54 protein-coding genes and 2 pseudogenes (1 of these 56 only partly in view) are annotated in these 56526 nt (G+C 60.3%); 29 read left to right on the forward strand and 27 right to left on the reverse strand.

Going from position 1 to position 56526, the window contains the following annotated elements; genetic code table 11:
- A partial coding sequence (locus tag B3F77_RS10025; protein ID WP_293604816.1) for a reverse transcriptase domain-containing protein occupies positions 1–834 on the reverse strand: 834 nt, incomplete at its 3' end.
- A 730-nt stretch (positions 835–1564) separates the two neighbouring features.
- Between B3F77_RS10025 and B3F77_RS10030 the strand changes: the two genes are divergently transcribed.
- Both B3F77_RS10030 and B3F77_RS10035 read left to right on the forward strand, forming a co-directional pair.
- On the forward strand, positions 1565–2074 hold the full coding sequence (locus B3F77_RS10030) for a hypothetical protein (RefSeq protein ID WP_293604817.1): 510 nt from the start codon (positions 1565–1567) through the stop codon (positions 2072–2074).
- Between the two features lie 424 nt (positions 2075–2498).
- Positions 2499–3698 (forward strand): cation:proton antiporter, encoded by a 1200-nt coding sequence (locus tag B3F77_RS10035; RefSeq protein WP_293604818.1) that lies wholly within the window; start codon positions 2499–2501, stop codon positions 3696–3698.
- A gap of 314 nt (positions 3699–4012) precedes the next feature.
- Here the strand turns inward: B3F77_RS10035 and B3F77_RS10040 are convergent, their stop codons facing one another.
- From B3F77_RS10040 to polA, 5 genes and pseudogenes are all read right to left on the reverse strand, one after another.
- Positions 4013–4798, reverse strand: coding sequence for a ZIP family metal transporter (locus tag B3F77_RS10040; protein ID WP_293604819.1), 786 nt, complete (start codon positions 4796–4798; stop codon positions 4013–4015).
- Positions 4799–4917: 119 nt separating this feature from the next.
- Positions 4918–5079: pseudogene (locus B3F77_RS10045) on the reverse strand (carboxymethylenebutenolidase); the annotation flags it as partial.
- 172 nt (positions 5080–5251) lie between these two features.
- Positions 5252–6046: a fumarylacetoacetate hydrolase family protein gene (locus B3F77_RS10050; protein ID WP_293604820.1), complete on the reverse strand. Its 795-nt coding sequence runs from the start codon at positions 6044–6046 to the stop codon at positions 5252–5254.
- A 231-nt stretch (positions 6047–6277) separates the two neighbouring features.
- Positions 6278–7186, reverse strand: coding sequence for a helix-turn-helix transcriptional regulator (locus tag B3F77_RS10055; protein ID WP_293604821.1), 909 nt, complete (start codon positions 7184–7186; stop codon positions 6278–6280).
- 21 nt (positions 7187–7207) lie between these two features.
- Complete coding sequence (gene polA, locus B3F77_RS10060; protein WP_293604822.1) at positions 7208–10048, reverse strand: DNA polymerase I; 2841 nt, start codon at positions 10046–10048, stop codon at positions 7208–7210.
- Positions 10049–10201: 153 nt separating this feature from the next.
- On the opposite strand from polA, the gene B3F77_RS10065 reads away from it, so the two are divergent.
- Genes B3F77_RS10065 through B3F77_RS10075 form a run of 3 tightly spaced genes read left to right on the forward strand, consistent with a single transcriptional unit; the run spans position 10202 to position 12413 of the window.
- A complete protein-coding gene (locus tag B3F77_RS10065) occupies positions 10202–10549 on the forward strand; it encodes a hypothetical protein (RefSeq protein WP_293604823.1) in 348 nt (115 codons plus the stop codon).
- Between the two features lie 35 nt (positions 10550–10584).
- Entirely contained in the window at positions 10585–11535 is a 951-nt protein-coding gene (locus B3F77_RS10070; protein ID WP_293604824.1) for a homoserine kinase, read from the forward strand.
- Positions 11536–11573: 38 nt separating this feature from the next.
- Positions 11574–12413 carry a BPSS1780 family membrane protein gene (locus tag B3F77_RS10075; RefSeq protein WP_293604825.1) on the forward strand — a complete coding sequence of 280 codons (840 nt, stop codon included), beginning with the start codon at positions 11574–11576 and terminating at the stop codon, positions 12411–12413.
- 45 nt (positions 12414–12458) lie between these two features.
- Here the strand turns inward: B3F77_RS10075 and B3F77_RS10080 are convergent, their stop codons facing one another.
- Entirely contained in the window at positions 12459–14912 is a 2454-nt protein-coding gene (locus B3F77_RS10080) for a UvrD-helicase domain-containing protein (RefSeq protein ID WP_293604826.1), read from the reverse strand.
- A gap of 158 nt (positions 14913–15070) precedes the next feature.
- Between B3F77_RS10080 and B3F77_RS10085 the strand changes: the two genes are divergently transcribed.
- From B3F77_RS10085 to B3F77_RS10095, 3 genes are all read left to right on the forward strand, one after another.
- Positions 15071–15664, forward strand: coding sequence for a hypothetical protein (locus B3F77_RS10085; RefSeq protein WP_293604827.1), 594 nt, complete (start codon positions 15071–15073; stop codon positions 15662–15664).
- A gap of 198 nt (positions 15665–15862) precedes the next feature.
- Positions 15863–16840, forward strand: coding sequence for a GMP reductase (locus tag B3F77_RS10090; RefSeq protein WP_293604828.1), 978 nt, complete (start codon positions 15863–15865; stop codon positions 16838–16840).
- A 62-nt stretch (positions 16841–16902) separates the two neighbouring features.
- Positions 16903–17292 (forward strand): tautomerase family protein, encoded by a 390-nt coding sequence (locus B3F77_RS10095; RefSeq protein ID WP_293604829.1) that lies wholly within the window; start codon positions 16903–16905, stop codon positions 17290–17292.
- On the opposite strand, the gene B3F77_RS10100 is transcribed toward B3F77_RS10095, so the two are convergent.
- Positions 17289–18185, reverse strand: coding sequence for an alpha/beta hydrolase (locus B3F77_RS10100; RefSeq protein ID WP_293604830.1), 897 nt, complete (start codon positions 18183–18185; stop codon positions 17289–17291). The two genes, B3F77_RS10095 and B3F77_RS10100, sit on opposite strands and share 4 nt — an antisense overlap.
- Positions 18186–18381: 196 nt before the next feature.
- A complete protein-coding gene (locus B3F77_RS10105) occupies positions 18382–19062 on the reverse strand; it encodes a FadR/GntR family transcriptional regulator (RefSeq protein WP_293604831.1) in 681 nt (226 codons plus the stop codon).
- Between the two features lie 271 nt (positions 19063–19333).
- On the opposite strand from B3F77_RS10105, the gene B3F77_RS10110 reads away from it, so the two are divergent.
- From B3F77_RS10110 to B3F77_RS10120, 3 genes are read left to right on the forward strand one after another with little or no spacing between them, the layout of a single operon-like run.
- On the forward strand, positions 19334–20203 hold the full coding sequence (locus B3F77_RS10110; RefSeq protein WP_293604832.1) for a fumarylacetoacetate hydrolase family protein: 870 nt from the start codon (positions 19334–19336) through the stop codon (positions 20201–20203).
- 56 nt (positions 20204–20259) lie between these two features.
- A complete protein-coding gene (locus B3F77_RS10115; RefSeq protein ID WP_293604833.1) occupies positions 20260–21174 on the forward strand; it encodes an alpha/beta hydrolase in 915 nt (304 codons plus the stop codon).
- A 4-nt stretch (positions 21175–21178) separates the two neighbouring features.
- Positions 21179–22147: a Bug family tripartite tricarboxylate transporter substrate binding protein gene (locus tag B3F77_RS10120; protein ID WP_293604834.1), complete on the forward strand. Its 969-nt coding sequence runs from the start codon at positions 21179–21181 to the stop codon at positions 22145–22147.
- Between the two features lie 95 nt (positions 22148–22242).
- Here B3F77_RS10120 and B3F77_RS10125 read toward each other — a convergent pair whose 3' ends face one another.
- Together B3F77_RS10125 and orn are read right to left on the reverse strand one after the other, a co-directional pair.
- A complete protein-coding gene (locus B3F77_RS10125; protein WP_293604835.1) occupies positions 22243–24120 on the reverse strand; it encodes a DEAD/DEAH box helicase in 1878 nt (625 codons plus the stop codon).
- Between the two features lie 417 nt (positions 24121–24537).
- Positions 24538–25101, reverse strand: coding sequence for an oligoribonuclease (orn, locus tag B3F77_RS10130; RefSeq protein WP_293604836.1), 564 nt, complete (start codon positions 25099–25101; stop codon positions 24538–24540).
- Between the two features lie 35 nt (positions 25102–25136).
- On the opposite strand from orn, the gene B3F77_RS10135 reads away from it, so the two are divergent.
- From B3F77_RS10135 to rsgA, 3 genes are read left to right on the forward strand one after another with little or no spacing between them, the layout of a single operon-like run.
- Positions 25137–26426: a M48 family metallopeptidase gene (locus B3F77_RS10135; RefSeq protein WP_293604837.1), complete on the forward strand. Its 1290-nt coding sequence runs from the start codon at positions 25137–25139 to the stop codon at positions 26424–26426.
- On the forward strand, positions 26423–26743 hold the full coding sequence (locus B3F77_RS10140; RefSeq protein ID WP_293604838.1) for a 4a-hydroxytetrahydrobiopterin dehydratase: 321 nt from the start codon (positions 26423–26425) through the stop codon (positions 26741–26743). Before B3F77_RS10135 ends, B3F77_RS10140 begins: the two co-directional genes overlap by 4 nt.
- A gap of 5 nt (positions 26744–26748) precedes the next feature.
- On the forward strand, positions 26749–27711 hold the full coding sequence (gene rsgA / locus B3F77_RS10145; RefSeq protein WP_293604895.1) for a ribosome small subunit-dependent GTPase A: 963 nt from the start codon (positions 26749–26751) through the stop codon (positions 27709–27711).
- A 67-nt stretch (positions 27712–27778) separates the two neighbouring features.
- On the opposite strand, the gene B3F77_RS10150 is transcribed toward rsgA, so the two are convergent.
- The 6 genes from B3F77_RS10150 to rpsP all read right to left on the reverse strand — a co-directional run bounded on the left by B3F77_RS10150 (position 27779) and on the right by rpsP (position 32072).
- Positions 27779–28798 carry a CobD/CbiB family protein gene (locus B3F77_RS10150; protein WP_293604839.1) on the reverse strand — a complete coding sequence of 340 codons (1020 nt, stop codon included), beginning with the start codon at positions 28796–28798 and terminating at the stop codon, positions 27779–27781.
- 106 nt (positions 28799–28904) lie between these two features.
- Positions 28905–29612: a CoA pyrophosphatase gene (locus B3F77_RS10155; RefSeq protein ID WP_293604840.1), complete on the reverse strand. Its 708-nt coding sequence runs from the start codon at positions 29610–29612 to the stop codon at positions 28905–28907.
- 222 nt (positions 29613–29834) lie between these two features.
- Entirely contained in the window at positions 29835–30200 is a 366-nt protein-coding gene (gene rplS / locus B3F77_RS10160; protein ID WP_293604841.1) for a 50S ribosomal protein L19, read from the reverse strand.
- Positions 30201–30330: 130 nt separating this feature from the next.
- On the reverse strand, positions 30331–31110 hold the full coding sequence (gene trmD / locus B3F77_RS10165; RefSeq protein ID WP_293604842.1) for a tRNA (guanosine(37)-N1)-methyltransferase TrmD: 780 nt from the start codon (positions 31108–31110) through the stop codon (positions 30331–30333).
- Between the two features lie 77 nt (positions 31111–31187).
- Entirely contained in the window at positions 31188–31805 is a 618-nt protein-coding gene (rimM, locus tag B3F77_RS10170; RefSeq protein ID WP_293604843.1) for a ribosome maturation factor RimM, read from the reverse strand.
- Between the two features lie 15 nt (positions 31806–31820).
- A complete protein-coding gene (gene rpsP, locus B3F77_RS10175) occupies positions 31821–32072 on the reverse strand; it encodes a 30S ribosomal protein S16 (RefSeq protein WP_293604844.1) in 252 nt (83 codons plus the stop codon).
- A gap of 198 nt (positions 32073–32270) precedes the next feature.
- On the opposite strand from rpsP, the gene B3F77_RS10180 reads away from it, so the two are divergent.
- Entirely contained in the window at positions 32271–32807 is a 537-nt protein-coding gene (locus B3F77_RS10180) for a GNAT family N-acetyltransferase (RefSeq protein WP_293604845.1), read from the forward strand.
- Between the two features lie 7 nt (positions 32808–32814).
- Positions 32815–33273: a hypothetical protein gene (locus tag B3F77_RS10185; protein ID WP_293604846.1), complete on the forward strand. Its 459-nt coding sequence runs from the start codon at positions 32815–32817 to the stop codon at positions 33271–33273.
- A 191-nt stretch (positions 33274–33464) separates the two neighbouring features.
- Here B3F77_RS10185 and B3F77_RS10190 read toward each other — a convergent pair whose 3' ends face one another.
- The 4 genes and pseudogenes from B3F77_RS10190 to B3F77_RS10205 all read right to left on the reverse strand — a co-directional run.
- Positions 33465–34475, reverse strand: a complete 1011-nt coding sequence (locus B3F77_RS10190) for an inorganic phosphate transporter (protein WP_293604847.1) — start codon at positions 34473–34475, stop codon at positions 33465–33467.
- 88 nt (positions 34476–34563) lie between these two features.
- Positions 34564–35211 carry a DUF47 domain-containing protein gene (locus tag B3F77_RS10195; protein ID WP_293604848.1) on the reverse strand — a complete coding sequence of 216 codons (648 nt, stop codon included), beginning with the start codon at positions 35209–35211 and terminating at the stop codon, positions 34564–34566.
- 181 nt (positions 35212–35392) lie between these two features.
- The gene (locus B3F77_RS10200; RefSeq protein WP_293604849.1) at positions 35393–35755 is read right to left on the reverse strand and encodes a DMT family protein; all 363 of its coding nucleotides are present in this window, start codon (positions 35753–35755) and stop codon (positions 35393–35395) included.
- A 52-nt stretch (positions 35756–35807) separates the two neighbouring features.
- Positions 35808–36201, reverse strand: a pseudogene (locus B3F77_RS10205) (AEC family transporter); the annotation flags it as partial.
- Positions 36202–36315: 114 nt separating this feature from the next.
- On the opposite strand from B3F77_RS10205, the gene B3F77_RS10210 reads away from it, so the two are divergent.
- Positions 36316–37317, forward strand: a complete 1002-nt coding sequence (locus B3F77_RS10210) for a succinylglutamate desuccinylase/aspartoacylase domain-containing protein (RefSeq protein ID WP_293604850.1) — start codon at positions 36316–36318, stop codon at positions 37315–37317.
- A 3-nt stretch (positions 37318–37320) separates the two neighbouring features.
- Here B3F77_RS10210 and msrA read toward each other — a convergent pair whose 3' ends face one another.
- Together msrA and B3F77_RS10220 are read right to left on the reverse strand one after the other, a co-directional pair.
- On the reverse strand, positions 37321–37860 hold the full coding sequence (gene msrA / locus B3F77_RS10215; RefSeq protein ID WP_293604851.1) for a peptide-methionine (S)-S-oxide reductase MsrA: 540 nt from the start codon (positions 37858–37860) through the stop codon (positions 37321–37323).
- A complete protein-coding gene (locus B3F77_RS10220) occupies positions 37857–38849 on the reverse strand; it encodes a LysR substrate-binding domain-containing protein (RefSeq protein ID WP_293604852.1) in 993 nt (330 codons plus the stop codon). Before B3F77_RS10220 ends, msrA begins: the two co-directional genes overlap by 4 nt.
- Positions 38850–38992: 143 nt before the next feature.
- Here B3F77_RS10220 and B3F77_RS10225 point away from each other — a divergent pair, with 143 nt between their 5' ends.
- From B3F77_RS10225 to B3F77_RS10260, 8 genes are all read left to right on the forward strand, one after another.
- Entirely contained in the window at positions 38993–40189 is a 1197-nt protein-coding gene (locus B3F77_RS10225; protein ID WP_293604853.1) for an acyl-CoA dehydrogenase, read from the forward strand.
- Positions 40190–40261: 72 nt separating this feature from the next.
- A complete protein-coding gene (locus tag B3F77_RS10230) occupies positions 40262–41038 on the forward strand; it encodes a YdcF family protein (protein ID WP_293604854.1) in 777 nt (258 codons plus the stop codon).
- A gap of 141 nt (positions 41039–41179) precedes the next feature.
- The gene (locus tag B3F77_RS10235) at positions 41180–41881 is read left to right on the forward strand and encodes a TetR/AcrR family transcriptional regulator (RefSeq protein WP_293604855.1); all 702 of its coding nucleotides are present in this window, start codon (positions 41180–41182) and stop codon (positions 41879–41881) included.
- Complete coding sequence (locus B3F77_RS10240; RefSeq protein ID WP_293604856.1) at positions 41878–43086, forward strand: efflux RND transporter periplasmic adaptor subunit; 1209 nt, start codon at positions 41878–41880, stop codon at positions 43084–43086. Before B3F77_RS10235 ends, B3F77_RS10240 begins: the two co-directional genes overlap by 4 nt.
- A gap of 11 nt (positions 43087–43097) precedes the next feature.
- Positions 43098–46385 (forward strand): efflux RND transporter permease subunit, encoded by a 3288-nt coding sequence (locus B3F77_RS10245; protein WP_293604857.1) that lies wholly within the window; start codon positions 43098–43100, stop codon positions 46383–46385.
- Positions 46386–46448: 63 nt separating this feature from the next.
- Positions 46449–47138, forward strand: coding sequence for a protein-L-isoaspartate O-methyltransferase family protein (locus B3F77_RS10250; RefSeq protein ID WP_293604858.1), 690 nt, complete (start codon positions 46449–46451; stop codon positions 47136–47138).
- Positions 47139–47150: 12 nt separating this feature from the next.
- Positions 47151–47522 carry a rhodanese-like domain-containing protein gene (locus B3F77_RS10255; protein WP_293604859.1) on the forward strand — a complete coding sequence of 124 codons (372 nt, stop codon included), beginning with the start codon at positions 47151–47153 and terminating at the stop codon, positions 47520–47522.
- A 73-nt stretch (positions 47523–47595) separates the two neighbouring features.
- The gene (locus B3F77_RS10260; protein ID WP_293604860.1) at positions 47596–48939 is read left to right on the forward strand and encodes a TolC family outer membrane protein; all 1344 of its coding nucleotides are present in this window, start codon (positions 47596–47598) and stop codon (positions 48937–48939) included.
- Positions 48940–48965: 26 nt separating this feature from the next.
- On the opposite strand, the gene B3F77_RS10265 is transcribed toward B3F77_RS10260, so the two are convergent.
- The 3 genes from B3F77_RS10265 to B3F77_RS10275 are packed head-to-tail and all read right to left on the reverse strand — an operon-like array spanning position 48966 to position 52772.
- The gene (locus B3F77_RS10265) at positions 48966–50348 is read right to left on the reverse strand and encodes a 3-deoxy-D-manno-octulosonic acid transferase (RefSeq protein ID WP_293604861.1); all 1383 of its coding nucleotides are present in this window, start codon (positions 50346–50348) and stop codon (positions 48966–48968) included.
- A complete protein-coding gene (gene waaC, locus B3F77_RS10270; protein WP_293604862.1) occupies positions 50345–51367 on the reverse strand; it encodes a lipopolysaccharide heptosyltransferase I in 1023 nt (340 codons plus the stop codon). Before waaC ends, B3F77_RS10265 begins: the two co-directional genes overlap by 4 nt.
- A gap of 19 nt (positions 51368–51386) precedes the next feature.
- Complete coding sequence (locus tag B3F77_RS10275; RefSeq protein ID WP_293604863.1) at positions 51387–52772, reverse strand: phosphomannomutase/phosphoglucomutase; 1386 nt, start codon at positions 52770–52772, stop codon at positions 51387–51389.
- 132 nt (positions 52773–52904) lie between these two features.
- Between B3F77_RS10275 and B3F77_RS10280 the strand changes: the two genes are divergently transcribed.
- From B3F77_RS10280 to B3F77_RS10295, 4 genes are read left to right on the forward strand one after another with little or no spacing between them, the layout of a single operon-like run.
- Positions 52905–54581: a DNA-3-methyladenine glycosylase 2 family protein gene (locus tag B3F77_RS10280; protein WP_293604864.1), complete on the forward strand. Its 1677-nt coding sequence runs from the start codon at positions 52905–52907 to the stop codon at positions 54579–54581.
- On the forward strand, positions 54571–55182 hold the full coding sequence (locus B3F77_RS10285) for a methylated-DNA--[protein]-cysteine S-methyltransferase (RefSeq protein ID WP_293604865.1): 612 nt from the start codon (positions 54571–54573) through the stop codon (positions 55180–55182). Before B3F77_RS10280 ends, B3F77_RS10285 begins: the two co-directional genes overlap by 11 nt.
- Positions 55179–56123, forward strand: coding sequence for a DMT family transporter (locus B3F77_RS10290; RefSeq protein ID WP_293604866.1), 945 nt, complete (start codon positions 55179–55181; stop codon positions 56121–56123). The genes B3F77_RS10285 and B3F77_RS10290 overlap by 4 nt, the downstream gene beginning before the upstream one ends.
- A gap of 10 nt (positions 56124–56133) precedes the next feature.
- Complete coding sequence (locus B3F77_RS10295) at positions 56134–56310, forward strand: hypothetical protein (protein WP_293604867.1); 177 nt, start codon at positions 56134–56136, stop codon at positions 56308–56310.
- Positions 56311–56319: 9 nt separating this feature from the next.
- Here B3F77_RS10295 and B3F77_RS10300 read toward each other — a convergent pair whose 3' ends face one another.
- Positions 56320–56526, reverse strand: the final stretch of a protein-coding gene (locus B3F77_RS10300) for a DUF1345 domain-containing protein (protein ID WP_293604868.1). Its footprint extends 453 nt past the window's final position; 207 of the gene's 660 nt are visible here — the last part of the coding sequence; the start codon falls outside the window, past its right edge; the stop codon is at positions 56320–56322.

The raw sequence follows: 56526 nt of genomic DNA on the forward strand, positions 1-56526 counted from the left end.
GATCACGCCCGCCTTGAGCCATTTGTGAATCAGCCGCAAGAGCCGCTGATCCATGATCCGATGTTCCAGAAACCGCATCATCCACTTGTGGTCGATGGTGTCGAAGAACGCCTGTATATCGGCGTCCAGTATCCAGCCTATCTTCTGGCTCTCGATCCCGACGCTGACCGCGTCCAGCGCATCATGCTGGCCGCGACCGTGTCGGAAACCGTACGAGAAACCGAGAAAGTCTTCCTCGTAGATCATGTTCAGCACCTTGACCACGGCCTGTTGCACAATCTTGTCTTCTACAGCGGCGATCCCTAACGGACGCAGCTTACCGTCCGCTTTGGGAATATAAACTCGCCGCGACGCTTGAGCGCGATACGCCCCGGTGTGCAGTTCCTTGTGCAGCTGCCCCACCCGTCCGTAGAGGATATTCTCGTACTCCCCCCACGTCACGCCATCCATGCCTGCCGCCGCATTCCGCTTGAGCTCGTAAAAGCTTTCTACCAACAGCGACGGCGTTATGTGATGCAGCAGTGACGTGAACTTCAGCCCCGGATTCCTCCTAGCGGCTTCACGTATACTTTCGAGTCCCATCGACGCAGTTTCCCGGCTCTGTGTCCGGCCTGCGGGAGCTTCTCCAGCATTTCCCTCGGTTGCGCCCCTTTCCTCCATTGCCTCCTCCGCTCCCGCTTCGTTCAACAACTTCTTCGGTACTACGGGCACATCCGACTTCTCGGCGCCGTTGATAACAGGATGACGGTCATTAACCTTCCCTGTCCCACCTGACTTTGCTTTGTCAGGTACCGCCGAGATCTCCCAGCTTCCGTACAAAAGGCTTCCCGGCATGCGCAGGGTCTCCGACCGCGTGGGATCAGGACATGACTTGCGATTGTCGCCATGCCCCGTGTAGCCTTCCGGTGAGTCCTACTCCGTCGGCATCCCAAATTGTTGATTTCGCGGCTCAATGGCTGGCCTGCCGGTTTCCCCTGTCAACGCTTCGCCCCACACCTCGCGGTGTGTGACGCATGACTCGGGGCCAGAGTGGTTCGCCACTTCTTCTCCGTATTGGACTTGCACCAACTACCTCTTGCCAGCTTTGCTGGCGCACAGGACTTGCACCTCCAAGATTGCGCCCATGCTGGGCGCACAAGAGAAGGCTCCCGCCCACTGAAGTTCCGGTTCGCGGCAGCCTTCAAAGACAAAGCGGCTGCCGCAGCCAGAAATTTATAAGAAAAGTGCTTATAGTCCATACAGGACGGGAATTATTAGCTACTATATTAATAGCTAATTTGGCAGGTATCCCGACGTTAAATCTGGCCCATGACCCGACACGCGAGCACGTATCTGGTTCAATCCAAGGCTATTTAAAAAAAGCGTTGGCGCAGCCCGGACGGCCTTTCTGTGGTCTTTGGCATTCGGTGTGCCCGCGGTTTTGAGAATGCTTAAACCTTCCTGAAAGACCTGTCCTACAGTCGAATAGGCGGGGAGCACGGGCTGGCTGCTGTATTGTCTTTCAGGAAATCCCGGGACGCTGCGCCAGACTTCAGTCATTGAGATTCGAACAAGGAGTTTGACCATGACCTCATCCACGCACTTCCCTAATTCCCACCACGTCCATCACGCCCGGCTTAACCGCTTGGCCAAAGGGGTCGCATATTTCGGACTGGCTGCCCTGCTGGCCATGACGGCAGCGACTGCACAGATTGCAGCAGGCACCACCGGCATTGACGCATCGGGCAACACCCAGCGCGAAAAAGCAGCCTGCAATAGCGGCATGACCCAGCAGGATTACGTCACCTGCATGCGCGAAGCCAACAATGCTGCAGCCGACAAACGCAGTGGCAAGCTCGACAATGCCGGCGGACAGTTTCAGAATAACGCCCTCAAACGCTGCGATGTTCTAAAGGGTGAGGACCAAATCGCCTGTCAGGCCCGCATGCTCGGCTACGGCAGCACCAGTGGCAGCGTGGCCGGTGGGGGGGTGGTGCGTCAGGTGGAAACGGTGGTGGTACCCGCTGACGCGGGCACGGTCGTCGTTCAGCCCAAGACATCAAGCGACCTTGTGGTGATTCCAGCACCGCAGTAAGCGCGGCCAAACCCTCCGCCGGGTGCGTGATGAACGCGGCTGGACGGAGCGCTGCAGAACGGCCCGTCCACTGATTGTTGGGTGGCCCGTTTTTTCGGTTGACCTCTTTGAAGTGCCTGGTTGAGGAAGTCTCATCAGGGCCCGTTGCCTGCTTCTTGAGCACCACGCCGCGAGCCAGTACGGGCGGGGCTTGGCAGAGTTCTGCACGACCTTATCCACAGACTGCTGCACATTAACCGTGGGTAACCCTGGCTTGTCAAGGCTGGCAAAACCGTCGGTCAGAAAACACCTAATTTCTGCCACGCGCGAGCTTTGGCGCCAAGGCGTCGGGGACGCCATGGATGCCTTACCATCCAGCCCACCAGGCGCGGACATGCGCGTCCACTTTTCAACAAAAAAGACCCGGGGAGCTATGCCTGCCGCAATGACAACGACCGAGATCTATCTGCTCGCCATGGCGATCATTTTTACCGTCCCGTACCTGATCTGGCGCGTAGGTAAAACGGACTACTACGCTCCTCTTGTGGTGGTCCAGATCATTGCGGGCATTTTGCTGGGGCCCGGCGTCCTGGGCAAGATATTCCCGGACTATTACTCGTTTGTATTCAGCACGCCGGTCGTCCAGTCCTTGAACGGCATTGCCTGGTGGGCGGTCATAATTTTTGTCTGGATCGCCGGCATCGAGCTCGATCTGAAAAAGGCCTGGATGCATAGACGCGAGAGCGGCATCACCGCCGGGCTGGCCCTTGGCACGCCGCTTGTTTTTGGCTGTGTGGCCGCCGCCGGCATGCTAATGTCCGAGGGCTGGCTGGGACCCCGGGGAACCCCCTGGCAGTTTGTCTTGGGCGTCGGCATGGCCTGCGCCGTCACCGCGCTGCCCATTCTGATCTTGCTGATGGAAAAGCTCGCCATCCTGCGGCAACCCATAGGGCAGCGCATCCTGCGCTATGCCAGTCTGGACGACATCGCGATCTGGGGCGTGCTTGCGCTCATCCTCATGGACTGGCAGCGCGTCGGCAAGCAAGCGGCATTTCTGGCGGCTTTCGCGGGCTTTGGCTATGCCTTCAGAAAACTCATGGTGTGGCTCCCCGAGCGAGACCGCTGGTACGCCGGCCTGGTCTGGCTGATTGTCTGCAGCTTCGGCGCGGACTGGTCGGGCCTGCACTTCATGGTTGGCGCCTTTCTGGCAGGCGCCATCATGGACGGCGAGTGGTTCAATCAGGCACACATGGACCTGCTGCGCCATCACGTGTTGCTGGTCATGATGCCGGTGTTTTTCCTCAGCACGGGCTTGCGAACCAACTGGACGGTGGGCGGCGAAGCCGTGTTTGTTGCCGCTGGCGTGTTGCTCGTCGCCTCTGTGATGGGCAAACTGATCGGTACTCACGTCGCCGGGAAACTGCTCAAATGGGCGCCTGGCGAAAGCTCGATCATTGGCTGGCTGCTGCAGACCAAGGCGCTCATCATGATTATTTTTTCCAACATCCTGCTGGACAAAGGCATCATTACCAGCGGAACCTTCACCGCCTTGCTGTTGATGGCCATCGCCAGCACCATGCTGACGGTGCCCGTGGTGTCCCCCAGGTTGCAGCGCATGAAAGAGATTATTTTCCGGTCCAGGTGAACTAGTGACCCGCGCCTTACGCCCTTGGCTTGCCCTCGATCAGGGACAAAAGTGAATTCATAACAATCAACCTAGAAACGGCAGTTGGACGCGCCCGAGGGTGCTGTGATTGGCGTGCCAGACAAGGCGCGACAACGCAGCGGGCTACTGCCCACAAGGCGGAGCAACGCCGTATGGCGCGGCAAGCGCAGTGCCATCGGGTGCGTAGCGCTCTGACCCAAAAGGTGAACGTCATCGAAGGCGAAAAAACTCGATTTCATGCGGGTTTAACAAACCAATCAAGCGGTCAACTGCCGTTTCTAGGTTGAAGCTGCTCAGTGCGAATGCGCAACCCCGCTGATCAGCGTCACCAGCCCGATGCCGATCGCCAGCCAGGCAATCTGTGCGGCTGTCTCCTTGGCTGTCACACGCTTTTGCAGCTGCGGAATCAAATCCGCCAGCGCTACATAGATAAAGCTGCTGGAGGCCATGATCAGGAAGAACGGCAGGTAATCGTGGAGCCGGTCGACCAGCGCGTAGCCAATCACGCCGCCCAGCGCCGTCACCGCGCCGGCCAGTGACACCTTGATGAGGGCAACACGCCGGTTGTCAGAGGTTTGGCGCAGCACCATCAGGTCCCCCATGTGGTGAGGCACCTCGTGCACCAGCACGGCTAATGCGGCGACAATGCCCAGGCGGATATCGGCCATGAAGGCGGAGGCGATGAGAATGCCGTCGCCAAACGCGTGCACGCTGTCGCCAGCCAGTATGGCCCAACCGCCGCTTTTGCTGCCGTGGTCGTGGTCGTGGTCGTGGTCGTGGCTGCCCGGGTACTCAGCGGCATGGTGTTCGTGCCCGTGGTGCCACAATTCGGCTTTGTCGAGCAGAAAGAAGAACACCAGCCCGACCAGCAGCGTGGCAAACAAATCATGGGCGTCAGCTTGGCTTTCGAAGGCTTCTGGCAGCAGGTGCATGAAGGCGGTGGCCAGCAGCGCGCCGGCGGCCAGGCTAAGCATGTGCGTGGTGTAGCGGGCCAGCATGCCAAAGCTGAGCAGCGCCGCCAGCCACACGCTGCCGATGCCGGCTGCCATTGTTCCCATCAAAATCGCTATCAAAGTCATAGCTTCTCACGCCCGTCGTACTTGGGCCGGAGCCCTAAATGATTACAAAAAACCTGTAAAGGCAGCTTATCAGCTTACCCCACAAATGGCGAACCCCCGGACGCGGCTTGACTGTCGGCGGCCGGGGGTTTGATGGTGGTTTGCGCCATGATGGGCAGGGCGGCTGCGGCGTAACCCACGCCCAGCGCGGCTTTCAGGGCCGTGCGGCGGCTGGCGCCAGCTTCGCTCGACTGCCCGGGCAACAAGGAATTAAAGTCGTTTTTCTGGTCCTTGTTCAGCATGGCGATTTCTTCGGAAGGGGGTGGTTGACGCAAACAGTCGGAGTCTAGGCGGAGGCGCAAGTTCTTGCCAGTGTGCGCGGGAATTGTTGGCCTGCAAACCAAGGGTTAACAGGCCCCGGCAGTCCTCATGCTGCAATCCGCCTCCCCTGTGGTCCAGGGTAGCCTGGCCGACTCACACAATCTTAACGCTGAGCTCGGGCAGACCGTCGATGTGGCATTCAATCACGTCACCCTTGACGACGGGCCCGACGTTTTCAGGCGTACCCGAATAAATGATGTCGCCGGGAAACAGCTCAAACGCCTCGGACAATTTGGAGACCTGTTCGGCCACCGACCAGATCATGTGGTTTAGCGTGGCCTGCTGCTTGACTTGGCCATTGACCTTGAGCCAGATAGCGCCTTTGGTGTAGTGGCCGGTTTGCGCTACCTTGTGGATAGGGCCGATGGGGGCCGAGCGGTCAAAGCTCTTGCCGATTTCCCAGGGCTTTTTCTGGTCGCCCATGCCGCGCTGCAAGTCGCGGCGCGTCATGTCCAGGCCCAGGGCGTAGCCATACACCAAATCCAGCGCCTTGTCGATGGGAATGTTGCGGCCGCCTTTGGATAAAGCTGCCACCAGTTCGACTTCGTAGTGGTAGTTTTTGGTCAACGTGGGATACGGATGGTCGGCCACTTTTCCCGGTGGCACGACTTGAATCGCGTCCGTCGGCTTCTGGAAAAAGAAAGGCGATTCGCGGCTGGGGTCAGAGCCCATTTCGATGGCATGGGCGGCGTAGTTGCGGCCAATGCAGTAAATGCGGCGTACCGGGAACATCTCTGCGCTGCCCGCGATGGGCACGTAGGTGTCTGCCACGGTAAAGGGCGTGACCGGTGCATTGGCCGCTGTGCCGGGTGTGGCGCAACCGACGACGGCACCTGCCGTCATCAAGGCGCCTGATTGCAAAAGTCCGCGTTTGCTCATGTCGGTCATGGTTGTCTCCTTCGGTGTTGTGACTGGTCACTGGCAAGCAGTAACGGGCTTGTTACCGGCTGGCGCTTATTATTATGAGGGCTGCCTGTTTTCTCCAGCAGCAAGCTTAAACCGCGAGCGGCGCTGGCAGTCAGACGCAATTATGCATTTCCCGGACGATTCAATGCACCAATGCGGCGCCGTAGCGGACCAGGCGGACCGACCTGCCGACACCGCCTGAAGTAGCGGCCTTCAGGGAAGGCCGGAAATTTTGGCGCGGACGCTCTCGCGGAAGGCTCTGGACGTGTGGCCAAAGCGCTGCCTGAAGCGGCGGGCGAAATAGGCCTCGTCCGCAAAGCCACAGGCATGCGCGACGCTGGCAATGCGCTGGCTGCTGTGCGCCAGCAACTCCTGCGCAAATTCCAGGCGCCGCTCGGTGACCAGAGAGGTGAAGGTCTTGCCGGTCTCTTTTTTGAGCAGGTGCGCCAGGTAGTTGGGTGACAAAAACGCAGCGGCTGCCGCATCTGCCAGCGTGATCTCACCGGCCAGATGCTCGCGTATGTAGCGAACGGCACGCTGCAGGCTCGCGCGCCGACTGCTTTGATGCGCCTGGCTGGCGGAAAAACGCAGCAGGTCGGCTTCAAACTTGCGGCAGGTCAGCCCAATCAGCTGAAGCATGAGGCCGCGGATTATCTCGACCGATCCGAAGCGGCGGTAGGCATTCTCCCGGGCCAGCTTTTCAAGCAACACTTCGACTTCAGGAAACTCGTCTGCAGGAAAAGAAAAGTCGGCGTATTCCTGAAATAGAAAGGGCGCCAGCTCGGGCGCTCTGGACAGCGGCACGTCCTCCGGGTCCAGCGGGTCCATGTCCAATCCGGGCCGCAAGAACTGCTGCGCCATGTTGATGATGAAGTAGCGTGAGCCTTCTGGATGCGGAATCACCTGCACGCGGTAGGGCAGGATAAAGCTGAGGTAGCCGCGCCTGAAAGGCCGCACTGTACCGGCCACATTCTGCTCGGTGTCGCCTTGCAGGCTGATCTGGATCTGGAAGTACTCGTGCCGGTGCGGTCGCACCAGCGGTGGCCGCGCCAGTTGGGACCGGATGTCAAAGTCGAGGTGGTCCGCACGCTCGAACATACCGTAGGTTGTGATCTCCGTCATGCGCCGTGTGACACTCGAACCTCAGTGCGCCTTTTCCCAGTTGGGTCCGAAACCGATCTCGGCGAGCAACGGCACCTTGAGGTCGGCCACCCCGGCCATGAGGCGCGGAATCTCGGTTCTGACCCATGCGACTTCCCCCTCGGGCACTTCAAAAACCAGTTCATCGTGTACCTGCATGATCATTTTGGTGCCGCGTTGCTCGTCATCGAGCACCTGCTGCACCTGGTTCATGCTGAGCTTGATCAAATCGGCGGCGGTGCCCTGCATGGGCGCGTTGATGGCTGCGCGTTCGGCGCTGCCGCGGCGTGGTCCGTTGGGTGAGTTGATCTCGGGCAAGTACAGGCGCCGGCCGAACACGGTTTCAACGTAGCCTTGGCTTTTGGCCAGTTGACGGGTGGAATCCATATAGTGTTTGACACCGGGGTAGCGCTGAAAATACTTGTCGATGTAGGCGGCCGCGGCCTTGGTTTCAATGCCCAGATTGCGGGCCAGGCCAAAGCTGCTCATGCCGTAGATCAACCCGAAATTGATGACCTTGGCGTACCGGCGCTGCTCGCTGGAGACTTGATCGGTGGTGACACCAAACACCTCGGCGGCGGTGGCGCGGTGCACGTCCATGCGGTCGTGAAAAGCCAGCAACAAGGCTGCGTCTCCACTGATGTGCGCCATGATGCGCAGCTCGATCTGGGAATAGTCGGCACTCGCAATCACGCAGCCAGGCGCGGCCACAAAGGCCTCACGCACGCGCCGGCCCTCGGCGGTCTTCACCGGGATGTTCTGCAGGTTGGGGTCATTGCTGGACAAGCGGCCCGTGATGGCAATCGCCTGCGCGTAGTGCGTGTGCACCCTGCCAGTTCTGGGGTTCGCGAGTTGGGCCAGCTTGTCGGTGTAAGTGCCCTTGAGTTTTGACAGGCCCCGGTGCTCCAGGATTTTGGCGGGCAGCGGATAGTCTTCGGCCAGTTTTTCGAGCACTTCTTCATCCGTGCTGGGCGCGCCGCTCGGAGTTTTTTTGACGACCGGCAGGCCGAGTTTGGTGAAGAAGATTTCACCAATTTGCTTCGGTGATCCGAGATTGAAAGGCTGGCCCGCCAGTTCGTGCGCCTCTAGCTCCAGCTGCAGGATGCGCGCGCCCAGCTCGCCGCTCTGTTTGGCCAGCGTGGGCGCGTCAATCAACACGCCGTTGCGCTCGATGCGGTACAGGGTTTCGCTGCTCTGCATTTCCAGCTCGTAGATAAAGCGCAGTTTTTCATTGACCTCAATTTGAGGCCACAGCACGCGGTGCACGTCCAGTGTCTGGTCGGAGTCCTCACACGAGTATTCAGCGGCCTTGGCAATATCGACCTGGTTGAACTTGATCTGGTGCACGCCCTTGCCGCACAGGTCTTCGTAGTTGATTCCGCTGCGCCCCACATGCCGCTCGGCCAGGCTGGCCAGCCCGTGCGGCTTGTGCGCTTCCAGCACATAACTCTGCAGCATGGTGTCGTGCGCGTAGCCCTGCACCTCAATGCCGTGATTGGCAAACACATGGCGGTCGTATTTGACATGCTGGCCCAGCTTGGGCTTGGCCTGGTTCTCCAGCCAGGGTTTCAGGCGTGCCAGCACCTCATCGCGCGGCAGTTGCGCCGGAGCGTCGGGGTAGTCGTGCGTCAGCGGGATGTAGGCGGCCTCGCCGGGCGTGACGCTGAAACTCAGGCCCACAATCTGCGCCAGCATTTCATCGAGCGAGGTGGTTTCAGTGTCAACAGCCACCAGCTCCGCCGCTTCAATTTTTACGAGCCAGCGCTCAAAAGCCTGCCACGTCAAAATCGTGTCGTACTGCAGGTTGGTGGCGCGGACCGCCAGCGGCGTGTCGAGAAATGCCGGTCCATCAAACAGGCCAGGTTCATCCGGAGAGGCTGCAGCGCTCGCAGAGGCCGGTGGTCGGGCCGGTGCATGCCGGCCGCCGGGTCCGCCAATCATTTCGGGCGGCGTACTTTCGGTGTCGATTTGCCGGACCAGCGCCTTGAAGCCATACTTTTCATAAAAAACCTTCAGGGCCTCCGTCTGCTGGCCGCCAATGGCTATTGAATCCATAGCTGGCAGGCCCTCGATGTAATCAATGAGGTCGCAGTCTTTCTTGATGGTCAAGAGCGCCCGGCCTTGGGGCAGCCAGTCGAGCGACTGGCGTAAGTTCTCGCCCACCGCGCCCTTGATCTCGCTGGCACGCGCCACCAGCGCATCGAGTGAGCCGTATTCAAGCAGCCACTTCACGGCGGTTTTAGGGCCGACCTTGGGTACGCCAGGGACGTTGTCCACTGCGTCGCCCACCAGGGTCTGGTAGTCCACCATCAGGCGCGGCGGAACGCCAAATTCGGCCTCGACGCCTGCCAAGTCACGGCGTCGGTCGTTCATGGTGTCGATGACCGTGATGTGTTCATCGACCAGCTGGCTCAGGTCCTTGTCACCGCTGGAAATAATGACTTGAATGCCCTGCTGCGAGGCCATGCAGGCCAGCGTGCCGATCACGTCATCGGCTTCAACGCCGGGCACGGCCACCACTTTCCAGCCCAAAAGGCGCACTACCTCATGAATTGGCTCAACCTGGCTGCGCAGATCGTCCGGCATGGCCGAACGCTGGGCCTTGTACTCGGGGTACAGCGCATCGCGAAACGTCGGACCCTTGGCGTCAAACACACAGACGGCGTAGTCGGCGCGCACATCCTTGCGCAGCTTTTGCATCATGTTGATCATGCCGCGGATGGCGCCCGTGGCCGGGCTGGTGGGGTCGCCCGGGTTGACGCGCAGATCGGGCATGGCATGAAAGGCGCGGTACAGGTAGCTGGAACCATCCACCAGCAGCAGTGTTTTTTTGTCAGAGCTCATAGGGCCAGATTGTCGGGGATATCGGCAAACCGCTCCAGACAGGCCCGCAGGCCCTGGCGACCCATTTGGTAACACTTTAGAGACCCCATTCCCAGGCTGTGCCAGCCTTGTCAAACCTTTGCCAGCCCGCTCCCGCCAGCCTACAATGCAGGCATGAAAAACGCTTTTAGCCTCCCACTTGCCGCTGCCCTTGCAGTGCTGCCGCTGGCTGCGGCCATGGCTCAAACGCAGGCGCCTGAGCAAAAAGCGGCCGCGACGACAGAGGCGCCAGTTCGCGCGGCGCGTCCAGACCGGGCGATTCAGCGTATCCGCACCGAAGATGCCGGCTCGCGCATCGATGAGTTGCGGGTAGGCGGCGAGACTGAAAAAATCACGGTGCAACCCAAAACCAGCGTCCCTCCCTATGAGGTCAAGCCAGCAGAAGGTGCGCGGGGTAGTGCGCCGGCTGCAGCCAGCGGCGACACCAATGGCTCGCGCGTCTGGAACATGCTGAAGTTCTAAATTTTCAGTTTTTAGTTCAGGGTTCAGTTTCAGGCATGGCCGTATTTACCGAAGTCTCGTTTGACGAGGCTGCAGCGTTGTTAAACGCCTTGAATTTGGGGCAACTGCAGAGCATCAAGGGCGCGGCAGGCGGCATCGAAAACACCAACTACTTTATAGACACCACCGAAGGCCAGTACGTGCTGACGCTGTTTGAGCGCCTGACGTTTGAGCAGTTGCCGTTTTACCTGCACCTGATGAAGCATCTGGCCGCGCGTGGCATTCCCGTGCCTGACCCGGCTGCAGACGCCAAGGGAGCCATCCTGCACCGCCTGAAGGGCAAGCCGGCCGCCGTGGTCAACAAGCTGCGTGGCCACAGCGAGCTGGCCCCCACGCCCGCTCATTGCGCTGGCGTGGGCGGGATGCTGGCACGCATGCACCTGGCCGGGCTGGACTACCCCCGCAAGCAACCCAACCTGCGCGGCCTGGATTGGTGGAACGACACCGTGCCCGTGGTGCTGCCGTACCTGACTCCGACGCAGCGCAGCCTGATCCTGGGAGAGCTGGCCTACCAGAACCATATCGCTGCCGCGCCCGCCTACCGCAGCCTGCCGCGCGGCGCCATACATGCCGACCTGTTTCGCGACAACGTGATGTTCGAAGACGGCAAGCTCACCGGCTTTTTTGACTTTTACTTTGCTGGCTGCGATACCTTTTTGTTTGACATCGGTGTCTGCCTCAATGACTGGTGCATTGACCTGGCCACTGGCGCGCAGGACGCGACGCGTGCCGATGCGTTCATGGCGGCCTACCAGCGCGTGCGCCCCCTGACGGCGCAGGAACGCACCCTGCTGCCAGCCCTGCAGCGCGCCGGTGCGCTACGCTTCTGGATTTCACGGCTATGGGATTTTCATTTACCCCGCGACGCAGCCGTGCTCAAAGCGCACGACCCCAATCATTTTGAGCGGGTGCTGCGCGAGCGGCTCCTGCACCCCTACATCCTGTAACCCACCGGAAATCCGGGCCATCTGCCCGGTCTCGTCCCATGAAATTGAATATCGTTCCCGCGCGCACCGGCCTGACATGGGTCAAGCTTGGCATCACCACTTTCATAAAGCAGCCGCTGGCCATGTCGGGCCTGTTTTTCATGTTCATGGCGCTGCTCTCAGTTGCGACGCTCGTGCCCTATGTGGGCGCGGCGCTGGCGCTGGCCCTGCTGCCGGCCGCCACGCTGGGCCTGATGGCCGCCACGCAAGAAGCGGCCAAAGGAAAATTTCCAATGCCCTCGATTTTGATCAGCGCCTTCCGCGCCGGCCAGCAGCGCATGCAGGCCATGATGGTGCTGGGTGCGCTGTACGCTGCGGGTTTTCTGGCGCTGATGGGGGTGTCAGCCCTGTTCGACGGCGGGCAGTTTGCCAAGCTGTATCTCGTGGGCGGCACCATCACTGAAGAGTTGGTGCAGCAAAGCAGCTTTCAGGTGGCGATGTGGGTGGCGATGGGGCTGTACCTGCCCCTGTCACTGCTGTTCTGGCATGCGCCTGCGCTGGTGCATTGGCATGGGGTAACGCCGGTCAAGAGCCTGTTTTTCAGTTTCATGGCCTGCTACAAAAACTTTGGCGCGCTTACCGTGTTCGGCCTGGCCTGGACAGCGGTCTTCGTTTTGGCAGTCGTCATGGTTTCGCTGATTGCCAGCCTGTTAGGCAACCCCACGCTGGTCACCGTGGCCATGTTTCCGATCGCCCTGGTGATTGTGGCGATGTTTTTTACCTCGATTTACTTCACGTTTCGCGATAGTTTTGTGGCTGACGATGACGCTTCAACGGGAACAAAAAGCATGCATTACGATGCCGCCACCGATAGCTACGTCGCTGAAGACAACACTTGACGGCAAAGCATTGCGTTTCTGACTCGCGACGCCGAGCGCTTCAGCTCAAATGGGCGTGAGCTTGGCCACACTCAAGGCCAGCCACTTCACCCCATGCCGCGTGAAATTGATTTGCGCGCGTGCGTCGTCGCCGCTGCCTTCGAGCATCAGCACCTTGCCCTCGCCAAACTTGGCATGAAACACATTCATGCCGCTTTTAAGCCCATGCGTGGAGGCGTTGCGCTGCGGTGGAACGGGTGGGCTGGCAAAGCGCTCAAAGCTACCTGATGAACCGCCAGATTTTGAATAAAAAACGCTGCTAGCCCAATCACCACGGGAACCATCAGCTCCTGAATTGCTAGCGCCTCCCCAGCCGCCTGCCCCCGTGCCCAGGCCGGAAGCGAAACCCTGGTTCTTGGGCGTGATCCATTTGAGTGCCGCTTCGGGCAGCTCGTCAAAAAACCGGCTCCTGAGGTTGTAGCGCGTCTGGCCGTGCAACATGCGGGTCTGCGAATGACTGAGGTAAAGCCGCTTGCGCGCACGCGTGATGGCCACGTACATCAGGCGGCGCTCTTCCTCCAGGCCTTCATGGTCGCTCATGGCGTTTTCGTGCGGGAACAGACCCTCTTCCAGGCCCGAGATGAACACGCAGTCAAACTCCAGTCCCTTGGACGAGTGCACGGTCATGAGTTGCACGGCGTCCTGGCCGGCCTGCGCCTGGTTGTCACCGGATTCAAGGGCGGCGTGCGTGAGAAAAGCGGCCAGCGGCGACAGCGTTTCACCCGTAGCGGTGTCGGGGGCCAAAACTTCGGATGAGGGTTCACTGCCCAGCGGTGCCGACGGGTCCAGACCCTGGCTGGCGGGCGACTGGGTCAGCGGCGTGCCCAGTTCATCGACCGGCAAGGCCACGGCGTCGCGGCCAAAGCCCTCCTGGCTCACAAACGACTCGGCGGCATTGACCAGTTCGGCCAGATTCTCCAGCCGGTCCTGGCCTTCTTTTTCGGTTTTGTAGTGCTCTTCAAGCCCGCTGTGCTGCAGCACCAACTCGATGATTTCGCGCAGCGTGAGGCCCGTGGTCTGCTCGCGCATCACATCCAGTTTGGCGACAAAGGCTCCCAGATTGGCGCCGGCCTTGCCCGCCACCGCACTGACACCGTCATGCAGCGAACAGCCTGCACCCCGCGCCACATCCTGCAATTGCTCGATGCTGCGGGCGCCGATGCCGCGTGGCGGAAAGTTGATCACCCGCATGAAGCTGGTGTCGTCGTGCGGGTTCTCCAGCAGGCGCAGATAGGCCAGCGCATGCTTGATCTCGGCGCGCTCAAAAAAGCGCAGGCCGCCGTACACCCGGTACGGCACGCCAGCATTGAACAGTGCCGTCTCCATCACCCGGCTTTGCGCATTACTGCGGTACAAGAGCGCAATTTCCTTGCGCTCGGTGCCGTCACGCACCAGCTGGCGCACCTCGTCGACAAACCACTGCGCTTCGGCAAAGTCGCTGGTGGATTCGTACACCCGCACCGGCTCGCCGGGGCCAGCCTCGGTGCGCAGGTTTTTACCCAGCCGCTTGCTGTTGTGGCTGATCAGCTCATTGGCGGAATCCAGAATGTTGCCGAAGCTGCGGTAATTACGCTCGAGCTTGATCTGATGCGTGACATGGAATTCGCGCACGAAGTCGGCCATGTTGCCCACGCGTGCGCCGCGAAAGGCGTAAATGCTCTGGTCATCGTCGCCCACGGCCACCACCGAGCCACCCGGCATGGCATTGGCGCCTTGCGCCGCATCCGGGCCCTGCCCGGCGAGCATCTTGATCCAGGCGTACTGCAGCTTGTTGGTGTCCTGAAACTCGTCAATCAGGATGTGGCGAAAGCGCCGCTGGTAGTGCTCGCGCACTGGGGGGTTGTCACGCAGCAACTCATAGCTGCGCAGCATGAGCTCGCCAAAATCCACCACGCCTTCACGCTGGCACTGGTCTTCGTAAAGCGCATAGATCTCGACCTTTTTGCGGCCTTCTTCGTCGCGCACCGGCACGTCCTTGGCGCGCTGGCCGTCTTCCTTGCAGCCGGCGATAAAGCGCATCAATTGCTTGGGCGGAAAGCGCTCGTCATCAACGTTGAACTGCTTGCAAAGCCGCTTGATGGCCGACAGCTGATCTTGCGTGTCCAGTATCTGGAAGCTCTGCGGCAAGTTGGCCAGCTTGTAATGCGCGCGCAAAAAGCGGTTGCACAAGCCATGGAAGGTACCAATCCACATGCCGCGCACATTGACCGGCAGCATGGCCGACAGGCGCACCAGCATTTCCTTGGCCGCCTTGTTGGTGAAGGTCACGGCCAGAATGCCGCCAGGCGAAACCTGGCCCGTTTGCAGCAGCCAGGCGATGCGGGTGGTGAGCACGCGGGTCTTGCCGGAGCCCGCCCCCGCAAGGATCAGGGCGTGGGTGGCGGGCAAGGTCACCGCAGCCAGTTGCTCTGGATTAAGATTTTGCAAGAGGGGGGATGGCGAAATGACTTCTGAGAACATCCCTCATTGTAGAAAGCCCCGATGAAATACTTGATGTCGCCCGCTTCACCCTTGGTTTTGACGTGCTTGCTCACTGCCGTGGCATGGCTGGCTCCGCTGCGTAGCGCGCAAGCGCAGTCGTTTTGCGCCAGCGACGGCCAGCCCGGCCTGTACAGTTCATGGAGCGCTTTATCAACGCCAACTGTGACAGCTGCTGGGCCGACCCGGCCATGCCCCAACCGGTCGCCGGCCAAGTCGCCCTGGACTGGGTCGTGCCTGGCGACAGGGGCGACGATGCCCCGCTGTCCGCGGTGGCGAGCCGCGATGCGCTGGCCCGGCTGGAAACCCTGGGGAAAAGCGTTCCCGCAGAAGGCAGCAGCATGACCCACCCGGTCAAAGGGCTCAAGGGCACGACACTGCGCGTGTCGCACGGCTTGCCCTTAAACGACTACCTGGGTGCTTCCATAGAACTCAAACCCATTCCGGCAGCGGCGAAAAAGCAGCACTGGACCGCCTGGCTGGCGCTGGTGGAAACCTTGCCGGCCGGCACCGAAGGCTCTCCCACAGAGAGAAATATGGTAAGAAACGTACTACAGGCCATATGGGATGGGCATAAGCAGCTATCAAAAACAGAGCGAAATCGTTTTTTCGGAGCGCGCTCCATGAACATTGCACCAGGTGCCAACCCGAGCCGACTGCGCGTGATCGGCTGGGTGGAGGACGAAAAGAGCCAGGTGCTGGTGGCAGCACAATCGCGCTGCGATACGCCCTGAGAAGTCTAGAAATTGGCCGCTGCCTGCAACGGATATACAGGCCGCCCCATCAACACGGTGCGCCCAGGCGCCTAGAATCAGTCACCGGGCCCAAGCAATTGCGCCCGGTTTTTTGTTTGCGCATCACCCTGATGTCTTTCCAAACCGGTCCAGTCCAAGTGCCCTCCTGTTATCAACAGTTTCTGGAGAGCCTGGTTTATGGAAATTTTCGACTACGACAACATCCTGCTGCTGCCGCGCAAATGCCGCGTGGAAAGCCGTTCGGAATGTGACGCCGGTGTGACGCTGGGCGGGCGCAGCTTTCGCATCCCGGTGGTGCCGGCCAACATGAAAACGGTGGTCAACGAAGACATCTGCGCCTGGATGGCGAAAAATGGCTATTTCTACGTGATGCATCGCTTTGACCTGGACAACGTCCAGTTTGTCAAGGACATGAAAGCCCAGGGCATGTACGCATCGATTTCGCTGGGCGTGAAAAAACCTGACTACGACACGGTGGACCAATTGGCAGCCGAAGGTCTGGCGCCCGAGTACATCACGATTGACGTGGCGCATGGCCACGCAGACACGGTGCAGAAGATGATCGGCAACCTGAAGCAAAAACTGCCCACATCGTTCGTGATTGCCGGCAATGTGGGCACGCCTGAAGCGGTGATTGACCTGGAAAACTGGGGCGCCGATGCAACCAAGGTGGGCATCGGCCCCGGCAAGGTCTGCATCACCAAAATGAAGACTGGCTTTGGCACCGGCGGCTGGCAGCTCTCGGCGCTGAAGTGGTGCGCGCGCGTGGCGACCAAACCCATCATTGCCGATGGCGGCATACGCGAGCATGGTGACATTGCCAAATCAGTGCGCTTTGGCGCGACCATGGTGATGATTGGCTCCATGCTGGCCGGCCTGGAAGAAAGCCCCGGCAAAACCGTCGAGGTCGATGGCAAGCTCTTCAAGGAGTACTACGGCAGCGCCTCGGACTTCAACAAGGGCGAGTACAAACATGTCGAGGGCAAGCGCATTCTGGAGCCCGTCAAAGGCAGCCTGCAAGACACGCTGCGCGAGATGGAAGAAGACATCCAGAGCGCCATCAGCTACGCCGGTGGCAAAAAACTCATGGACATCCGCAAGGTCAACTACGTGGTTCTGGGTGGCAACAACGCGAGCGAAGATCTGCTGATGTGAGGCCTGCAGGACTGAAGGTGTCGGGAGAGTAAAGTCATCGCCAACCATGAAAGCGAGGATTCGTGCCAACTGCAGCTATTGAAATACGCCGGCAATATTCGCGTGACGAAGAAACCGCCATCATCGACGCCGTGCGGGCCGGGATGATGGCGGCACTCAAAGTGCCGCACTGGACCATGCTTGTCCGCCTTTTCGTCCACGAGCCGCACCGCTTTGCGGGGCCTCAGGACAAGGGCGAGCGGTACACGCTGGTCAGCATTGACTGCTTCATCGGACGCTCTGCCGAGACCAAACGCGCGCTCTATCAGGCGATCGTGCAGAACCTCGGACTGTGCGGCATTCCCGCCGACCACCTCAAAGTACTGGTGCGCGAAGCGCCGCGCGAGAACTGGGCGATTCGTGGCGGCCTGCCGGCGTCGGACGTCGAACTTGAGTACGACGTGAATATCTAGGCCGTGGACTGCAGCAGTTCCAGCGCCAGCCCATGCAGGCGGTGTTTCGGCTCGGCTAAGGCTTCCAGCATACTGAAGTGGTTAAGCCCAAAAAGCGATTCGCAGACGGGTACGGTCTCAAAGCCCCAAGCTTGCCGGATCAACAAGTTCTGGCGCAAGAACTCGGCGCTTTCGTCTGCACCCACCACGCTGTAGAGCGTGCCCAGGCTCGGGCGCGGCAACAAGGCCGGACTGGCTTGCTGCACCTGCTCCGGCGTCAACCTCAAGTCGGAGAGAAACGGCGTGCGACGGATCGGTTCCAGATCGTACAAGCCTGAAATGGAGAGCGCGTTCCTGATCAGGTATGGCGGCAGATCAGGCGCATAGTCTTTCCAGCCACAGGTCAGCAGCAGGGCCGCCAGATGCCCACCAGCGGAGTGTCCGGCGACCGTGATGCGTTGCGGGTCACCTCCGTATTCGACGATGTGGCGCCAGGTCCACGCCAGTGCCTCGACCATTTGCAGGGCAATTTGAGGAATGGTCGCCGCCGGGCACAAGGTGTAGTTGGGCACCACCACACAAGCACCGGCCTGCGTCAATGCAGGCGCTATGAAGGAGTGATCGGCCTTGTCCAGCGCACGCCAGTAGCCGCCGTGGATGAACACCAGCACCGGGGCACCCGACTGAACCCGGGCACCACCACTGGCGCTGAATCCGCTTGCCGGAAAGACATCCAGAGTCTCACCGGAGCTGTTGCCGTAGGGAAGGTCCAACTGACAGGGCAGCCGCTTGCGCGCGCTCTGGGAGTCTTCAGCCCAGCGCGTGAAGTGGGCGGCATACCCCGGCACCAGGGCGCGGTTGTTGTACATACTGTCCAGCCATTGGGGGTCCCAAGCTGCTGTGGCGCTGTTCATGGAGTCCTCTTTCAAATTTTGATGCTGACCTGCATCTTGGCACAGCTTTCCTCCGCCCTCCCCGGCGTGGGCGCGGCCTGTTCGGGCTCCCCTTTTACATTCAGGCCACCACACCCATGCCCTGCTCAAGACAACTGTCCAGAATCCATAATGCCCAGTTTCGCGCAGTTGCAAGCTGCCTGACAGATCAGCGGACTCAGTAGCCCAGCATATTGCCGCGCACATGGACCAGGTGCGCGGTACAAAGCGCTTTGGCCCGAACGGCATCGCGGTATTTCAGCGCCGCCACCAGCGCGCGGTGCTCCTGCTGGTACTCCAGCCGCCGCTCTGGCGTGGCACTGCCGCGCTTGAGCATGCCCCACTCGGCTTCGGAGCGTGCGTGGTTCATCAGCCGGAAAACACTGGCGATAAAGGCGTTGTGGGCAGCGTCGGCAATGACTTCGTGCAGCAAGCTGTCCCAGCGCTCGAAGTCTTCCAGGGTAATAGCCGCTTCGGCTTTGCTGCAGCACTCTTCCATGCGCGCGAAATCGGCGGAATTTGCGTTGCCGATCACCATGTCGATGATGGCCGGCTCCAGCACCAGGCGCGCACTCATCAGCTCGGCCGGACTGATAGCGCTCATTGTGCCGGTATCGGGCATGCTGCCCAGCACCTCGGCAATGCGTTCACTCACATAGGTGCCGCTGCCGACAGTCTGCGTGATCAGCCCACGCTCTTTCAGACCCGCCAGCACACGCCGCACGGTGGACCGGCTCAGGCCACTCTCGGCGCTGAAATCACGCTCGGTCGGAATCCGGTGACCGGAACGCCATTTGCGCGACTTCAGATTGTCGAGGATGGTTTCTTCCAAAGCCGCAGCGCTGTCCATAAAGTTCATGAGAAAAGAGCCGGAGTGAAGCCTGCACCATGATACCCATTTACTTGAGTTTGCTTTCTATTTTCCATATTTGGGCCGAATTGGTTTAACACACTCAGGGATTCAACCATAAGACACGTTAGGTGTTTTCCAGAAACAACCGACTATCTTTGCTTTCTTGGTTGACTATTGGTATTATTTGGGTGAAATTGCTTGGGGCCCCTGGGAAGCTCTGAACGCTACGGCACCCAGGCAACGGACAAACCCATATCTCAACGACAAGGAGACTCATTTGCGTATTGCAACTTATCAATGGAACGGACAACGGCATGTAGGGGTCGTTGCTGAAGACGGCCAATCCCTGACTCCCTTGAACCTCGAACCGGGACAGGCACGCACAGGCGCGCTGGCGGTGATTGAACTGGGCGGCGACCTGAAGCAGCTGTCACGGCGCTACGGACAACCCCTGCTAATCCGTGATGTGAAGCTGGAAGCGCCGCTACCGGTACCGCGGCGCAATATCTTTTGCGTGGGCCGCAACTACCACGCTCATGCCAAAGAGCTGTCAGCGTCGGTTTTCAAAAACAACAACGCCAACCCCGAAGCATGGCCCATCATTTTCACCAAGGTGCCTGAATGCGTGGTGGGCCCGACTGCCGACGTGATGCTGCCGACGGGGATCTCGGAGCAGATTGACTATGAGTCCGAACTTGCCGTGGTAATCGGCACCGGTGGCCGCAACATCTCGCGCGCCAATGCGCTAAAGCATGTGTTTGGCTACACCATCGTCAATGACGTGACCGCACGCGACGTGCAAATGCGGCACCAGCAATGGGACCTGGGCAAGTCCTTCGATACCTTTTGCCCGATGGGGCCGTGGATAGTGACGGCTGACGAACTCGACGGCAACCGGACACGCGTGCGCGGCTGGGTCAACGGCGAGTTGCGACAGGACGCGCAAACCACCGACCTGATCTTTGACATCCCGACGCTGATCGAAACCTGCTCGCGCGGCATCACGCTGTATCCCGGTGATGTGATTGCCACGGGTTCACCGGCCGGCGTGGGTATGGGCATGAATCCGCCGCAGTACCTGAAATCTGGTGACGTCGTACGCATCGAGATCGACGGCATTGGCGTGATTGAAAACCGTTTTATGTGAGCCCTGTCGGGCATGAACAAAAGGCGCCGTGGGGGTGCCATTAAGAGGAGACTTTGATGAGTGATGTGAAGTGGACGGGCGGTGTGGAGCACTGGGCCCACAAAGGGAATATCAAACTTTTTCTCTGGGAGAAAAAGGCCTCTCCCAAAGTAGCGCATGCGGGTACCCTCTTTTTTGTGCATGGCTCGTCCATGGCCTCGCAACCCACGTTTGACCTGCATGTGCCCGGCCGGCCTTATTCGTCCGCAATGGACTGGTTTGCAGAGCACGGCTTTGACACCTGGACCATGGACAACGAAGGTTATGGCCGCTCCGACAAGCACCGGGACATCAACTTCGACATCAGCAATGGTGCCGATGACCTGGCCGCAGGCAGCGAGTACATCCTGAAAAAATCCGGCGCCAAGTCACTGCTGGTGTATGGCATTTCGTCGGGTGCGCTGAAGGCGGCGCTGTTCACCGAGCGGCATCCAGAGCGCGTGGCCAAACTGGCACTCGATGCCTTTGTATGGACCGGCGAAGGCAGCCACACGCTGGAGCAGCGCAAGAAAAAACTGCCGGAGTTTCTGGCCAAAAACCGCCGTCCTATCGACCGCGCGTTCGTCCACAGCATTTTCCAGCGCGACCATCCCGGTACTGCCGACGAGAACACCGTCAACGCGTTTGCCGATGCCATCCTGACACTGGATGATTCGATGCCCACGGGAACCTATGTCGATATGTGCTCAAAACTGCCGCTGCTGAATCCTCAAAAAATCCCGGTGCCCTCCCTCATTTTGCGGGGTGAGTACGACGGCATTGCAGGCCTGGACGACCTGATCAATTTCTTCAAGCTGCTACCCAACATGAACAAGCAGTTCAGCGTGATGGCGGGCATCTCGCACGCCAGCTTCCAGCAGAAGAACTACATGATGGTCTACCAGATACTGCACAGTTTCTTCACCATGCCAGAGCCAGCTTACAAGGGGTAACACCATGAAAACCATTGCCAAGTCACTGTTGCTGGGGCCGCTGCTTGCGGTAACGCTGTCAACAGGGTTTGCCCAGACTTATCCAAGCAAACCGATCAAGCTGATTGTTCCGTTTGCGCCGGGTGGCTTTACCGATGTGGTAGCGCGCATCCTGGGACAAAAGCTCTCTACCGCCATGGGGCAGCAATTTGTGATTGAAAACAAGGCCGGTGCGGGCTCCATCATCGGCACTGATTTTGTGGCCAAGTCGGCGCCAGACGGCTATACACTGGTAATGGTTTCCACCACGCATGTGATCAGCCCCTGGATCTACAAAAGCTTGCCTTACGATCCGATTAAGAGCTTTACGGTGATCTCCAAACTGGTCGACTCACCGTATGTGCTGCTGGTCAACCCCAAGGTGCCCGCGCGCAATGTGAAGGAATTCATTGCCTTGGCCAAGGCCGCGCCCGATACCATTCACTATGCCTCATCGGGCAACGGCAGTTCGCAGCACCTGATGGGCGGGCTCTTTGTTTCCATGACGGGAGCCAAGCTCGCGCATGTGCCCTACAAGGGCAGTGCCGGTGCGACTACCGATCTGGTAGGCGGTGTAGTGGAGAGCAGTTTTGCAGGTGTTCCCAATGCGCTGTCGATGGTGCCGCAGGGCCGACTAAGGGCGCTGGCAGTGACGACGGCCAAACGCATCCCGCAGTTGCCTGACGTTCCCACCATGCAGGAAGCCGGTGTACCGGGCTATGTAGCGTCGGTCTGGCTGGCCCTGCTGGCTCCGGCAGGCACGCCCCGTGACATCGTCAACAAGCTGAACGCTGAAATCCGCAAGGCGATGGATTCTCCGGACACGAAGAAAGCCCTGTATAACGCGGGCGTCGAAGTCTCACCCTCCAGCCCCGAGGCCATGTCGGAGTATATGGTGCAGGAGATGGAGCGCTGGGGCAAAGTCGTCAAGGAAACCGGCATCAAGATCGAATAAGCATTTTTGCCCGTTCCACGAAAAAGGTCGCTGCAAACCTTGCGGTTTGCAACGACCTTTTAGCGCTGGGGCTGATCAAAAATGATCAGCCACCATCAGTCACGTACGGGCTTGGAAAACTTGCCAGCCTTTTTTGCTGCATCGCGCGGCACAAACACCTTGCCAGCTGGTTTGGCGAAACCGGGTTTACGGTTTGCAAAATCAGGACGAGGTGCGAAGCCTTCGTTGCGGGCGTCAAAGTTACGGTCTTCACGCGGCGCAAAGCTGTTGCTGTTGCTGTTGCCGCCGCCAAATCCGCGGTCGTCCTGACGGCGTGGGCCGCGGTCGTTGAAGCTGGTGCGGTCCGCATAAGCATTGCCCTGAGGCGCTGCTGGCCGGCCCTGGAAGGAGCCACCACGGTCATCACGGTTGCCGCCGAAGCCGCCACCCGAACCGCCGCCTGCTGGCTTGCGGCCAGCAAAGCCGCCGCCGCCAAAATTGCGACCACCACGGTCAGGACCGTTGCCAAAATTACCGCGTGGACGCTCGGAGGTTGGCGCAAAACGCTGCTGCGGCTCCAGACCGGCGATCACGCTGGGCTTGAGGTTTTGCTGCGTGTAGTGCTCAATATCCTGAATCTTGCGGCGGTCGCGGAATTCGGCAATCGTGATCGCCTGACCTTGTCGGCCGGCACGGCCGGTACGGCCAATGCGGTGCACATAGTCTTCAGCTTTCATCGGCAGGCCGTAGTTGATCACGTGGGTGATGGTCGGCACATCCAGGCCGCGGGCGGCCACATCGGTGGCCACCAGAACCTGCACGCGGCCGTCACGGAAAGCCATCAAACGGCGGTTGCGCAGACCCTGGCCCAAAGCGCCATGCAGCGCCACGGCGCTAAAGCCTTCTTGCACCAGATCATTGGCCAGGCCATCACATTCAACCTGCGTGCAGGCAAACACGAGGGCCTGGTTGATGGTGGTGTCGCGCAGCCAGTGGTCCAGCAGCTTGCGCTTGTGCGTCATGTTGTCGGCCCACAGCAGGGATTGCGTGATCGAAGCGTGTTTTTCATGCGGAGAGTCAATCTCCACGCGCTGCGGCTGCCGCATCACGCGGGTAGCCAGCTGCATGATGCGCGGCGCAAAGGTGGCGCTGAACATCATGGTCTGCTTGCGCTCAATGGTCAGCTGGTTGACCTCGGTCAGGTCGTCGGCAAAGCCGAGGTCCAGCATACGGTCAGCTTCGTCAACCACCAGGAATTGCACCTTGTCGAGCTTGATCTGCATGCTGCGCTGAAGGTCCAGCAGACGGCCGGGCGTGGCCACCACCAGGTCAGCATTTTGCAGCTTGGCAATTTGCAACTGGTAAGGAATACCGCCCACCACATTGGCAATGCGCAAGCCGCGGCAATGACGAACCAGATCAATCGCGTCCGCGCAGACTTGCTGGGCCAGCTCGCGTGTCGGGCAGAGAATCAGCGCGCCGGGCGTGGCGGCTTTGAAATTGCGGGCGTTGGTCGGGTCTTTGCGCTTGGGTTTTTTCAGAGGCGCTTCGCCTCTGGCGATGGCTTCCGCGCTAAGGCGTTCAAATTCAGCGCGTTCATGGCGCTCGGCTTCAACTTGCTGCATGAGCAGGGTGTGCAGCACGGGCAGCAGGAAGGCTGCAGTTTTGCCACTACCGGTCTGGCTGGAGACCAGTAGATCGGTGAATTTTTCTGCCTTTGGGTCGGCATCCAGCGCCTGCATGGCTTTGGGTATGGTCGCCAGCTGCACCGCGGTGGGCTGGGTAAATCCCATGTCGGCCACGGCTTGCAGCAGTTCCCTGGCCAGGCCCAGCTTCACGAAGCCGTTGGGCTCGGGCGCAATGGCTTCCAGCGAGGTTTCTGCATCAACAGGCGCGTCGGAAAAGTCCGGAATCACGTTGATTTCGATATCGGAAATGGTGTCGGTAATGGCTTCGGACAAAAAGTCGCCACGAGCCTCAAAAGAGTCAGTCATGTTTTTTCTCACTAATCACCTGCGCACGACGCTTTTGACAGGTAGCCAAAAAAGTAAAAGTGCAGCAGGAAACTTCACCTCCCGCGATGCAGAAGGCTTCGTTCATGGTTAATAAAACATCAACCATCAAACGAATATTTCGGTCCAGGCGACTCCGGTAAACCGGTGCCTGAAGCGGTGACTCTGTTAGTAGAGTCCAAAAGTGTGAGGTAGATGTACAAATGCAGCACACCCTGTGCAACTGCAAGCCCGTGATTATGCCACGGTTTGCGGGTTTCTACCAATTCCCCGGTTTTCCAAAGGTTATGGAGCCACGTTGCGGCGAGCCGTTCCGTGACTGACCTGCTATTATTTCAGGAGCTTCTTGTGCCCGCGCTTATTGGGCTAGAGGCCTAATTTATCTAAAATTCCTGAGACTCACTTCAAAAAGTGTTCCCGGTAGTGTTCAAGTTCGTCAATTGATTCATTCACGTCAGCCAGGGCGGTATGCTTTTGGCGCTTCTTGAAAGCGCTGTAAACCTCGGGCCGCCAGCGTTTGGCCAGTTCCTTGAAGGTGCTGACATCGACATTGCGGTAGTGAAAAAATGCTTCAAGTTTGGGCATGTACTTGACCAGAAAGCGCCGGTCCTGGCTGATGGTATTGCCGCACATCGGCGACGTGCCTTTAGGCAGGTACTGCGCGAGAAAGACCAGCAACTGCTTTTCGGCTTCTTCTTCAGTTAACGTGCTGGCCTTGACCTTGTCGATCAGGCCGCTGCGGCTGTGGGTGCCCTTGTTCCACTTGTCCATCTGCCCCAGGAGCTCGTCGGACTGGTGGATGGCCAGTACCGGGCCTTCGATACGCGGCGTGAGTTGCGGGCCGGTGACGATCACGGCGATTTCGATCAGGCGTTCCTTTTCCGGGTCGAGACCGGTCATTTCGCAGTCCAGCCAGACAAGGTTCTGGTCTGATTTTTTGAGAGTGAATTCAATTTCAGGCATCTTGCGATTCTCGCTGATGACCTAAACTCCTGATGATGTCCCGCTATTCACTTGTCTTTACCCTGCTGTTTTCAGCCATTTTGGTGCTGGGATTGCTCACGAAGTTCTACCTGGCTTCACGGCAAATACGCCATGTGGCGGGCCACCGCAACAGCGTACCCACTGCGTTTGCAGCCAGAATCTCCCTCCAGGCGCACCAAAAAGCAGCCGACTACACCGTGGCCAAAGCGCGCTTTGGCCTGCTGGAAACGGCTTTCGCTGCAGCCCTGCTGCTGGGCTGGACGCTTCTGGGCGGCATGGATGCGCTGAACCAGGCGCTGATCCATTCGGGACTGGCCGCTCACGGCAGTCTGGTGCCGCAGCTGGCATTGCTGGCGGCGTTCGGCGTCATTAGCGGCCTGCTGGACCTGCCCTTCTCCCTGTACAGCACCTTCAGAATTGAAGAGCGCTTCGGCTTCAACAAAATGACGTTCCGGCTCTGGCTGGCCGACCTCGCGAAGTCCGCGCTGGTGGGCCTCGCAATCGGCCTGCCGATCGTGGCCCTGATCCTGTGGCTGATGGGTAGCGCAGGCAGTTTTTGGTGGCTCTGGGCTTGGGGCACATGGATGGGTTTTAACCTCCTGGTGCTGGTACTCTTTCCCACCGTGATTGCGCCGTTGTTCAACAAATTCAAGCCGCTGGAAGATGAAGCTCTGAAGGCGCGGGTGACGGCCCTGATGCAGCGTTGCGGCTTTGCGGCCAAAGGCCTGTTTGTGATGGATGGCAGCAAGCGCTCGGCGCACGCCAACGCCTATTTCACCGGTTTTGGCGCGGCCAAGCGCGTGGTGTTTTACGACACCTTGCTCAAGCAACTGAGCCCCGGTGAGGTTGACGCCGTGCTGGCGCATGAGCTGGGCCATTTCAAGCACAAACACATCCTCAAACGCATCATTTCGATGTTTGCCATGAGCCTGGCTGGCTTTGCGCTACTGGGCTGGCTGTCATCACAAGCTTGGTTTTATACCGGGATGGGTGTCAAGCCCAACCTTTCAGAGGCCAACGACGCGCTGGCCTTGCTGTTGTTCTTGTTGGTGGTGCCACTCTTCAGCTTTTTTATCTCACCGGTGTTTGCTCGGTTCTCGCGCAAGCATGAATTTGAGGCCGACGCCTACGCCGTATCACAAACGAACGGCAAGGATTTGCAAAGCGCACTGCTCAAGCTGTACCAGGACAATGCCAGCACGCTCACGCCCGACCCGGTGTTTGTGAAGTTTTACTATTCCCACCCACCCGCCGCCGAACGCTTGGGACGCATGGCCCATGCTGTCGAAAGCGCAGTGCCATGAGCCATCCCATTCATCAAAACCGCCGGTCCCTGAGCGCTACGGAAATTGTCACGCAACTGAGCAAGCTCAACGGCGAGCAGGCACTGGGCTGGCGCCTGATCGACGGCGCGCTGGAAAAAACCTTCACCTTCAAAAACTACCACGAGACCATTGGTTTCGTGAATGCAGTGGCTTTCATAGCCAATGCCGAAAACCATCACCCGGATCTGGCGGTGAGCTACAACCAATGCACGGTTCGCTTCAACACGCACGATGTGAAGGGCATTTCAGTCAGTGACTTTTTCTGCGCGTCCAAGGTTGACGCCTTGCTGGTTTGAGCAAACTGGCCCAACAGGCACGCTCGGGCGCTGCGCCGGTGTTGGGCACCCAGCCTGGCCTGGTGGTGGCCAGTTTTGGCCGCCATGTTCTGGTTGAAACGGAAACCGGCCAGCGCGTGATCTGCCACCCGCGTGGCAAGAAAAACCAGGCCGTGGTCGGCGACCGCGTGCGGTGGCTGCCTTCGCAGGATGAAGGCACTCTCGAAAAAATAGAGGAGCGCAGCAACCTGTTTTACCGGCAGGACGAGATGCGCACCAAGTCGTTTGCCGCCAATCTAGACCAAGTCCTCATCCTGATCGCCGCAGAGCCAGAGTTCTCGGAAAGCCAGTTGACACGGGCCCTGATTGCCGCTGAAGCAGAACGCATTACCCCCATCATTGCGCTAAATAAGAGCGACCTGACCGAGCCGTTTGGGCGCGCCTGGACCAAGCTGGCGCCCTACCGGACCATGGGCTACAAAATGCTGCCGCTTGCGATCAAGCCAAAAACCGCCACAGCCCTTCCCGACGAGGCACAGACCTCCGAGCTGCTGGACCTGATGCGGGGAAAAAAGACACTGGTACTGGGCCCTTCAGGGACCGGAAAAAGCAGCCTGACCAATCTGCTGGTGCCCCATGCGCGGGTGCTGACGGCCGAGATATCCCAAGCCCTGAACTCGGGCAAGCACACTACCACCAGCACGACGCTGTACTGGGTGGACGATGCGAGGACCACCGCACTGATCGACTCGCCAGGCTTCCAGGAATTTGGCCTGAACCACATTGAGCCTATGCAGCTGGCCAACTACATGCCCGACTTCAAGGCCCATGCGCAGGACTGCAAGTTCTACAACTGCACGCACTTGCATGAGCCAGGCTGCGGTGTGATTTCAGAGGTTAAATCGACTGCTAGCCCAAGCAGCATAAGCGCAAGCCGCTATCGTTTGTATAGCGAGCTGTTTGCCGAGCTGTCGCAGACCCGGTACTGAAAACCATCGGAAGTACGGGAAAGCACGTGGTGAAGCGCTGAGGCGCAGGCCAGCCACCTGGGAATGCTCAGCCCAGCAAGCGCGCCAAGGTCAACAGTGCAAGCAGCACCATCCAGAGCACCACGGAACGCCACACCAGCCCCACAACGCTGCGCAAGTGCGCCACTTCAGGCTCGCGGCCTGGGGTGGACACTGTGACGGTGCCGTCCTCAGCATCCAGCCCACCGGCCTCAAACCCCGGCGATGCATCGGGTGCCAATGCGGCCTTGAGCGCTTCACCGCCGAGCCGCACATTTACCGCCCCGGAGGTGGCCGCAAGAATGATGCCGTCGTTGCGGTTTTCGGCGGCGGCGGGTGCATTAGCCGGGAAGCGCTGGTTGTAGTTGCGCCAGGCATCAATGGCATCTTCAAAGCTTCCCACGACCGCAAACCCCAGCGACGTGACGCGGGCGGGCACAAAGTCGATGGCACCCCAGGCACGGGTGGCGACCAGTTGCAGTGCCGGGCTGGCGCCTTCTCCGGGGGATTTGCTTGTGTGGCCCCAGTAACGCGAGACAAATTCGCTCATGCGGTACAGCACCGCGCCCGCAGGTCCCAGACCCAGCGCAGCGAGCACTGAAAACCAGCCCAGCACACCAAACACATGGCGATGGGCAGCAAGCACCGAGTATTCAATCACGTGGCGGACGATTTCACTGCGCGGCAATTCACTCGCATCCACTTGGCGCCACTGCGCCAGCAGCTCACGTGCCGTGGCTTCATCGCCGTCGTCCAGCGCGTCGCGTATGTCGGTGAAGTAATGGCTGAACTGCCGAAAACCCAGCGTGATATACAAAATTGCCACGCTCCACGCAAAAGCCAGCAACACACTCACACGCCACAGTAGCCAGTGAATCAGCAGCGTGACCAGCGCAGGAACCAGCACTGCCACCGTCCACGCCAACCATCCGTGGTGGGGCTTACCGGCATCCAGGTTGCGATTGACCCAACGTGCCCACCTCCGAAAACCGGCATGAACCCAGTTGCCGCGGGCCAGTGGCCGGGCCTGTTCGATGATGAGTGCAAACAAAACAGCAAAAAAGCTCATGCCGAATCATAACGGTCTCTCGCACTTCCTGAGGCTTTACGTCCACACCCAGGCTTTGTCGCCCACCCTGCCACCCGCACGGCCAACAAACCTCTGCACAGGCTCCTTAAGCGCTCAGGAATCGGTAGAGGTTGCGCAGCATGCCGGCGGTTGCTCCCCAGATGTAGCGCTCTCTGGCTTCGCTGCTGTCAGTCTCAGCCATAGGATCGGTGTAAGGCATGGAGAGCCACTGGCGTATCCCGCCGTCGAATTCGATCTCGTGGCGGCGGTGATGGGCGGGATTCATCAAATACCAGAGTGGCACTTCAAATACATCCGCCACCTCCCCCGGGTTGGGCTGCAGCACGAACCCAGGTTTCACCAGTGCGACCACCGGTGTGATGATGAAGGCCGTACCCGTGACATAGGTCGGCAAGGTGCCCAGCACCTCCACATGACCCCGCGGCAAGCCGATTTCTTCCCGCGCTTCCCGCAAGGCCGTGTCAACCGCATCCTGATCGGACTCGTCGGTGCGGCCGCCGGGCAAGGCGATCTGTCCCGAATGGGTAGAAAGGTTGGTGGTCCGCTCGGTCAGCAACAGGGTGAGCTCGTTGCGCATCACCAGGGGCAGCAGCACCGCCGCAGGAGCCGGCTCCCGATCGGCAAATTTCTTTTCCACGCTGTGCTCGGGCGTCCAGACCGGTGGATGCCTAAAGCGCTCGCGCATGGCCTGCGGCGTAAGGCGCTCCAGCGCTACGCCCGCAAGGTGGTCATCGATCCCCAGCACCGGAATGCTGCGAGGATCAAATTTTGGCAATGGCTTGGTGAAGGTCATACGTGTCACAGCTTAGTACCGCAACTCAGAAATAAAGAAACATGAAAACCCGTCTTTTCCCGTCTGGCGTTGTTGTCGTAGCTGGGGCTATGTCGCCTCCTCTCGCCTAGCCAGACAGAAAAATCCATCGGTTTCATTGTGTTCCTCTATCTCCAAGTTAGGGTACCAGCAGGCAAGAAAAAGCCGCCCGGAAGAGCGGCTTTTCGAGGGCGTAAACTGCTTTTATGCAGCTTTGGCGCCCAGCTTTTCCTTGATACGCGCCGACTTGCCGCTGCGGCTGCGCAAATAGTACAGCTTGGCACGGCGTACATCACCGCGACGCTTGACTTCGATCTTGGCGATCAGCGGGCTGTAGAGCTGGAAGGTACGCTCAACGCCTTCGCCATTGGAGATTTTGCGGACGATGAAGCTTGAATTGAGGCCGCGGTTGCGCTTGGCAATCACCACGCCTTCAAAAGCCTGCATACGCTTGCGGGTACCTTCAACCACGTTCACGCTCACGATGACGGTGTCGCCAGGTGCGTAAACAGGAATGGTTTTGTTCAAGCGAGCAATTTCTTCCTGCTCAAGGGTTTCGATCAGATTCATGGTTTTTCCAACTAACTTTTTCGTTCATTCACGCGCTACGCTAAAGACCGCAAATCCATGGTTTCATCAGAAGATGGACAGATGGTTGCAGTGGCCGCCAGAGGATCGAAAAGTTTTTAATTATAGCAATTTACGAATCCTTCTCCGGATTTTCGATCAAATCGGCAAGGAAGGCCTCGTCGCTTGCGCTCAAATGACCGGCCACTCGCGCTTGTTGCACCAACTCCGGGCGTTGTTGCTGGCTCAAGGCCAGCCGCTGTTCACGACGCCAGCGCTCGATGTGAGCGTGGTTGCCAGACAACAAGGTTTTTGGCACAGGCTGGCCGCGCCAAACTTCCGGCCGGGTGTAATGAGGGCAATCCAGCAGCCCATCAAGCGCCGGATTGAAGCTGTCCATCTGGTGGCTGCCTTCGTCGTTCAAAACCCCGGGCTGCAGTCGGGCCACGGCGTCCAGCAGCGCCATCGCGGCAATTTCTCCGCCCGACAGCACGAAATCGCCCAAGCTGATCTGGCGGTCGACATAGGTTTCTATGAAACGCTGGTCAAGACCCTCATAGCGGCCACAAATCAGCACCGCGCCGCTGCTGGCTGACCAGCGTTCTACGCTGGCGTGGTTCAGGACCTGGCCCACGGGGGAAAAAAGGACGGTGGGCACAACTGCGGCACCGCTAGCGGCGCGCTCGGCCCGCACATTTTCGAGGCACCGCGTGAGCGGTTCGGTCATCATCACCATGCCGGGACCGCCGCCAAATGGCCGGTCGTCCACGCGACGGTAATTGCCCTCGGCGAAGTCGCGAGGGTTCCAGAGCCTGACCTCGACAAGGCCCGCTTCGTAGGCACGACGGGTTACGCCACTGACAAGAAACGGCGCAAAAAGCTCGGGAAACAGGGTAATGACATCAAAGCGCATGGAAGGGCTATTTTGCGCGTCTGGGTTACGGCGCGGAATAGGTCAGGGCAATCTGCCCTGCTACAGCCTCTGAGACATCAATAGTCGGGTTGCCAGTCAACGGTGATGCGTTTGCCAGCGATATCCACCGCATCCACGTAGGCCGCGACAAAAGGAATCATGCGTTCGGCTACGGTGGCTTTTGTGCTTATGCCATCTTCCTGGCTGGTCGTGTATTCAACGCACAGCACCGAGTGCGGGCCGGTGGCCATCAGGTCGCGTACAAGCCCCAAGGCCACGCCTTCGCGGTTGACCACGTTCAAGCCGATCAGGTCGACCCAATAATACTCGTCTTTGGAAGCGGCTGGGAAACTGCTGCGCGGCAGAAAAATCCGGGCACCACGCAATGCCTCAGCGGCATTGCGCTCGTCGACACCGCTGAATTTGGCGACCACCGAACCGGAATGGGTTTTGACCTCGTCCACGCCAAGGGAAACCGTGCCGGAAAATGCAGTGAAGCCCGGTCGAAATTTGGCGTCAGGTACCTGTAAAAACCAGGATTTGGCCGAGAAGAGTGCTTCTGGATCGGCGCTATGCGACAAGACTTTCACCCAGCCTTTCAAACCCCACGCATCCAGAATGCGCCCGACTTCAATGGCATCGTCCGGAAGGCTTGAAGGAGTCAAACCCGCGGGCGGCTGAAGGCCGGGCAGCATCAAAACTTCTAAAAATCAGGCGGCCTTGGCGGCGCCCTGCTTGACCAGACGCTCAACGGTGGGGGACGCTTGGGCACCAACACCGATCCAGTGCGTCAAACGGTCTTGCGCAATGCGCAGGCCTTCTTCGCCACCTTTGGCAATCGGGTTGTAAAAACCGATGCGCTCGATGAAACGGCCATCGCGGCGAACGCGTTTGTCAGCCACAACAATATTGAAAAATGGACGGTGCTTAGAACCGCCGCGTGAAAGTCGAATGACGACCATGATTTATCCTTCGGGTGGTGGGGTAAAAACACCCCAAATATTCCTGCAGCGCTTGAGACACACGACATGGCACCCGGCCAGCGAAATGCTGCAAAGCCCAATAGTATAACCTGCCGTACGACACTATCGCGTTTTGCCAAAAATCAATTAAACCCGCCACCCTCCACTCACGAATCTAACCTTGAATTGTTGACCAACATGCCTCTCATACGACCCAGCCGCGACGAAGACATTCCCGCCATCACCGCCATCTACGCACATCACGTGCTTCATGGTACGGGCACTTTTGAAACCGAGCCCCCAAACGTGGCCGACATGGCCATGCGCCGGGCCGATGTCCTGTCCAAGGGCCTGCCCTACCTGGTCGCCGAGCAGGGCAGAAAGATTGCCGGGTTTGCCTACGGCAATTGGTTCAAGCCCCGTCCGGCTTACCGGTATTCAGTGGAGGACTCGATTTACCTGGCCCCGGATCTGCACCGCAAGGGTCTTGGCCGTGCCCTGCTGGCCGAACTGCTGGCACGCTGTGAGGCCGTGGGCATTCGCAAAGTGATGGCCATCGTGGGCGATTCGACCAATGCAGGGTCCGTCGGTGTTCATCGGGCGGTGGGCTTCACGCAGGTCGGAACCATCAATTCCTGCGGCTGGAAATTCGGCGCGTGGCGTGACATCGTCATCATGGAAAAAACCCTCGGGCTGGGCGACACTCAGCCACCACTCGATCTGCCCACCCCATAATCCCTGTATGCATCCACGCACCGTAAAAAACAAAACGGCGGCCGCCTGGCTGGCCCTCATCGGCGGTCAGTTGGGGCTGCACCGCCTGTACCTTTTTGGCTTGAGTGACCTGTGGGCGTGGATGCACCCCATCGCCGCCGCTCTGGGCTGGTGGGGCGTTGAACGCGTACGGCTTTACGGGCAGGACGACCACCTGGCCTGGGTACTGATTCCGATGCTGGGTTTTACGCTGGCTGGAACCGCACTGACCGCTATTTACTACGGCTTGATGTCGCCTGAAAAATGGAATGCACAGCACAATCCCGGCGCCCCCGACGCAGTAGCCGGCCACACCAACTGGCTCACCATAGGTGCGGCCGTGTTTGCCTTGCTGTTTGGGACCATTTCATTGATGTCCAGCATTGTTTTCAGCTTCCAGCGCTACTTCGAATACCAGGTCGAAGAAGCCCGGAAAATCAGCCAGTAAATATAGCCCCCACGCTTGTCGCTTCGCGTACTGCGCTGCCCCCCGAGGGGGCTGTGCTTGCTTGGGGCTGCCCTGCGCGGCGCACTTCGGCCCCCACGCTTGTCGCTTCGCGTACTGCGCTGCCCCCCGAGGGGGCTGTGCTTGCTTGGGGCTGCCCTGCCGAAAATTGCAGTGCCTTTGCAGGCTGTGACTTAAAAAATCTGCAGGCTGACCCAATAGGCAATCGCCGCCACGAAGGCGGAGGCGGGAATGGTAAAAATCCAGGCCCAAACAATCCTGCCGGCTACGCCCCAGCGCACGGCTGAGGCCCGCCGCGTGGAGCCCACGCCCACAATGGCGCCCGTGATGGTGTGTGTTGTGGACACTGGAATGCCCAGCGCGGTCGCCAGAAACAGCGTCAACGCGCCACCGGTTTCAGCGCAAAAACCGCCCACGGGCTTGAGCTTGGTAATTTTCTGGCCCATGGTTTTCACAATGCGCCAGCCGCCAAACATGGTGCCCGCCGCAATGGCGAGGTAGCAGCTCACAATCGTCCAGGTGGGTGGCGAAGCGTCGCTGGACGAGACATAGCCGGTCGCGATCAGCAACATCCAGATAAGGCCGATGGTTTTCTGCGAATCGTTGCCGCCGTGGCCCAAACTGTAAGCCCCTGCAGATACGAGCTGAAGGCGACGGAACCAGCGATCAACCTTCGAAGGTGTTGCGCGGCGGCCGACCCACGACACCAGCACCATCATCAGGGAGCCCAGCACAAAACCCAGCAGGGGTGATATAAAAATAAAAGCCACCGTCTTCAGAATGCCTCCCGACATCAGCGCTTGGGCGCCGGCCTTGGCAATCACTGCGCCCGCAATGCCGCCTATCAGCGCGTGCGACGAACTGCTGGGAATGCCGTAAATCCAGGTCGCCAGGTTCCAGGCGATGGCACCCATCAGCGCGCCAAACACCACGTGCGTATCAACCACGCCAGGCTGGACAATGCCCTTGCCCACAGTGGCCGCCACACTGAGATGGAAGACAAACAGCGCGATCAGGTTAAAAGCGGCTGCAAACATGACGGCCTGCCCGGGCTTGAGTACGCCGGTAGACACCACCGTCGCAATCGAATTGGCCGCATCGTGAAAGCCGTTCATGAAGTCGAAGGCAATGGCCAAAATTACCAGCATGACCACCACCCACAGGGCTGTTTGTGCTGTGCTCATGATTTTGTGCCCTGCACCAGACCACCCCAACAGAAATTGCATCCGCTAGCGGGACAGATCAGCGACGATGCCGCAAACACGGGAGGCATCACGAATTCTCGAGGACGATGCCCTCGATCAGGTTGGCCACGTCCTCGCACTTGTCGGTGATGGTCTCCAGCAATTCGTAAACCGCTTTGAGCTTGATGAGCTCCCGCACATCGGACTCTTCGCGAAACAGGCGGCTCATGGCCGAACGCATCACGTGGTCGGCGTCGGATTCGAGCCTGTCGATCTCTTCGCAGGTCTTGAGCGCCGCCTCAGCTGTCGCCGCATCCCTCACTTTTTCGATCAGCGCCACGGCATCCTTGAGCCGCTCGCAGCATTTGACGCTCAAATCGGTCAGGCGAACGATGTCTTCGGTCATGTGATGCACGTCGTAGAGCGCCATGGTCTCGGCGGAGTCCTGAATCAGGTCGGCCACATCGTCCATGGTGTTGATCAGCGAATGGATCTGGTCACGGTCGATCGGGGTGATAAAGGTCTTGTGCAACGCGCGGTTGACCTCCTGGGTGATGCGGTCTGCGGCGCGCTCGGCGTTGTCCACTTCGCGGTTGAACGCTTCACGCTTTTGTACATCGCTGTAGTTGGCCACCATATTCGAGAAGGCATGGGCAGCCTCCACAATCCGGTCTGCATGCTGGTTGAACATCTCAAAAAAATTGCCTTCTCGCGGCAAAAATTTGCTAAACAGCATGTCAGCTCCTCAGGAATTAAGTCAAAAATAAGACGTTTTTGTAACTGCCGGAAGTTTAACCGGCAAGGCTTTCACCGCTGACCAGCCGCGGCGCGAACCCTTTTCCGTAGGGCCGCCCCAAGGAAAAGACGCCCCATCGGGGGGCAGCGCAGTATGCGAAGGGACAAGCGTGGGGGCTAATTCAGGCGCTGCGAAAAATGAAGTACACCGCGCCCACCATGCACAGTGCGGCCCACAAGTAATCCAGCTTGAGCGGCTCGTGCAGATAAAACACGGCAAAAGGCACAAACACGCTCAGCGTGATCACCTCCTGCATGATCTTGAGCTGGCCCACGCTGAACTGGGTAAAGCCAATCCGGTTACCCGGCACCTGAAACATGTACTCAAACAGGGCAATACCCCAGCTGATCAGCGCAGCGATGTACCAGGGCGACGTCGCCAGATTCTTCAGGTGCCCATACCAGGCAAAGGTCATGAAAACATTGGACAGCAGCAGCAGGCCAATGGTCTGGGCCGATACAGGAAGCGATTGCAGGAATTGCATCAAACAGTTCTCCAGTAGTTCATACAGGTTGCCCGACTAGCAGCAGCACCAGGGTCAGCAGCACCAGCGAATGCACAGAGACCAGCGTCAACAGCGTGACCAGCCCCGCGGGCCCGTATATCAAACCGATCAGTGCGATGCCAATCATCACTGTGTTGGAGTAGGTATTGGCCAGCAGCGCGGCGGTTAAAGCCTTGCACCAGCAAGGTACCGGTAAACAGGATGCCGACAGCCAGGAAATAAGCCACCACGGGCTTGAAGTCGAGTCGCTCGATACGCACCCGGCTCATGGTGCGAAAAAGCAGGGCAGGCGCGAGCAGCAAAAAAACCAGGTTTTAGAGGTATTTAATGGCCTGCGCCCTTATCCAGCCTGTGCGACCAGCTATAAAACCTGTAGCAATCAACAAAACAACCCGGAGCAGCGACACAAAAACAAGCGGGTTCATGGCGCAATCTTAGCGCCCGTTCCCAACGCCCCGAGCGCCAATATTTTTTTGCAAAACAGGGCATAAACTTGGCCTTCATCGTTTTTGAAAAACCTGTTCCAGGCGCACCTCACCATGACCAATCCCACCATTGCCACGCCGGCCCCGGCCACCCGCCGGCCTTCCCACCTGCGCACCCTTAGCTACTGCGGCCTAGCCCCCGGGACACGCCTGCTGGTGCTGGGCGCGGTGCATGGCAATGAAGTGTGCGGCACGCGCGCCATTACGCAGCTCCTGGCAGAACTCGACAGCGGCGAGCTGGCCGTGGAGCGCGGCACAGTGACTTTTGTGCCCATCACCAACCCGCTGGCCTACCAGCTCAAACAACGCACCGGCGAGCGCAACCTCAACCGCAACATGGCGCCCAGTGCGATTCCGCAGGATTTCGAAGGCCGCATCGCCAACATGCTGTGCCCCTTACTCGAATCGCACGACGCGCTGCTGGACCTGCACTCCTTCCATACCGGCGGTGCCCCATTCGTGATGATTGGCCCGCAAAACAACAGCGGCGAGCTAGAGCCCTTTGCCCGGGCGGCCGAAGAAATGCAGCTGGCCCTCCACACCGGGCCGCACCGCATTGTGGAAGGCTGGCTGGACACCTATGCGCGGGGCGTACAACGACGCGCCGCAGCACCCCTCACCGCGGGAAACAGCCGCGCACAAACCCTGGTGACCGACCCCAACTACGGCGTGGGAACGACCGAATACATGCGCTCACGCGGCGGCTATGCGGTGACGCTGGAATGTGGCCAGCACGACGATCCTCAGGCGGTGCAGGTGGCACGCCATGCCATTCTGCAAACACTGGCTTTGCTGGGTATCTCCTCGTTGCCGTTGGCACCGGTGCAGACGGACAGAGAAATCCTGCGCCTGGTCGACGTGACGGACCGCGAGCATGCGGGCGACAGGTTCCGCCGCGAATGGCGCAGTTTTGACGCCGTGAAAACCGGCGAAGTGATTGGCGTTCGTCACAGCGGCGCAGAGGTCAAGGCCCCTGCAGACGGGTTTGTGGTGTTTCCCAATCCGCGCGCCGAAGTGGCGCAGGAGTGGTTTTATTTTGCCCAGCGCCGAGCCTGAAAATCAGTCCTCGACGCGCGCGGCAAAAGTCTTGCGGAATTTTTCGACTTTGGGGCCCACCACAAAAGCGCAATAACCCTGGTTGGGGTTGTTCTCGAAATAATCCTGGTGGTAGGCCTCGGCCGACCAGTAATTGGCGAGCGGCAGCACTTCGGTCACGATGGGTGTGCCAAACAGTTTGTCCTGGCTCATCTGGCGGATCATGTCGTCGGCCACCTGCTTTTGCTCCGCTGTTGAATAGTAGATGCCGCTGCGATACTGCGTGCCCGCGTCATTGCCCTGGCGGTTCAGGCTGGTCGGATCATGGATCACAAAAAATATTTCGAGAATTTCACGCAGCGTGATGTCTGCCGGGTCATAGGTGAGTTTGACGACCTCGTTATGCCCGGTTTGGCCGGTACAGACCTGCTCGTAGCTGGGCCGCTCAACACGTCCGTTGCTGTAGCCCGACTCGACATCGGTGACACCGCGCACTTTGACAAATACAGCTTCGGTGCACCAGAAGCAGCCGCCGCCCAAGGTGATGGTCTGCAAGTCATTCATGGGATGATTTCCTTGGGTTTACTGGCTCGTTGATTCCCGGCCGGGTTCCACGCCGTCACTTTAGCTTTTTCTTGTTCCATTTGCTGCCCTGCCGTCTTTCCGGCGGCTTGGCCGGAAGCCGCTCGCACCGCATTGACAAACGCTGCCAGCGCCGCGTTGTCACGGGCGGTCTTCCATAGGCAGTGGGTGTCGTAAGGCGTGGTGGCCGTATCCAGCGGCACAAAGGCAGTGCCCGCCATGGCGGACTGGCGTAGCGCCGCCGGTACCAGCGCGACGCCCATGCCTTGCGACACCAGCGACACCACGCTCAGCCAGTGCCGCAGCTCATAGCGTATTTCTGGGTAAAACCCGGCTTCGGTGCAGATCGCCAGAATGCGCTCATGGTAGTCAGGCGACACCGTGCGCGAGACCACGGCAAATGGCTCGCCCTGCAAAAGATTAAGGGATAGCGAGCGCTTGCCCGCCAGCGCGTGGCCTGCGGGCAGGCAGCAGACAAAGGCCTGACTGGCAACAAGCGTTTGTGACAGCTCGGGCGGCACGCGCGTGGTGTGTACAAACCCCAGGTCCAGCCGGTCATGGGACAGCTCAATCAGCTGCTCGCTGGAGCTGAGCTCCTTGAGCATCAGCCGCAGCAAGGGATGTTCGGCCTGAAACCGTTCCAGAATCTTCGGCAAGCCGCTGTACAGCATGGTGCCCGCAAAACCGATGGTGAGGCTGCCAGCCATGCCCTGCCCCACGTCTCTGGCGTGGCTGGCCGCTTGGGCCGCTTGTTCAAGCAGAGCCCGCGCCGCAGGCACAAACGCCTGGCCGGCGGCCGTGAGTTGCACCGATTTGCTGTTGCGCGTCAGCAGGCGGGCCCCGACCGAGGCCTCCAGTTGCTGGATATTCAGCGAGAGCGGCGGCTGGGAAATCGACAAACGCCGCGCGGCCCTGCCGAAGTGCAACTCTTCAGCCAGAACCAGAAAGTAACGCAGATGACGAAATTCCATGGATATAAATAATGTATCGTTAAATCAAATTTTGATATTAGACAAGTATCCATGCCCGTCCAACAATAGGAGCGCAAGGCCAACCCCGGGGCGCCAGGCCCTACACTTTGCAAAGCATTCCAAACACCAAGAGGACATCCGCCATGAAAGCCAAATTCAACTGGGAAGACCCATTTTTGCTGTCAGAGCAGCTCAGCGACGACGAACGCGCCATCGTCGAAGCCGCGCATGCCTTCTGCCAGGAAAAACTGCAGCCGCGCGTGCTGATGGCCGCCCGCCACGAAAAGTTTGACCGCGAGATCATGAACGAGTTCGGCGCCATGGGCTTTCTGGGCTCGACCATTGAAGGCTACGGCTGCACCGGCCTGAATTACGTGAGCTACGGCCTGGTGGCGCGCGAAGTGGAACGCGTGGACAGCGGCTACCGCAGCGCCATGAGCGTGCAGAGTTCGCTGGTCATGCACCCGATCAATGCCTACGGCAGCGAAGCCCAGCGCCTGAAGTACCTGCCCAAGCTGGCTACCGGCGAATGGGTCGGCTGCTTTGGCCTGACCGAGCCCAATCACGGCTCAGACCCGGCCAGCATGATCACGCGCGCCAAGCCGGTGGACGGCGGATATACCCTCAATGGCGCCAAGATGTGGATCACCAACAGCCCGATTGCCGACGTGTTTGTGGTCTGGGCCAAACTGGCCGATGCCGATGGCAAGGTCGGCGGCCAGGAAGCGATTCGCGGCTTCATTCTTGAAAAAGGCATGAAGGGCCTGACCGCCCCCAAGATCGAAGGCAAGATGAGCCTGCGCGCGTCGATCACCGGCGAGATCGTGATGGACGATGTGTTTGTGCCCGAAGCCAATCTGTTGCCCAATGTGAGCGGCCTGAAGGGCCCGTTTGGCTGCCTGAACAAGGCCCGCTACGGCATCGCCTGGGGTGTGATGGGCGCTGCTGAAGACTGCTGGCACCGGGCCCGCCAGTACACGCTGGACCGCGTGCAGTTTGGCCGCCCCCTGGCGCAAACCCAGCTGATTCAAAAGAAGCTCGCCGACATGCAGACCGAAATCACGCTGGGCCTGCAAGCCTGCCTGCGCGTGGGCCGCCTGATGGATGAGGGCAAGGACCAGCCCGAAATGATCTCGCTGATCAAGCGCAACAACTGCGGCAAGGCGCTCGACATTGCCCGCATGGCGCGCGACATGCACGGCGGCAACGGCATTCACGATGAATACCACGTGATCCGCCACATGATCAACCTGGAAACCGTCAATACCTACGAGGGCACGCATGATGTGCATGCACTGATCCTCGGCCGGGCGCAGACGGGGCTGCAGGCTTTTTTCTAACATTTTTATAGTATTTTATGGCTATAGCCCAATAACAACGGGCATAAGCAGCTATTTATTTTGTAGCAAAACATGGACTTTGGCACACTCAAACCCTTGCTGACCAGCCTGGCCTTGCCGCCCTTGGCGCCGCTGCTGCTGGCATTGCTGGGGCTGCTGCTGGCTTTCAAAAGAAGACGCGGCGGCCTCGCGCTGGCGGCGCTCTCACTGGTTCTGCTCTGGCTTCTCAGTTGCCATGGCATAGCCGTGTGGCTGGCGCGCAATGCACTGCCGCAGTTTGCACCGACCTCCGCAGCACAACTTGAAACCAGCCAAGTGCAGGCCATCGTCGTACTCGGCGGCGGCCTGCTGCCCGAGGCACCCGAATACGGCCAGTCCCAGCCTCGCGCCGCTACGGCGGCCCGGCTGCGTTATGGCATTGCGCTGGCGCGGCAATCGGGTTTGCCCGTGGCCTTTACCGGTGGCGTGGGCTGGGCCGCCAATGGCGCGCAGGCAGCCTCCGAAGCCGAGGTGGCCGCTCGCGTGGCGCAGCAAGACTACGGCGTGGCACTGCGCTGGCTGGAAGCGCAGTCGCGCGACACCTCGGGCAATGCGCGCCTGCTGACACCGCTGCTTCAGCGTGATGGCGTGCAGCGCATTGCGCTGGTGACCGATGCGTGGCACATGCCGCGCGCTGTCGCCGCGTTTGAGCGGGCCGGCCTGACCGTGACGCCTGCGCCTACCGGTTTTATCCTTCCGGTCGAGCGTGATCTTCTGGAATGGCTGCCCTCTGCGAACGGCCTGCTGGCTTCGCGGGAGGTGCTGCGCGAGTGGCTGGCGCTCGCCGCAGGCCGCTTCATTCTCCTTTGACGGGAGCCCCTCACGGCTGCGTGGCTTGACGGCTTGAGCGGGTTGAACCTGGCGCGCGACCGCCAGTGATGGGGACTTGACCGCGCCAGCTTGACGCTCGGAAGGTAAAAAGCTACATTACTAACCAGCCAGTCAGTAAAAATGTCACTCTCCAAATCATTCTGCGACAAGTCCACCGCATTCAGCGCCAAGCGCGAACGGCGCAAACAGGCACGGCCGGGCGAACTGCTCGATGCGGCGCTGGACCTCTTCGTTGAAAAAGGCTTTGCCGCGACCCGGGTTGAGGAAGTCGCAGTGCGCGCCGGAGTTTCCAAGGGCACGCTGTTTCTCTACTTTCAAAGCAAGGAAGAGCTGTTCAAGGCCGTGGTGCGTGAGAACATTTCCGGCCGCTTCAAGGAATGGAACGACGAGTTCGACTCCTTTGAAGGCAGCACCGCCGAGATGCTGAGCTACTGCATGAGCGCCTGGTGGGAGGGCGTGGGTGCTACCCGGGCCTCGGGTATCAACAAGCTGATGGTGAGCGAGGCCAAGAATTTCCCGGACATTGCCGCTTTCTACCAGCAGGAGGTCATACGGCCCGGCCATGCCTTGATCCGTCGCATTCTGCAGCGCGGGATGGATCGTGGCGAATTCCGCAACATGGATCTGGACTATGCCGTCTACAGCGTGGTGGCACCCATGATCTTCCTGATTCTGGCCAAACACTCCATGGGTGTTTGCGTTCCAGACAATGTTGAGATGGATCCCAAAAAATACATCGCCGCGCAATTGAGCACCATTCTGCATGGCCTGAGCCAGCCGCCTGGCGATTCGGGTCAAGGCCCTGAGAAAACCCGAGCATGAAGCGCTGGATCAAATGGGCGGTGGCCCTTGTCGTCATCCTGCTCGTTGTGGGCGGTGTGCTAAGCGCGCTCTCGGCACGCAAAGCCCAGCAGCAGGCGCTGGTCACTGCCAGCGCGGCCAAAAACCAGGGGCTGGTGGAACTCGCCGCCACCGACGTGGTAACGGCTCAAACCCGCGAAGTGGTTCAGGGGCTGGCTGTTTCGGGTTCACTCAAGGCCGTCAATTCCGCCGTGATCAAGGCGCGCGTGGCGGGAGAGCTTCAGGGCCTGACGCTACGCGAAGGCGATTTCGTCAAGGCAGGCCAGGTGATCGCACACATTGAGGCCAGCGAGTACCTCTCGCGCGTGCGGCAGGCCAGGGAGCAGGCCGAATCGGCCAAAGCGCAAGTGGAGGTGGTGCAGCGCCAGTACGACAACAACAAGGCACTGGTGGACCAGGGCTTTATCTCCAGGACAGCCCTGGACCTGTCGCTGGCCAACCTCAACGCGGCGCAGGCCACCTACAAAGCGGCGCTGGCCGCCACCGAGATTGCCGCCAAATCGGTCGCTGACACGGTGCTGAAGGCGCCCATTTCCGGACAGGTGTCGCAGCGTCTGGCGCAGCCGGGCGAGCGCGTGGGCGTGGATGCCAGAATTGTCGAAGTGGTGGATTTGAGCCGCCTTGAACTGGAAGCCGCTTTGAGCGCGAGCGACGCCGTGGAAGTGCGCGTGGGCCAGAGTGCCGAACTCCAGATCGAAGGCAGCCCGCAAGCCATCGGTGCCAAAGTCGTGCGCATCAACCCCAGCGCGCAAGCGGGCAGCCGCAGCGTGCTGGTTTACCTGAGCATTGACAATGCGGGCGGCGGCACTGCGCTGCCCTTGCGCCAGGGTCTTTTCGCCCAGGGAACGCTGAGCACGACGCGTGCATCAGGGCTGTCGGTTCCGGTCAGCGCGGTACGCACCGACAAGCCCGCGCCCTATGTGCAGACGGTTGAAAATGGGCAAGTGGTCCACCGCGCGGTAGAACTCGGGGCGCGCGGCACGACCGGCAGCGAAGCGGTCGTCGCCGTCAAGGGGCTGGCCGAAGGCGCGCTGGTGATGCGCGGCGAAATGGGCGCTTTACGTGAAGGAACCAAGGTCCGGTTTACGCCGCTGGCCGCCGAGCAGGCAAGCCCGGCGACGAGTGCCCCGGCAAATGCGTCGGCCGTCACCAAACCAGCGCCTTAAGGCTTCAACCCATGTGGTTCACGCAGGTCAGCCTCAAGAATCCGGTGTTTGCCACCATGGTCATGCTGGCCATCGTGGTGCTCGGACTATTCTCCTACCAGCGCATGCAGGTGGACCAGTTTCCCAACATCGACTTACCGGTGGTGGTGATCACGGCCGATTACCCCGGCGCTTCGCCCGAGATCGTTGAAAGCGAAGTCACCAAGAAGATTGAAGAAGGCGTCAATTCGATTGCCGGTATCAATGCCCTGACCTCGCGCAGCTACCAAGGCCAGGCTATCGTCATCATCGAGTTTCAGCTCTATATCGACGGGCGCAAGGCGGCAGAAGATGTGCGCGAAAAGATTGCCGCGATCCGGCCCAGCTTTCGCGACGAGGTGAAAGAGCCGCGCGTCTTGCGCTTTGATCCGGCAAGCCGCGCCATCTGGTCGGTCGCCGTGTTGCCGGCCCCCACGCTTGCCACCAAGGAAGGCGGAGCAGTGCAACAAGGCGCGGCCAGTCCATCCGCAGTGGAGCTGACCAACTGGGCCGACCAGGTGCTGAAAAAACGCCTTGAAAATGTCCGCGGCGCGGGCTCGGTCACGCTGGTCGGCGGCACCAAGCGAGAGATCAACATCTACCTCAATCCGCAAGCCCTGGAATCGGTCGGCATCACGGCCGACCAGGTGGTCAATGCGGTGCGCAACGAGAACCAGGACTTGCCGGTGGGCGCGATCCGCTCGCTGACACAGGAGCGCGTGGTCAAGATCGATGCACGCATGAAGCGCCCCGAAGACTTTGGCAAGATCATTGTGGCGCGCAAAGGGCTGGCTACTGGTAGCGGTGGCAGTGCGCCCATCACGGTTAGCCAGGTCGCACGTATCGCCGATGGCGCCCAGGAACTCGACAGCCTGGCGCTTTACAACGGCCAGCGCACCTTGCTGCTGACCGTGCAAAAAGCCCAGGACGAAAACACCATCGGTGTGGTGGACGGACTGAACAAGGCCGTCGCCGAGATGCAGCCGCTACTGCCTCCCGGCGCACGGCTTGAGCTGATTACCGACGGTTCGCGCCCGATTCGCGTGGCGGTTGAGAACGTGCGCCGCACGCTGATCGAAGGCGGGTTGCTGACGGTGTTGATCGTGTTCCTGTTTCTCAATTCATGGCGCTCCACGGTGATTACCGGGCTGACGCTGCCGATTTCGATCATCGGCACCTTCCTCTTCATGAATTTATTTGGCTTCACCATCAACATGATCACGCTGATGGCCCTGTCGTTGTGCGTGGGCCTGCTGATTGACGATGCGATTGTGGTGCGCGAGAACATTGTGCGACACGTACAGATGGGCAAAACGCCCTACCAGGCCTCACTGGACGGCACGCAGGAGATCGGCCTGGCTGTGCTGGCCACGAGCTTTTCGATCGTCGCGGTTTTCCTGCCCGTTGGCTTCATGGGCGGCATCATCGGCAAGTTTTTTCACGAATTCGGCATCACCATTGTGGCGGCCGTGCTGCTCTCGATGTTCGTGAGCTTCACGCTGGACCCGATGCTGTCCAGCCTCTGGCACGACCCGGCCATTGAAGCGCATGGCAAGCATCATGCGCCGGTAACGTTTTACGATAAAACCATTGGCCGCGTCACCGGCTGGTTTGCCCGCGCGACCGACTCTCTGATCGACAGTTACCAGGGTATTTTGCGCTGGTCGCTGGCTCACAAACTGGCCACGCTAGCGCTGGCCGTGGTGATTTTTTCGATCAGCATTGTCATGGTGCCGTTGCTGGGCACCGAGTTTGTCCCCAAGGCCGACTTCTCGGAAACCACGCTCAACTTTTACACACCTGTGGGTTCCTCGCTCGAAACCACCGAAGCCAAGGCCCGCCAGGTTGAAGCCATCGTGCGCGAGTTTCCCGAGGTGAAGTACACCCTGGCCACCCTCAACACTGGCAACGCGCAGGGCAAGATGTACGCCAGCCTGTATGTGCGCCTGGTGGACCGCAAGGCGCGCACGCGCAGTGTGGACGACATGTCGGGCGTGCTGCGCGAGCGGCTCAAACAGGTGCCGGGCATCACCGTCACCCACGTCGGCCTGCTCGATGCCGTGGGCGGCAACAAGCAGATCGAATTTTCGCTGCTGGGGCCGGACTTTAAGGAACTCGAGCGCCTGACGCGCCTCATCACGAAAAAAATCCAGGGCATTCCCGGGCTGGTGGACCTGGACTCCAGCGTCAAAGCCGACCAGCCGGTGATTGAAGTGGATGTGCGGCGCGATGCCGCGTCTGATCTTGGGCTGTCGGTGGCGCAGATTGCCGCTTCGCTGCGCACCCTGGTCGCAGGGCAGACCGTGGGCAACTGGCGCGCACCCGACGACCAGACCTACGATGTGAATGTGCGCCTCGCGCCCGAAGCGCGCAACACACCGCAGGACCTGGAGCGCTTGCCTTTTACCAGCAGCGCCCTGGGCAGCAACCCCGATGGCTCCGCGCGCATCGTGCGGCTCAGCCAGGTGGCAAGCGTGAAGGAATCCACCGGTCCCAACCAGATCAACCGGCGCGACCTGACCCGCGAGGTGGCCATCAACGGCAATGTCTACAGCCGCTCGGCCGGCGAAGTGTCCAACGACATCAAGGCAGCGCTGGACGGCTTCAATTTTCCACCGGGCTACAGCTATCAATTCAGCGGCTCCACCAAGAACATGGCGGAATCGTTTGGCTATGCCGTCTCGGCGCTGGTGATGGCCATTTTATTCATCTACATGATTCTGGCGAGCCAGTTCAAAAGCTTTCTGCAGCCCATGGCGCTGATGACCTCGTTGCCGCTGACTCTGATTGGGGTGGTGCTGGCCTTGCTGCTGTTCCGCTCGACGCTGTCGATATTCTCCATCATCGGGGTGGTCATGCTGATGGGCTTGGTCACCAAGAACGCCATTTTGCTGATCGACTTTGCCATCCGCATGCGCGAAGACCGGACGGACGCGGACGGACGCCGCGTCGCCGGCATGGAACGCGGCGAAGCCTTGCTGCAGGCCGCCAAGGTCAGGCTGCGCCCCATTTTGATGACCACACTGGCCATGATTTTCGGCATGGTGCCACTGGCCTTTGCCTTGACGGAGGGCTCGGAGCAGCGTGCCCCCATGGGCCAGGCGGTGATTGGCGGCGTGATCACCTCCTCGCTGCTGACCCTGGTCGTGGTGCCCGTGACTTACTGCTACATGGATGATCTGGCCCAGTGGTTCAAGCGCAAGTTCAGCAAGAAAGCGCACCTTGCGTCGCCAGCTGTAGCGGCTGACGCCAGTCCGGATATCGTTACACACCACGTCTAAAATAAGGGGTTTCTCTCGATGTCGTCCTTTTCCTCTCTCCCACCACACTCCAACAGGTCCACCATGAACTACGAACAAGCCCGTTTCAACATGATTGAGCAGCAAATCCGCCCCTGGGAAGTGCTGGACAGTCAGGTCCTTTCTCTGCTTGCCGTGGTCAAGCGCGAGGATTTTGTGCCGCTTGCCCACAAGGCGCAGGCGTTTATGGACATGGAAATCCCCTTGCCGCCGCAGCAAAACCCCAGCCAGTGCATGCTGTCTCCCAAGGTCGAAGCCCGCATCCTGCAGGATCTGGCAGTGCAAAAGCATGAAAAAGTGCTGGAGATCGGCGCCGGCTCGGGTTACATGGCCGCGCTGCTGGCCCACCGCGCGCAGCAAGTGATCACGCTTGAGATTGAGGCTTCACTGGCCCAGACCGCTCGCGATAACCTCCAAAAATCGGGCGTCTACAACTGCGAAGTGCGCACCGGCGACGGCGCCGCCAACTTGGCGCAAGCCGTCTCCGGCAACGACCCGCTGCGTGGCCCTTTTGACGTGATTGTGCTTAGCGGCTCGGTCGCTGAAGTACCTGCCTCGCTGCTTTCCCTGCTCAAGGTCGGCGGGCGCCTAAGCGCCATCGTCGGTTTTGAGCCGATGATGCGGGCCACCCTGATCACGCGTGTGGCCGAAGACGCCTGGCGCACGACGCAGGCCTGGGACACCGTGGCGCCGCGACTGCTCAATTTCCCCGAGCCTTCGAAATTCGTCTTCTGAAAGCGTGTGCTGATGATTTCCCAATTGAGTCCCTCCCACTTCGCCGCCTGGCGTGACAACGCCAGCGCCTTTGAAGGGGCTGCGACCGCTGCCCTGCCCGTGGTGCTCGATGTGCGCGAACCCTGGGAATTGCAGACGGCATCGGTCAAGGAAGATGGTTTCACGCTGGTGCACATTCCCATGCGCGAGATTCCGGAGCGCCTCGCCGAACTGCAGAACGCACTCGGCACCGGCCAGCCGATTGCCTGCCTGTGCCACCACGGAATGCGCAGCCTGCAGGTGGCCAATTATTTGATGCAAAGCGGCTTTAGCAAAGTCGTCAACCTGCAGGGCGGCATTAACGCCTGGTCACAGCAGGTGGACCCGTCGGTGCCGATTTACTGATGCACGTTTGATTTGACCGCTTGACTTTCATTTGCTGACTCGTTAATTTGTTCTAAATTTCTTCAGGACCCTTATGACCACGCCCAAGAAACTGCCGGCGCTACTGCCCTTGTCGATGGCGATCGCTTCGGTGCTGATGGCTGTTGCCCCCATGGCGCAGGCCCAGAGTCTCGTGGAGCTGTATGACTCAGCCCGTGCCTTTGATGCGACCTACCAATCGGCCAAGCTGCAATACGACGCCAATCTCGCCAGGGCCGACCAGGCCAAGGCCGGCATCCTGCCGACCGCAGGCCTTGCCGCGGGCGTGTCACGCACCGGTTTTGAAAACACCAACCCGCCGATAGACAACAGTTTCAACACGGAAAACGCCACGCTGAGCGCTGCGCAACCGCTGTACCGGCCTGCCAATTGGGCGACCTACAGGCAGGGCCTCAAGCAGGTGGATCTGGCCAAGGCGCAACTTGAAGTGGCCGAGCAGGACCTGATCGTGCGCACCAGCCAGGCTTATTTTGACGTACTGGCCGCGCAGGACACGCTGACCTTTGTGCAGGCGCAAAAATCAGCGGTGGATGAACAACTGGCTTTCGCCAAGCGTAACTTCGAAGTGGGCACGTCCACCATCACCGACACGCGCGAAGCGCAGGCCCGCTACGACCTGGTGATAGCCCAGGAAATTTCAGCCGAGAACGACCTGCGCGTCAAGAAAATCGCCCTCGATACGCTCGTCGGCCAAAACGAAGCACAGCCCAAAGGCCTGCTGGTCCCGGTGAATTTGCCGCCCGTGCTGCCGGCCGATGTCAACGCCTGGGTGCAGCAGTCGGAAACGGTGCATCCCAGTATTCGCCAGGCCCAAAGCGGGCTGGACATCGCCGAGCTTGAAGTAAAAAAGGCGGAAGCCGGCCACAAGCCCACGCTGGACGTTGTCGCCAGCTACAACGTCACCCGCAACCCCTCAAGCACGGCGCAAAACGGCGTGTCCACCCGCGCAAACACAGGCAACGTTGGCCTGCTTCTCAATGTCCCTCTTTTTGCAGGATTTGCGACGCAAAACCGCATCCGGGAAACGCTCTCGCTGAAAGACAAGGCGCGTAGCGACCTCGAAGGCGCACGGCGCACGGTGGCCCTGAGCACCCGCACCGCTTTCTTCGGCGTGCTGTCAGGCGAGGGGCAGGTGAAAGCGCTGGAGGCGGCCGAGTTGTCCAGCCAGAGCGCACTCGATGCCAACAAGCTCGGCTACCAGGTTGGTGTGCGCATCAATATCGACGTGCTCAACTCGCAAAGCCAGCTCTTTCAGACCAAGCGCGATCTGGCGCAGGCACGCTACAACGTGCTGCTGGGCAACCTCAAGCTGCGCCAGGCCAGCGGCACCCTGACGCCTGAGGATTTACTACTGATTAACGCGCTGCTGGTCAAGTAAACCCCTGCGGGAATACCGGCGAAAATCTACGCAAGCGCGGCCGCAACCTGAGACTTTGCAGCGACGCCCTGCAGAAAAGGCCGCAAGGCATTGAGGGTGTGCGCTGTCGCACCCCGGTTTCGCGCCGCAAACGCCAGGCTTGCCGACACGGCGCTGACCTGCGCCTGCGTGTCGCCCAGCAGCAGGAGCGCCGCCTGCACGGCTTGCGGCAGACCCGCCACCCGGCGGGCCGCGCCTGAGGCTTCGGCCAGCTCGGCGGCCTCGGCAAAGTTGTAGGTGTGCAGACCCATCACCACGGGGCAGCCGCAGGCGGCGGCCTCAATCAGGTTCTGGCCGCCCAGCGGTGCAAAGCTGCCGCCCAGCAAGGCCACATCGCTCAAGCCGTAATACAGCGCCATCTCGCCCAGCGAGTCTCCCAGCCAGATATCGGCCTGCATCGCATCCATGCTCTCAGCCGGCCCAGCCGCCCACGCTGAGCGGCGCGAAACCCGCAAGCCCTGCTGTTCAGCCAGCGCCTGCACGTCGCCAAAGCGCTGTGGGTGGCGCGGCACAATCAGCGCCTTGAAGCGTCCTGCCGGGACCGCTTCAGACTGGCTTTCTGCTACCGTATTAATAGCTGCTTGCGCCCGCGCTGCTTTGGCTACAGCACTTATTTCCTTAAAAAATTCGTCTTCTTCACCGTCCCGCGAGCTGGCAAACATCAGCACCGGTTGCGCCACCGCCTGCCGCCACGCTTGGCCCTGCGCGAGTTGGCGGGCGTCGGGCGTGGCGTCAAATTTGAGGTTGCCAAACACACCCGCCACCGTGGCGCCCAGCTGGCGAAAGCGCTGGGCATCGGTCTCGGTCTGCGCATAGACCGCCGACAGCGCTCCGTAGGCCGGGCGTGACAAAGGCGCCATGCGCAGCGCCTGTTGCAGCGATTTTTCAGACAAGCGGCCATTGACGAGCACCAGCGGCATGGCGCGCGCTTGGGCGGCGGCCATCATGTTGGGCCAGATTTCGGTTTCCATCAGCAGCCCAAGCCGCGGCTTGAAGTGGTAGAAAAACCGGGCCACGGCGGCCGGGCTGTCCCACGGTTGCCAGACCTGCACATCACCCGGCTGCAACAGGCCCACGCCCTCGGCACGACCGGTGGCCGTGCCATGCGTGAGCAGAATGCGCAAGTCCGGATGCTGCGCGCGCAATGCTTTGAGCAACAGCGCCGCCGTGCGCGCCTCGCCCAGCGAAACGGCATGCACCCAGACCAATTCCGAAACGCTTTCCGCCTCCTGGGTGTAATGACCAAAACGCTCGTCCATCGCCACCAGGTAACCCGGCTCCTGCCGACCCCGGCGCGCCAGTTTGCGTCGCATTAGCGGTTGCACCAGCCACATCAGCAGTGAATAAATGCGAAGGGCCAGGGCATTCATGCGGCGGCTTGACGGTGGACCGCACGACATGCCAGCCAGGCTTGCCAGACGGCCTCCACAGTGGGAGTGGGTTGCGCAAACACGCTGACCTGCCGCCCTCCTGTGTCAGGCCCGGTGCGCCAGGCGGTGTCAAAGTTGTAGAGCTGCACATGCGGCAAATCCAGCGCCACGGCGACATGGCTCACGCCGCTGTCGACACCGATCACGCCCGCGCACTGCGCCAGCTCCTCGGTCAAGGCATCGAGCGCCAGCAAGGGCCAAACGATGGCGCTGGCGGGCTCGCGTTCATTCAGGGCATCAGCAATCGCCCGACTTGTCAGCAACTCACTGGCACTGCCATGCGGCAAAGCGACTTGATAACCCGCCGCATTCAGACGCTGGCCGAGCGCTATCCAGTGGCTCAGCGGCCACTCCTTGTCGGTGCGCGACGTGCCATGCACGAAGGCCACCCGGTTAGCTATCTTTTCAGGAGCTGACTGCACCCGTACCTCCTGGGCTAGAGGCACTTTTAATCCAAAATTCGGGGCCGACTGCAGCGTGTAGCCCAGCGCCCGCGCCGCCAGCTCACGCGAGCGCTGCACGGCATGGGTGTGCGGTGCGATGCGGATGGCCACGTCAGCCACCCAGCGTGTCGGCGCCTCGTAAGCCGAACCATCGGTCTGGTTGGCCAGCGCGTAACGCTTGCCGCCGGGCGCCAGTTGCGCCAGCCTGGCCACCACGGCGGATTTCGTCAGGCCCTGAAGATCGATGACGGCATCGTAGGCCTCCTGCTGCAACTGCGCCAGGAAGGCCCGCCATTCCCGTCGCGTCGCCGCCGCCAAGGGCGACTTGCGCCAGCGCCTGATTTCGCAGGGAATGATGCGGTGCAAGCCCGGGCAGCGCGCCAGCAATGAAGCAAACGATTTTTCCACCACCCAGTCGATCTGCGCACCGGGCAAGGCCGCACGGATGTCCTGCACCACCGGCAGGGCATGAACCACATCGCCCAGCGACGACAGCTTGACCAACAGAATCTTCACAGAGCCACGCGTTAAAGCGTCAATGCGCTGCGGCTGCAATACTCGCGTCGGGCTTCACGCTACGCAGCAAGGCGAGCATGTCGGCCTCGATGCGGTGGAGCGCCTCTTGCGTATGGCCTTCAAAACGCAGCACCAGCACCGGCGTGGTGTTGGAGGCCCGGATCAGGCCAAAACCGTCCGGCCAGTCCACGCGAACGCCGTCGATGGTGGAAATTTTTGCGGGTGCAGGGAAAGAAGCCGCCTTGATCAGCGCCTCCACTACCGTGTGGGGCTCACCCTCTTTGCAGGCGACGTTGAGCTCAGGCGTGCTGAAGCTGGTGGGCAGGCCGTTGAGCAAGGCGCCCGCGTCCGGCACCCGGCTCACAATCTCCAGCAGGCGCGCGCCGGCATACGTGCCGTCGTCAAAGCCGTACCAGCGCTCCTTGAAGAAGATGTGCCCGCTCATCTCGCCACCCAGCGGCGAGTTGACTTCTTTCATCTTGGCCTTGATCAGCGAATGGCCGGTTTTGTACATCATCGGCACACCGCCGGCCGCCTCAATCTCGGGCGCCAGACGCTGCGAGCATTTGACGTCAAACAAGATCGTGCCGCCCGGCACGCGCGACAGCACGTCGCGGGCAAACAGCATCATTTGCCGGTCGGGGTAGATGTTCTGACCGTCCTTGGTCACAATGCCCAGCCGGTCGCCGTCACCGTCAAAGGCCAGGCCCAGCTCGGCATCGCCGCTTTGCAAGGCGCGAATCAGGTCCTGCAAATTCTCCGGCTTGCTCGGGTCGGGGTGGTGGTTGGGGAAATTGCCGTCGACTTCGCTGAACAGTTCAGTGACTTCACAACCCAGCGCCCGAAAAATCGCGGGGGCTGATGCACCGGCAATGCCGTTGCCCGAATCAATGACGATTTTCAGGGGGCGCGACAGCTTGATGCTGGAGACGATGCGCTCACGATAGGCTGGCTCCACATCCACACGGCTGATGACGCCTGAAGTACCCGGCAACACCCAGGATTCGGATTCCATCATGCGGCGCAGCGCCTGGATGTCTTCGCCGTAAATCGCGCGCCCCGCCAGCACCATCTTGAAGCCGTTGTAGTCCTTGGGGTTGTGGCTGCCGGTGACCTGGATGCCCGAAGTGGCCAGCGTGCTGGCCGCAAAATAAAGCATGGGCGTGGTGACCCTGCCGACATCGATCACATTCACACCCGCCGCCGCAAGGCCACGTGCCAGGGCCGCGCAGAGGCCGGGTCCGCTGAGCCTGCCATCACGGCCCACCGCCACGGTGGTCTCACCTTCTGCCAGCGCGATGGTGCCAAAGGCTTTTCCAAGGGCAACGGCTAGCTCTTCGTTGATGGTGGACGGCACCACGCCGCGAATGTCATAGGCCTTGAAAATGGATGCGTTGACTTGCATGGGAGAGCCTCGGTGAAAGTGGGATTGAATCGATTGTAGGCGTCGCCCCTCCTCCAACCGGTCTCATGGACGGCTTCAGGGACATGTCCGAAAACGGCTAGTCCAAAGGCCTGTCCGGCGTATCATTTCCCCATGACGACTGAAACCGCTCCCCTCGCCGATAGCGACTGCTACCTCGCCCTGAAGGCGCGGGACGCACGCTTTGACGGCAGCTTTTTTACCGGCGTGACCTCCACCGGCATTTACTGCCGGCCGGTCTGCAGCGTCAAAACCCCCAAGCGTGAAAACTGCCGCTTTTTCCGTCATGCGGCGCAAGCCGAGCAGGCTGGTTTTCGCCCCTGCCTGCGCTGCCGGCCCGAGCTGGCGCCGCATTCGGTGGTGTGGTCTATCCAGGACGCGTCTTACATCCTGGCGCACCAGGCCGCCCGCCTGCTCGATGAGCCCGAGGGCTGGGCCGACGCCGCGCCCTCGGTCGACAAGCTGTCCGCACGGCTGGGCGTGAGCGACCGCCATATGCGGCGGATTTTCGAGGCACAGTTTGGGGTGTCGCCCATGCAGTACCTGCAGACACGGCGGCTGCTGACTGCCAAGCAATTGCTGGCCGACACGACTATGCCGATTACACAAGTCGCCCTGATCAGCGGCTACGCCAGCGTTCGGCGCTTCAATGCCGCGTTCGTGGCGCACTACAAACTCAACCCGACGCAATTGCGGCGCCAGGGCGCTGACCGTTCAGGCGATAACCTCACCATCCGGCTCGGCTACCGCCCGCCTTACGACATCGCGGCCCTGCTTGGATTTTTCAGCAAGCGATGCATCAATGCTATTGAATTTATAGCTACCGATACCCATCAACCGGCCATTGGAAGGACATTACGTGTTGAATCTGGCGGCAAAGTTCAGGCCGGCTGGTTGCTGGCCAGTTTTGACGAAGCACGTTCCCAACTGGTGCTGCGTGTCAGCGACTCCCTGCTTGAAGTGTTGCCACTGGTGATCCGCCGGGTGCGTGCGATGTTCGATCTGGATGCCGACCCGGCCGCCATCAACAGCGTGCTGCATGCCAGCTTTCCCGGCGGCGACGGGCTGCGCGTGCCCGGAGCGCTGGATGGCTATGAGCTGGCCGTTCGCGCAGTGCTGGGCCAGCAGATCACGGTGGCAGCGGCCCGCACCCTGGCGCAGCGCATGGTGGACCGCTTTGGCGAGCCGCTAGCTACACCCTGGCCGCAGCTGACTCGCCTGTTTCCCGCACCTGCAGTGCTGGCCGCTGCCAGCGGCGACGCGCTGGGCCAGCTTGGCATTGTCAAGCAGCGCCAGGCCGCCATTGTCGGGATTGCCCAGGCCGTGGCGGAAAAGCGCCTGCAATTGCATGGCGGCGCCGATGTCAATGCCACCCTTGCCATGCTGAAAGAGCTGCCCGGCGTCGGCGACTGGACGGCGCAGTACATTGCCATGCGTGCCCTGCGCTGGCCCGATGCATTTCCGGCTGGCGATGTCGCGCTGCACAAGGCGCTGGGCGTGCAGGCGCTGAAAAATCCGGCCAGGCAAGCCGAGCTGGCATCGGCCGCCTGGAAACCGTGGCGCAGCTATGCCGTCATTCGCGCCTGGAGCGGGACGCTGGGCGCCGGGCCCGCCACACCGCCCACAATAGCGCCAACCGCAGCAACATTGGCGACATCAGCAGTTACTACTGAATTGATAGCTACTCGAACCCGTCCTGCAAGGTCCAACGCTATAAAACACTCCATAAAATCGCAAAAAACAGGCGCCGAACAAAGAAGAGACACTCAAGGTGAGCACCATGAAATTTGACACCCCCATCGTCCAGACCACTTTCCAAAGTCCGCTGGGGACCATGATCATCGCGGCCACGGCCAAAGGCCTGGCCGGGCTCTGGTTTGAAGGTCAGCGACACCTGCCGCCGGAGTTGGGAGGGCCAGACCAAAGTGCGCCGCTAAGGGCCGCCCCGAGCAAACACAGCCCACTCGGGGGGCAGCGTATTACACGAAGTGAAAAGCGGGGGGGCCATACCCTCTGGCCCGCCGATCCCGAACACCCGGTGCTCAAAAATGTCAGCCAGCAACTCGCCGAGTATTTCGCGGGGCAGCGCAACCGTTTTGAGGTGCCGCTGGATCTGGCGTGCGGCACGGCCTTCCAGCAATCGGTGTGGCAGGCGCTGCTGGCCATCCCGTATGGCCGCACCGCGAGCTACGGTGAAGTGAGTCGTCGCATTGGCAAACCGACCGCCGTCAGGGCCGTGGGCGCCGCGGTCGGGCGCAACCCGGTCAGCATCATCGTGCCGTGTCATCGCGTGATGGGCGCAAACGGTTCGCTCACCGGCTACGCCGGCGGGCTGGATCGCAAAACCGCCTTGCTCAAGCTTGAAGGTGCACTTCAGGAGACCCTGCTTTGAGTTCCAGGTCTTCGGGACTCGCAGCGCCCGCCACCCTTGCCAGCCCCAAGCCCTGGGGCACCGATTTCGTGTTGCTGGCGGCCATTTGGGGCTCTTCATTTCTCTTCATGCGCATCGGCACCGTCGAGTTTGGCCCACTGCCGACGGCCGCCGTGCGCGTGGCGATTGCGGCTGGGTTCCTGCTGCCCATCGTGTGGCTGCGCGGCTTGTTGCCGGAACTCAAAAAACACTGGCGGCGGACTTTCTTCATCGGCCTGCTCAACTCCGGCATTCCGTTTGCCTGTTTTTCGTTTGCACTGCTGTCCATCAGCACCGGGCTGGCAGCCATTCTCAACGCCACGGTGCCGATGTTTGGCGCGCTGATTGCCTGGGCTTGGCTGAAGGACAAACCCAATGCCTCGCGCGTGCTGGGGCTGGTCATCGGCTTTGCCGGTGTGGCGCTGCTCGCCTGGGACAAAGCAAGCTTCAAGCCGGATGCCTCGGGCGTGGCGCCCGGCTGGGCCGTACTGGCCTGCCTGCTGGCCTGCGTGTGCTACGGCATTTCGGCCAGCTACACCAAGCGCTATCTTTCAGGCTTGCCGCCGCTGGTGACCGCCGCGGGCAGCCAGATTGGCGCGACGCTGGGCCTGACCTTGCCGGCACTGTGGCTGTGGCCGGCGCGCATGCCGGGCAGTTCGGCCTGGCTGGCGCTGCTGGCTGTCGGCGTGATGTGCACCGGGCTGGCCTATATCGTCTTTTTCCACCTGATTGAAAACGCCGGTCCGGCGCGCGCGCTGTCAGTGACATTTCTGGTGCCGGTGTTTGCCGTGTTGTACGGCGTGCTGTTTCTCGGGGAAGCGGTCACGCCGTGGATGGTGGTGTGCGCCGGTGTGATTGTGTGCGGCACAGCGCTGTCCACCGGGCTCTTGAGGCTGGGGCGCGACCGTACACTAAAACGATAACAGGAGCACCATGAGTTCTGCACGCAAAACCAAACGGAAACTGAAACTGAAGCTGACGGCACCCAAGCCCAGAAACCCGCTGGTGGCACCCGCCTCCCGGCGCAAGGCGGGCGCGCACCGCAAGTCGCAAGCGGCCCTCCGGCGCGCTGAAAAAATGGCCTTGAAAAAGCAGCTGCCTGATCAGTGATAAGTTGATTTACTGCAGGGCGCCAGCCACCAAATTGATGCTGAGCGCCAGTATCAACATGTTGAAGCCAAAGGAAAGTACACCGTGCACCAGTGTGAGCCGACGCATCTCGCGCGAGGTCACCTGCACATCGGACACCTGCGAGGTCATGCCGACCACGTGGGCGTAATACAGAAAATCAAAATAGTCCGGATCAAGACCACCGGGAAACCGCAG

Origin of the sequence: Polaromonas sp. UBA4122, assembly GCA_002381615.1 — a bacterium.
Classification (GTDB): Bacteria; Pseudomonadota; Gammaproteobacteria; order Burkholderiales; family Burkholderiaceae_C; genus Polaromonas.

Coding starts and splice junctions, on each gene's coding strand:
- B3F77_RS10180 (WP_293604845.1), top strand. CDS start 32,271: ATGCCTCTCATACGACCCAGCCGCGACGAAGACATTCCCGCCATCACC.
- B3F77_RS10115 (WP_293604833.1), top strand. CDS start 20,260: ATGAGTGATGTGAAGTGGACGGGCGGTGTGGAGCACTGGGCCCACAAA.
- B3F77_RS10100 (WP_293604830.1), bottom strand. CDS start 18,185: ATGAACAGCGCCACAGCAGCTTGGGACCCCCAATGGCTGGACAGTATG.
- B3F77_RS10150 (WP_293604839.1), bottom strand. CDS start 28,798: ATGAGCTTTTTTGCTGTTTTGTTTGCACTCATCATCGAACAGGCCCGG.
- B3F77_RS10200 (WP_293604849.1), bottom strand. CDS start 35,755: ATGCAATTCCTGCAATCGCTTCCTGTATCGGCCCAGACCATTGGCCTG.
- B3F77_RS10125 (WP_293604835.1), bottom strand. CDS start 24,120: ATGACTGACTCTTTTGAGGCTCGTGGCGACTTTTTGTCCGAAGCCATT.
- B3F77_RS10105 (WP_293604831.1), bottom strand. CDS start 19,062: ATGAACTTTATGGACAGCGCTGCGGCTTTGGAAGAAACCATCCTCGAC.
- B3F77_RS10295 (WP_293604867.1), top strand. CDS start 56,134: ATGAGTTCTGCACGCAAAACCAAACGGAAACTGAAACTGAAGCTGACG.
- B3F77_RS10190 (WP_293604847.1), bottom strand. CDS start 34,475: ATGAGCACAGCACAAACAGCCCTGTGGGTGGTGGTCATGCTGGTAATT.
- B3F77_RS10275 (WP_293604863.1), bottom strand. CDS start 52,772: ATGCAAGTCAACGCATCCATTTTCAAGGCCTATGACATTCGCGGCGTG.
- trmD (WP_293604842.1), bottom strand. CDS start 31,110: ATGCGCTTTGATGTCATTACCCTGTTTCCCGAGCTTTTTGCGCCGTTT.
- msrA (WP_293604851.1), bottom strand. CDS start 37,860: ATGAATGACTTGCAGACCATCACCTTGGGCGGCGGCTGCTTCTGGTGC.
- B3F77_RS10085 (WP_293604827.1), top strand. CDS start 15,071: ATGGAGCGCTTTATCAACGCCAACTGTGACAGCTGCTGGGCCGACCCG.
- B3F77_RS10070 (WP_293604824.1), top strand. CDS start 10,585: ATGGCCGTATTTACCGAAGTCTCGTTTGACGAGGCTGCAGCGTTGTTA.
- B3F77_RS10055 (WP_293604821.1), bottom strand. CDS start 7,186: ATGACGGAGATCACAACCTACGGTATGTTCGAGCGTGCGGACCACCTC.
- B3F77_RS10135 (WP_293604837.1), top strand. CDS start 25,137: ATGTCCCGCTATTCACTTGTCTTTACCCTGCTGTTTTCAGCCATTTTG.
- B3F77_RS10080 (WP_293604826.1), bottom strand. CDS start 14,912: ATGTTCTCAGAAGTCATTTCGCCATCCCCCCTCTTGCAAAATCTTAAT.
- B3F77_RS10250 (WP_293604858.1), top strand. CDS start 46,449: ATGAACTACGAACAAGCCCGTTTCAACATGATTGAGCAGCAAATCCGC.
- B3F77_RS10225 (WP_293604853.1), top strand. CDS start 38,993: ATGAAAGCCAAATTCAACTGGGAAGACCCATTTTTGCTGTCAGAGCAG.
- B3F77_RS10265 (WP_293604861.1), bottom strand. CDS start 50,348: ATGAATGCCCTGGCCCTTCGCATTTATTCACTGCTGATGTGGCTGGTG.
- B3F77_RS10245 (WP_293604857.1), top strand. CDS start 43,098: ATGTGGTTCACGCAGGTCAGCCTCAAGAATCCGGTGTTTGCCACCATG.
- B3F77_RS10220 (WP_293604852.1), bottom strand. CDS start 38,849: ATGGAATTTCGTCATCTGCGTTACTTTCTGGTTCTGGCTGAAGAGTTG.
- B3F77_RS10065 (WP_293604823.1), top strand. CDS start 10,202: ATGAAAAACGCTTTTAGCCTCCCACTTGCCGCTGCCCTTGCAGTGCTG.
- orn (WP_293604836.1), bottom strand. CDS start 25,101: ATGCCTGAAATTGAATTCACTCTCAAAAAATCAGACCAGAACCTTGTC.
- B3F77_RS10235 (WP_293604855.1), top strand. CDS start 41,180: ATGTCACTCTCCAAATCATTCTGCGACAAGTCCACCGCATTCAGCGCC.
- B3F77_RS10050 (WP_293604820.1), bottom strand. CDS start 6,046: ATGACCGACATGAGCAAACGCGGACTTTTGCAATCAGGCGCCTTGATG.
- B3F77_RS10255 (WP_293604859.1), top strand. CDS start 47,151: ATGATTTCCCAATTGAGTCCCTCCCACTTCGCCGCCTGGCGTGACAAC.
- B3F77_RS10230 (WP_293604854.1), top strand. CDS start 40,262: ATGGACTTTGGCACACTCAAACCCTTGCTGACCAGCCTGGCCTTGCCG.
- B3F77_RS10155 (WP_293604840.1), bottom strand. CDS start 29,612: ATGACCTTCACCAAGCCATTGCCAAAATTTGATCCTCGCAGCATTCCG.
- rpsP (WP_293604844.1), bottom strand. CDS start 32,072: ATGGTCGTCATTCGACTTTCACGCGGCGGTTCTAAGCACCGTCCATTT.
- B3F77_RS10140 (WP_293604838.1), top strand. CDS start 26,423: ATGAGCCATCCCATTCATCAAAACCGCCGGTCCCTGAGCGCTACGGAA.
- B3F77_RS10280 (WP_293604864.1), top strand. CDS start 52,905: ATGACGACTGAAACCGCTCCCCTCGCCGATAGCGACTGCTACCTCGCC.
- B3F77_RS10260 (WP_293604860.1), top strand. CDS start 47,596: ATGACCACGCCCAAGAAACTGCCGGCGCTACTGCCCTTGTCGATGGCG.
- B3F77_RS10040 (WP_293604819.1), bottom strand. CDS start 4,798: ATGACTTTGATAGCGATTTTGATGGGAACAATGGCAGCCGGCATCGGC.
- B3F77_RS10210 (WP_293604850.1), top strand. CDS start 36,316: ATGACCAATCCCACCATTGCCACGCCGGCCCCGGCCACCCGCCGGCCT.
- polA (WP_293604822.1), bottom strand. CDS start 10,048: ATGAGCTCTGACAAAAAAACACTGCTGCTGGTGGATGGTTCCAGCTAC.
- rimM (WP_293604843.1), bottom strand. CDS start 31,805: ATGCTGCCCGGCCTTCAGCCGCCCGCGGGTTTGACTCCTTCAAGCCTT.
- B3F77_RS10120 (WP_293604834.1), top strand. CDS start 21,179: ATGAAAACCATTGCCAAGTCACTGTTGCTGGGGCCGCTGCTTGCGGTA.
- B3F77_RS10035 (WP_293604818.1), top strand. CDS start 2,499: ATGACAACGACCGAGATCTATCTGCTCGCCATGGCGATCATTTTTACC.
- B3F77_RS10075 (WP_293604825.1), top strand. CDS start 11,574: ATGAAATTGAATATCGTTCCCGCGCGCACCGGCCTGACATGGGTCAAG.
- B3F77_RS10185 (WP_293604846.1), top strand. CDS start 32,815: ATGCATCCACGCACCGTAAAAAACAAAACGGCGGCCGCCTGGCTGGCC.
- B3F77_RS10090 (WP_293604828.1), top strand. CDS start 15,863: ATGGAAATTTTCGACTACGACAACATCCTGCTGCTGCCGCGCAAATGC.
- B3F77_RS10195 (WP_293604848.1), bottom strand. CDS start 35,211: ATGCTGTTTAGCAAATTTTTGCCGCGAGAAGGCAATTTTTTTGAGATG.
- B3F77_RS10285 (WP_293604865.1), top strand. CDS start 54,571: ATGAAATTTGACACCCCCATCGTCCAGACCACTTTCCAAAGTCCGCTG.
- rplS (WP_293604841.1), bottom strand. CDS start 30,200: ATGAATCTGATCGAAACCCTTGAGCAGGAAGAAATTGCTCGCTTGAAC.
- B3F77_RS10240 (WP_293604856.1), top strand. CDS start 41,878: ATGAAGCGCTGGATCAAATGGGCGGTGGCCCTTGTCGTCATCCTGCTC.
- B3F77_RS10030 (WP_293604817.1), top strand. CDS start 1,565: ATGACCTCATCCACGCACTTCCCTAATTCCCACCACGTCCATCACGCC.